This window comes from Arthrobacter pascens, assembly GCF_017052465.1.
Taxonomy (GTDB): domain Bacteria; phylum Actinomycetota; class Actinomycetes; order Actinomycetales; family Micrococcaceae; genus Arthrobacter; species Arthrobacter pascens.
The window spans coordinates 1-56,492 of record NZ_JAFHKT010000139.1; the positions used below are offsets into that span (position 1 = coordinate 1).

Annotated in this window: 51 protein-coding genes and 1 pseudogene (1 of these 52 running past the window's edge); 12 read left to right on the forward strand and 40 right to left on the reverse strand. The window is 65.8% G+C overall.

Annotation, left to right across the window (positions count from 1 at the left end; translation table 11 throughout):
• Positions 1–140: pseudogene (locus JYA52_RS11715) on the forward strand (IS481 family transposase); the annotation flags it as partial.
• A 43-nt stretch (positions 141–183) separates the two neighbouring features.
• Positions 184–609, forward strand: coding sequence for a very short patch repair endonuclease (locus tag JYA52_RS11720; protein ID WP_205653361.1), 426 nt, complete (start codon positions 184–186; stop codon positions 607–609).
• Positions 610–628: 19 nt separating this feature from the next.
• Here the strand turns inward: JYA52_RS11720 and JYA52_RS11725 are convergent, their stop codons facing one another.
• Positions 629–1,384, reverse strand: a complete 756-nt coding sequence (locus JYA52_RS11725; protein WP_205653362.1) for a response regulator transcription factor — start codon at positions 1,382–1,384, stop codon at positions 629–631.
• 100 nt (positions 1,385–1,484) lie between these two features.
• On the opposite strand from JYA52_RS11725, the gene JYA52_RS11730 reads away from it, so the two are divergent.
• Positions 1,485–3,146: a sensor histidine kinase gene (locus JYA52_RS11730; RefSeq protein ID WP_205653363.1), complete on the forward strand. Its 1,662-nt coding sequence runs from the start codon at positions 1,485–1,487 to the stop codon at positions 3,144–3,146.
• Positions 3,147–3,189: 43 nt separating this feature from the next.
• On the opposite strand, the gene JYA52_RS11735 is transcribed toward JYA52_RS11730, so the two are convergent.
• Positions 3,190–3,783 (reverse strand): TetR/AcrR family transcriptional regulator, encoded by a 594-nt coding sequence (locus JYA52_RS11735; RefSeq protein ID WP_205653442.1) that lies wholly within the window; start codon positions 3,781–3,783, stop codon positions 3,190–3,192.
• Positions 3,784–4,146: 363 nt separating this feature from the next.
• Between JYA52_RS11735 and JYA52_RS11740 the strand changes: the two genes are divergently transcribed.
• Positions 4,147–4,449, forward strand: coding sequence for a hypothetical protein (locus tag JYA52_RS11740; protein WP_205653364.1), 303 nt, complete (start codon positions 4,147–4,149; stop codon positions 4,447–4,449).
• A 7-nt stretch (positions 4,450–4,456) separates the two neighbouring features.
• Here JYA52_RS11740 and JYA52_RS11745 read toward each other — a convergent pair whose 3' ends face one another.
• The 11 genes from JYA52_RS11745 to JYA52_RS11795 all read right to left on the reverse strand — a co-directional run bounded on the left by JYA52_RS11745 (position 4,457) and on the right by JYA52_RS11795 (position 18,681).
• The gene (locus tag JYA52_RS11745) at positions 4,457–5,653 is read right to left on the reverse strand and encodes a 5-methylcytosine restriction system specificity protein McrC (RefSeq protein WP_205653443.1); all 1,197 of its coding nucleotides are present in this window, start codon (positions 5,651–5,653) and stop codon (positions 4,457–4,459) included.
• A 94-nt stretch (positions 5,654–5,747) separates the two neighbouring features.
• Positions 5,748–7,979 (reverse strand): McrB family protein, encoded by a 2,232-nt coding sequence (locus JYA52_RS11750; protein WP_205653365.1) that lies wholly within the window; start codon positions 7,977–7,979, stop codon positions 5,748–5,750.
• A gap of 53 nt (positions 7,980–8,032) precedes the next feature.
• On the reverse strand, positions 8,033–8,275 hold the full coding sequence (locus tag JYA52_RS11755; RefSeq protein WP_372433811.1) for a hypothetical protein: 243 nt from the start codon (positions 8,273–8,275) through the stop codon (positions 8,033–8,035).
• 37 nt (positions 8,276–8,312) lie between these two features.
• Positions 8,313–8,738 carry an acyl-CoA thioesterase gene (locus JYA52_RS11760; protein WP_205653445.1) on the reverse strand — a complete coding sequence of 142 codons (426 nt, stop codon included), beginning with the start codon at positions 8,736–8,738 and terminating at the stop codon, positions 8,313–8,315.
• Between the two features lie 56 nt (positions 8,739–8,794).
• The gene (locus JYA52_RS11765) at positions 8,795–10,726 is read right to left on the reverse strand and encodes an ABC transporter ATP-binding protein (protein WP_372433824.1); all 1,932 of its coding nucleotides are present in this window, start codon (positions 10,724–10,726) and stop codon (positions 8,795–8,797) included.
• Positions 10,727–10,860: 134 nt separating this feature from the next.
• Positions 10,861–12,594 carry an ABC transporter ATP-binding protein gene (locus JYA52_RS11770; protein WP_205653367.1) on the reverse strand — a complete coding sequence of 578 codons (1,734 nt, stop codon included), beginning with the start codon at positions 12,592–12,594 and terminating at the stop codon, positions 10,861–10,863.
• Between the two features lie 123 nt (positions 12,595–12,717).
• Positions 12,718–14,415 (reverse strand): MFS transporter, encoded by a 1,698-nt coding sequence (locus tag JYA52_RS11775; RefSeq protein ID WP_240460254.1) that lies wholly within the window; start codon positions 14,413–14,415, stop codon positions 12,718–12,720.
• Positions 14,416–14,458: 43 nt separating this feature from the next.
• Positions 14,459–14,938 carry a MarR family winged helix-turn-helix transcriptional regulator gene (locus JYA52_RS11780; RefSeq protein WP_205653368.1) on the reverse strand — a complete coding sequence of 160 codons (480 nt, stop codon included), beginning with the start codon at positions 14,936–14,938 and terminating at the stop codon, positions 14,459–14,461.
• Positions 14,939–15,126: 188 nt separating this feature from the next.
• Entirely contained in the window at positions 15,127–16,833 is a 1,707-nt protein-coding gene (locus JYA52_RS11785) for a thiamine pyrophosphate-binding protein (protein ID WP_205653369.1), read from the reverse strand.
• Positions 16,830–17,945 carry an agmatinase gene (gene speB / locus JYA52_RS11790; RefSeq protein WP_205653370.1) on the reverse strand — a complete coding sequence of 372 codons (1,116 nt, stop codon included), beginning with the start codon at positions 17,943–17,945 and terminating at the stop codon, positions 16,830–16,832. Before speB ends, JYA52_RS11785 begins: the two co-directional genes overlap by 4 nt.
• 160 nt (positions 17,946–18,105) lie before the next feature.
• The gene (locus JYA52_RS11795) at positions 18,106–18,681 is read right to left on the reverse strand and encodes a helix-turn-helix domain-containing protein (protein ID WP_205653371.1); all 576 of its coding nucleotides are present in this window, start codon (positions 18,679–18,681) and stop codon (positions 18,106–18,108) included.
• A 275-nt stretch (positions 18,682–18,956) separates the two neighbouring features.
• Here JYA52_RS11795 and JYA52_RS11800 point away from each other — a divergent pair, with 275 nt between their 5' ends.
• A complete protein-coding gene (locus JYA52_RS11800; RefSeq protein WP_205653372.1) occupies positions 18,957–20,480 on the forward strand; it encodes a sodium:solute symporter family protein in 1,524 nt (507 codons plus the stop codon).
• Positions 20,481–20,606: 126 nt separating this feature from the next.
• Here JYA52_RS11800 and JYA52_RS11805 read toward each other — a convergent pair whose 3' ends face one another.
• A complete protein-coding gene (locus tag JYA52_RS11805) occupies positions 20,607–20,837 on the reverse strand; it encodes a hypothetical protein (RefSeq protein WP_205653373.1) in 231 nt (76 codons plus the stop codon).
• Between the two features lie 247 nt (positions 20,838–21,084).
• Between JYA52_RS11805 and JYA52_RS11810 the strand changes: the two genes are divergently transcribed.
• Both JYA52_RS11810 and JYA52_RS11815 read left to right on the forward strand, forming a co-directional pair.
• Entirely contained in the window at positions 21,085–22,212 is a 1,128-nt protein-coding gene (locus JYA52_RS11810) for a VIT1/CCC1 transporter family protein (RefSeq protein WP_307869362.1), read from the forward strand.
• Entirely contained in the window at positions 22,212–23,183 is a 972-nt protein-coding gene (locus JYA52_RS11815) for a matrixin family metalloprotease (RefSeq protein ID WP_307869363.1), read from the forward strand. Before JYA52_RS11810 ends, JYA52_RS11815 begins: the two co-directional genes overlap by 1 nt.
• On the opposite strand, the gene JYA52_RS11820 is transcribed toward JYA52_RS11815, so the two are convergent.
• From JYA52_RS11820 to JYA52_RS11835, 4 genes are all read right to left on the reverse strand, one after another.
• A complete protein-coding gene (locus JYA52_RS11820; protein ID WP_205653375.1) occupies positions 23,180–24,313 on the reverse strand; it encodes an LOG family protein in 1,134 nt (377 codons plus the stop codon). The two genes, JYA52_RS11815 and JYA52_RS11820, sit on opposite strands and share 4 nt — an antisense overlap.
• A 184-nt stretch (positions 24,314–24,497) precedes the next feature.
• Positions 24,498–25,274, reverse strand: coding sequence for an SDR family NAD(P)-dependent oxidoreductase (locus JYA52_RS11825; RefSeq protein ID WP_205653376.1), 777 nt, complete (start codon positions 25,272–25,274; stop codon positions 24,498–24,500).
• A gap of 32 nt (positions 25,275–25,306) precedes the next feature.
• Positions 25,307–26,674, reverse strand: coding sequence for an MFS transporter (locus JYA52_RS11830; RefSeq protein WP_372433814.1), 1,368 nt, complete (start codon positions 26,672–26,674; stop codon positions 25,307–25,309).
• 205 nt (positions 26,675–26,879) lie between these two features.
• A complete protein-coding gene (locus JYA52_RS11835; protein WP_205653378.1) occupies positions 26,880–27,587 on the reverse strand; it encodes a FadR/GntR family transcriptional regulator in 708 nt (235 codons plus the stop codon).
• Between the two features lie 130 nt (positions 27,588–27,717).
• On the opposite strand from JYA52_RS11835, the gene JYA52_RS11840 reads away from it, so the two are divergent.
• The gene (locus JYA52_RS11840) at positions 27,718–28,509 is read left to right on the forward strand and encodes a gamma-glutamyl-gamma-aminobutyrate hydrolase family protein (protein WP_205653379.1); all 792 of its coding nucleotides are present in this window, start codon (positions 27,718–27,720) and stop codon (positions 28,507–28,509) included.
• An 18-nt stretch (positions 28,510–28,527) separates the two neighbouring features.
• Here the strand turns inward: JYA52_RS11840 and JYA52_RS11845 are convergent, their stop codons facing one another.
• From JYA52_RS11845 to JYA52_RS11860, 4 genes are read right to left on the reverse strand one after another with little or no spacing between them, the layout of a single operon-like run.
• Positions 28,528–29,562 carry a Gfo/Idh/MocA family protein gene (locus JYA52_RS11845; protein ID WP_205653380.1) on the reverse strand — a complete coding sequence of 345 codons (1,035 nt, stop codon included), beginning with the start codon at positions 29,560–29,562 and terminating at the stop codon, positions 28,528–28,530.
• Between the two features lie 32 nt (positions 29,563–29,594).
• Positions 29,595–30,518: an ATP-binding cassette domain-containing protein gene (locus JYA52_RS11850; RefSeq protein WP_205653381.1), complete on the reverse strand. Its 924-nt coding sequence runs from the start codon at positions 30,516–30,518 to the stop codon at positions 29,595–29,597.
• Between the two features lie 12 nt (positions 30,519–30,530).
• On the reverse strand, positions 30,531–31,583 hold the full coding sequence (locus JYA52_RS11855; RefSeq protein ID WP_205653382.1) for an ABC transporter permease: 1,053 nt from the start codon (positions 31,581–31,583) through the stop codon (positions 30,531–30,533).
• A gap of 55 nt (positions 31,584–31,638) precedes the next feature.
• Positions 31,639–32,634 carry a substrate-binding domain-containing protein gene (locus tag JYA52_RS11860; protein WP_205653383.1) on the reverse strand — a complete coding sequence of 332 codons (996 nt, stop codon included), beginning with the start codon at positions 32,632–32,634 and terminating at the stop codon, positions 31,639–31,641.
• Between the two features lie 314 nt (positions 32,635–32,948).
• Here JYA52_RS11860 and JYA52_RS11865 point away from each other — a divergent pair, with 314 nt between their 5' ends.
• Both JYA52_RS11865 and iolB read left to right on the forward strand, forming a co-directional pair.
• The gene (locus JYA52_RS11865; RefSeq protein WP_205653384.1) at positions 32,949–33,689 is read left to right on the forward strand and encodes a GntR family transcriptional regulator; all 741 of its coding nucleotides are present in this window, start codon (positions 32,949–32,951) and stop codon (positions 33,687–33,689) included.
• A gap of 82 nt (positions 33,690–33,771) precedes the next feature.
• On the forward strand, positions 33,772–34,674 hold the full coding sequence (gene iolB / locus JYA52_RS11870) for a 5-deoxy-glucuronate isomerase (RefSeq protein WP_205653385.1): 903 nt from the start codon (positions 33,772–33,774) through the stop codon (positions 34,672–34,674).
• Here iolB and JYA52_RS11875 read toward each other — a convergent pair.
• Both JYA52_RS11875 and JYA52_RS11880 read right to left on the reverse strand, forming a co-directional pair.
• Positions 34,671–35,513, reverse strand: coding sequence for an aldo/keto reductase (locus tag JYA52_RS11875; RefSeq protein WP_205653386.1), 843 nt, complete (start codon positions 35,511–35,513; stop codon positions 34,671–34,673). The genes iolB and JYA52_RS11875 overlap by 4 nt on opposite strands.
• Positions 35,514–35,545: 32 nt before the next feature.
• A complete protein-coding gene (locus JYA52_RS11880) occupies positions 35,546–36,811 on the reverse strand; it encodes an MFS transporter (RefSeq protein WP_240460248.1) in 1,266 nt (421 codons plus the stop codon).
• A 157-nt stretch (positions 36,812–36,968) separates the two neighbouring features.
• Here JYA52_RS11880 and JYA52_RS11885 point away from each other — a divergent pair, with 157 nt between their 5' ends.
• Positions 36,969–37,418 (forward strand): MarR family winged helix-turn-helix transcriptional regulator, encoded by a 450-nt coding sequence (locus JYA52_RS11885; RefSeq protein WP_205653387.1) that lies wholly within the window; start codon positions 36,969–36,971, stop codon positions 37,416–37,418.
• Between the two features lie 106 nt (positions 37,419–37,524).
• Here the strand turns inward: JYA52_RS11885 and JYA52_RS11890 are convergent, their stop codons facing one another.
• From JYA52_RS11890 to JYA52_RS11965, 16 genes are all read right to left on the reverse strand, one after another.
• Positions 37,525–38,964, reverse strand: coding sequence for a sugar porter family MFS transporter (locus JYA52_RS11890; protein WP_205653388.1), 1,440 nt, complete (start codon positions 38,962–38,964; stop codon positions 37,525–37,527).
• Positions 38,961–39,836, reverse strand: a complete 876-nt coding sequence (locus JYA52_RS11895; RefSeq protein ID WP_205653389.1) for a sugar phosphate isomerase/epimerase family protein — start codon at positions 39,834–39,836, stop codon at positions 38,961–38,963. The genes JYA52_RS11890 and JYA52_RS11895 overlap by 4 nt, the downstream gene beginning before the upstream one ends.
• Positions 39,837–39,924: 88 nt before the next feature.
• A complete protein-coding gene (locus JYA52_RS11900; protein ID WP_205653390.1) occupies positions 39,925–40,938 on the reverse strand; it encodes a Gfo/Idh/MocA family protein in 1,014 nt (337 codons plus the stop codon).
• Between the two features lie 35 nt (positions 40,939–40,973).
• Positions 40,974–41,885, reverse strand: a complete 912-nt coding sequence (locus tag JYA52_RS11905) for a sugar phosphate isomerase/epimerase family protein (RefSeq protein WP_205653391.1) — start codon at positions 41,883–41,885, stop codon at positions 40,974–40,976.
• A gap of 91 nt (positions 41,886–41,976) precedes the next feature.
• Positions 41,977–43,488, reverse strand: coding sequence for a CoA-acylating methylmalonate-semialdehyde dehydrogenase (locus JYA52_RS11910; RefSeq protein WP_205653392.1), 1,512 nt, complete (start codon positions 43,486–43,488; stop codon positions 41,977–41,979).
• A 43-nt stretch (positions 43,489–43,531) separates the two neighbouring features.
• The gene (gene iolD / locus JYA52_RS11915; protein WP_205653393.1) at positions 43,532–45,460 is read right to left on the reverse strand and encodes a 3D-(3,5/4)-trihydroxycyclohexane-1,2-dione acylhydrolase (decyclizing); all 1,929 of its coding nucleotides are present in this window, start codon (positions 45,458–45,460) and stop codon (positions 43,532–43,534) included.
• A 45-nt stretch (positions 45,461–45,505) separates the two neighbouring features.
• Positions 45,506–46,441 (reverse strand): Cgl0159 family (beta/alpha)8-fold protein, encoded by a 936-nt coding sequence (locus tag JYA52_RS11920; RefSeq protein ID WP_205653394.1) that lies wholly within the window; start codon positions 46,439–46,441, stop codon positions 45,506–45,508.
• Positions 46,438–47,478, reverse strand: a complete 1,041-nt coding sequence (gene iolC / locus JYA52_RS11925; RefSeq protein WP_205653395.1) for a 5-dehydro-2-deoxygluconokinase — start codon at positions 47,476–47,478, stop codon at positions 46,438–46,440. The genes JYA52_RS11920 and iolC overlap by 4 nt, the downstream gene beginning before the upstream one ends.
• Positions 47,479–47,708: 230 nt before the next feature.
• Complete coding sequence (locus JYA52_RS11930; RefSeq protein ID WP_205653396.1) at positions 47,709–48,113, reverse strand: tautomerase family protein; 405 nt, start codon at positions 48,111–48,113, stop codon at positions 47,709–47,711.
• A gap of 167 nt (positions 48,114–48,280) precedes the next feature.
• A complete protein-coding gene (locus JYA52_RS11935) occupies positions 48,281–48,754 on the reverse strand; it encodes an SRPBCC family protein (RefSeq protein WP_205653397.1) in 474 nt (157 codons plus the stop codon).
• Positions 48,751–49,074 carry an ArsR/SmtB family transcription factor gene (locus tag JYA52_RS11940; protein WP_205653447.1) on the reverse strand — a complete coding sequence of 108 codons (324 nt, stop codon included), beginning with the start codon at positions 49,072–49,074 and terminating at the stop codon, positions 48,751–48,753. Before JYA52_RS11940 ends, JYA52_RS11935 begins: the two co-directional genes overlap by 4 nt.
• 280 nt (positions 49,075–49,354) lie before the next feature.
• Positions 49,355–50,257, reverse strand: a complete 903-nt coding sequence (gene sucD, locus JYA52_RS11945; RefSeq protein ID WP_205653398.1) for a succinate--CoA ligase subunit alpha — start codon at positions 50,255–50,257, stop codon at positions 49,355–49,357.
• Between the two features lie 30 nt (positions 50,258–50,287).
• A complete protein-coding gene (gene sucC, locus JYA52_RS11950; RefSeq protein WP_205653399.1) occupies positions 50,288–51,457 on the reverse strand; it encodes an ADP-forming succinate--CoA ligase subunit beta in 1,170 nt (389 codons plus the stop codon).
• 223 nt (positions 51,458–51,680) lie between these two features.
• Positions 51,681–52,382, reverse strand: coding sequence for a hypothetical protein (locus tag JYA52_RS11955; protein WP_205653448.1), 702 nt, complete (start codon positions 52,380–52,382; stop codon positions 51,681–51,683).
• Positions 52,383–52,390: 8 nt separating this feature from the next.
• Positions 52,391–54,952, reverse strand: coding sequence for a DNA helicase PcrA (gene pcrA, locus JYA52_RS11960; protein WP_372433826.1), 2,562 nt, complete (start codon positions 54,950–54,952; stop codon positions 52,391–52,393).
• A gap of 69 nt (positions 54,953–55,021) precedes the next feature.
• Positions 55,022–55,870, reverse strand: coding sequence for an inositol monophosphatase family protein (locus tag JYA52_RS11965; protein WP_205653401.1), 849 nt, complete (start codon positions 55,868–55,870; stop codon positions 55,022–55,024).
• A gap of 119 nt (positions 55,871–55,989) precedes the next feature.
• Here JYA52_RS11965 and JYA52_RS11970 point away from each other — a divergent pair, with 119 nt between their 5' ends.
• Positions 55,990–56,492, forward strand: partial view of a hypothetical protein gene (locus JYA52_RS11970; RefSeq protein ID WP_205653402.1) — the 5' portion only. It continues 151 nt past the right edge of the window; the window shows 503 of its 654 coding nt (coding positions 1–503); it begins with the start codon at positions 55,990–55,992; its stop codon lies beyond the right edge, outside the window.

The window sequence follows — 56,492 nt, forward strand, 5'->3', positions numbered from 1 at the left end:
GTCCCTACACATCAGAAACCGAGCGAGCAGCCACGTACCCCGATTGGCTACATCAGTACAATCATCACAGGACCCATACCGGCATCGGAGGAAAAACTCCCATCAGCCGCGTTCATAACCTCCGTGGGAATTACACCTAGGCCCTGGGCCTCCGGCTGCCCGCCGGCCGCCTAGACTTTAATCATGGCGGACCGGCTGACCCCTGAGCAGCGCAGCTGGAACATGTCCCGGATCAGGGGAAAGAACACCAAACCCGAGTTGCTGGTGCGCAGCCTCCTGCATGCCAAGGGCTACAGGTACCGGCTGCACGGCGTCTCCCGCGGCAGCAAACTGCCGGGAAATCCCGACCTCGTGTTCGCAGGCCGCAGAAAGGTCATCTTCATCAACGGCTGCTTCTGGCACTTCCACGACTGCAGGGTGGGCCAGCACGCCCCCAAGGCCAACGCCGAGTTCTGGGAAACGAAAAGAACCAAAACCAGAAACCGCGACGCCGACCAGCGCCGCCAGCTCGAAGGCGCCGGTTGGGAAGTCCTCACGGTATGGGAGTGCGAACTGAAGGACCGGACCGCCCTAGAGGAACAGCTGGAGCGGTTCCTCGCAGCCCGTTGAGCGCGGGGCTGCTGCGGCTTCAGCCCTGTTCGGGCGCCAGCCTGTAACCGACGCCGCGGACGGTCTGGAGCCAGCGGGGGTTTTGGGCAGAATCACCGAGTTTCTTGCGAAGATTACCCATGTGCACCTCGACGGCCCGCTCATCAGCCTCGCTGATGTAACTTCCGACGTCGTAGGGTTCGTCCCGCAGGCGGCGCACCAGATCCGCCTTGGTGCGGACCATGCGGTTCGCCTCCAGCAGCGCGTGCAGCAGGTCGAATTCGGTTCGGGTCAGGCTGAGTTCGTGGCCGTCCACGGCCACGGTACGGGACTCATAACTCAAATCAAGCCCATTGTGGCGGTAGCCTTTCGGATCGCCAGCCCCAACCAAAGGTGCGCCTGAGTCGTCGGCAAGGTCCGACGTCGACCGCGGCCGCCGCATCATGGCCGCAACGCGGGCACGCAGCTCCCTGGGCCGGAAGGGCTTCGTCAGGTAGTCATCGGCCCCGGACTCCAAGCCGATGAGGGTATCCAGCTCCTCCGCCCGGGCGGTCAGCATCACGATGTACGCGTCCGAGAATTGGCGGATCTGCCGGGCCACTTCAAAGCCGTCGATGTCCGGCAGGCCAAGGTCCAACGTGATGACTGCCGGATCTAGGTTCTTGGCCGCCAGAACGCCTTCTGCCCCGCTGGACGCAGCCGTGACCTCAAAGCCTGCCTGCGTCAGGACAACCCGCACCAGTTCTCGAATGTCGTGGTCGTCTTCAATGACCAACCCCACGCGTGTGTCACCCATCGCAGCCCCCTCAGCCCGCTACTTCCCGTCTGAAGTATAGCCCCCGCCCGTTATCCTGCTTCTATGCCTTTACCCGCCCAGCCCTTCCGGACCGGCACGAATGAGTAAGCAAACATGGAACGACACGTCGGGCCGGATGCTGCTCTTTAGGCGCCCTTTCCACGAATATTCCCTGCGGGGCCGCGTGGCGCTCAGCCAAATCCCGCTCTCCGTCACCGCCGGGTTCACTGCAGTCCTCGTTCTAGCCTTCTTTCCGGAGACTCTGACGAATCCGCTTTTCATCAGTTTCCTGGTGTCACAGGTCGTCATCCTGATTGCCTGCTATGCCATTCCCTGGGACCGCTTGCCGTACCCGAGCTTCCTGGTCATTCCCGTGCTGGACTTGGTGTCCATCACGCTCGGCAGGGAGGGCGGCCAGGACAGCCTGACCGGAATCAGCCTGATGGCGGTCTTTCCCGTGATCTGGGTATGCGCCTCTGGGGTGTTTCCCAAGACAGCTGTGGCCTTTTCCTTTTTCGGGCCCCTCGGCATCATTTGGCTCCCGCTCCTGATCAAGGGCGACGTGTCCGGACAGGATTTGACCCGCTCCCTCCTGCTTCCGGTCATGATGCTGGGCATCGGCGTTTCGGTGACCGTGATGACTCTGAGCATGGTCCGGCAGCAACGGGACCTGGAGGAAAAGGACGCCCAATTGCAGGGCGTGCTGGACGGCAGCAAGCGCCAGGAAAGGCTGCTGAATACAGTGCTCGACACGGTTCATCTGGGCGTGCTCGCTGTCGACGCCGGGGGGAACGACATCCTGATGAACCGGAAGCAACGGGCCCACCACCGGTTGGCATCTCCGGCGGACAACGCCGATCCCAATGAATCGCAGCTGCTGGTCTTCGCCCCGGACCGGACCACCCCGGTTCCCGTGGAGCAGCGCCCGGTCCGCCGTGCCGTGCTCGGCGAGGAGTTCACCGACTACCTCGTCTGGCTTGGCGCCGGCGATGAACAGCGTGCCATCACAACGAGTGCGAGGCCGATGACCGACCATGACGGGAACTTTGCAGGGTCCGTCATTGTGTTCAGCGACGTCACCGAGCTGGTCAATGCCCTGGCGGCCAAGGACGACTTTGTCTCCAACGTTTCACATGAATTCCGCACGCCCTTGACGTCGATTCTCGGGTACGTCGAGCTGTTGCTCGACGACGACGAGCTGACCGAGGATCAGCGCGGCCCCCTGGATATCATCCAGCGCAACTCGGAACGCCTGCTTACCCTCGTTTCAGACCTCCTGTCGAGCAGAAGCGGGCAGCTCATCATCAGCCCCCACGCAGTGGACGTAGCCGACCTGGTCCGCGCGAGCATCAGCTCGGCCCAGCCCCGGGCTACGGAATCCGGCATCCGCCTGCGGGCTGATGCCCCCGAGCGGTTGGAGGCGCACGTCGATTCCGCACGCATCTCACAGGTGCTCGACAACCTCGTCTCGAATGCCATCAAATACTCCCCCAACGGCGGCGAAGTCACAGTCTCCCTCCGTGCCGACAATAGGAACGTGGTCTGCAGCGTGAGCGACAAGGGCATGGGAATGAGCGAACAGGACCAGAAGGAGGCCTTCGCGAAGTTCTTCCGCTCCGAGGCCGTCCGTAATTCCGCTATCCCCGGCGTGGGGCTTGGGCTCTCCATCAGCAAGGCCATCGTGGAGGCCCACGGCGGTACCGTTTCCCTGCGCAGCGAAAAAGGGCAGGGCACCACGTTTACGTTTGCGGTTCCGGTCTGACGCTATGCCGGATCGCGGGCCGCGCTTCGCCGTGCCGGGCGCGTCAGGCCCGGTGGTGCTCAATGAGCCAGCCGGCGAGCTGGCGGGCGCGCCTTGCCGCCTCCACATCGCCTTCAGCAGCAGAAATGATGGACCCCTTCATCAGGATGTGCCATGACCTGGAGAAATCTTCGGTCCGTTCCAGTCCTGCCTCGTCCGCGAGTTGCTTCACGTGACCGCGGATCTTGGCCAGGTAGTCGATGCTGGCCCGGCCCAAGGGATGCGAGGAGCCCATCTCGAGAAGCACGTTGATGAAGGAGCAGGCTTCGAAATCCGTGCGGCGGAACCAATCGGCGAACACGTCGAAGATGGCCAACAGCTGCTCTTCGGGGGTGTCTGCCCGGCGTCGTGCCTCTCCGACGATCGCGTTGACGGTCCAGACGCGGTCGCGCTGTTCGAGGAAGGCGAGCACCACCTGGTCCTTGGAGGCGAAGTGGCGGTAGAAAGTGGCTTTCGCGACGCCCGAACGGCTGATGAGTTCGTTGATGCCGACGTCGCGCACACCGCGGCGGGCGAAGAGATCGTAGGCCGCATTAACGATCCGTTCCCGGATCCCTGCGGCCCACGCCGCGCCCGCAATCGGTTCAGCGCCCACCATCGGTTCAGCGCCGGGCAATTCGTTCGGGGTCGCGTCGGGCGCTTCGGCACCCGATTTGTGGCTCACTCCACCGGGCTGCACGTAGCGAGGGCCGCCGGGCAAGGCCTCAGTCTGCGGGCTGGACTGCAACCCGCCGGAAGGAAAAATCCCGGCGCTCGATGAAGCGGATCTGGATGAATCTTCCATTTGTTAACATCGTAACCCCAAAGGGAAGACAGACTTGTCTGTCTTGAGCTACAGTTTTCACAGACTGTTCAACTGGCTGGGGTGGAGGACCCAACCCGCACGTTGGCAGACTGGCGTTATCGGGCGCGAAGCACCATACTTCATTTGCTGCCTGAACCAGAGGATCCGGAGGGTGACATGTCGCAGAAGCTGATGCCGGCAGGACCGCGTGCCTCCGAACGGCTCGCCCTTTGGCCGGAATTCAACCAGCCTACGAAGGACCCGGAACTGGGACCGATGCGGCGGCAGGTCATGGCCATCATCTCCTCGATCCTGGACGATCCATGCCCGGAAGGCGCCGACATCCGGACCCGGTTGCGTGGTCTCCTTGCCCAACATGCCGGCTGCCCGGAGAAGGCCCTGCTCGAGCACCTGCGCTCAATGTACGGCGACCTGGAAGATCCCTCGGCAGGCGACGACAGGGAAACGGAAGCCGTCTAGAGAAGGCCTAGCGGCCGGTCCTCGCCTGGCGCACCACTTCCCCCCAGGACTGCCCGGCCAGATCAGCGACGGCGGCCAGGATCTCCGACGGGGGCCGCGAAAGGTCCAGCGGAAACTCCACGATGTCGATATCGGTGTTGAGGATCCGCCGCAGCTTCATTTCCCCTGCGCCGGCATAGATCAGCCAGGCCGTGGGCACCTGCAGGGCTGTGCAATAGGCCAGCATCTGGAAATGGTCGGCAGTCAGCGACGCCCCGCGGTCCGCGCGTGCCCGGTAGTTGGCGTCGTAGACCACCACTGGTCTTCCCCCGAGCAGGTGCACCGCGTCGGGCCGCACAGTCAGCCGGTCCGAGTCCCGGACAGCCTCGTTGAGCATGGCGTTGTACTGCAGCCTCATTTCACCGGGGAAGCCCTTCATGGCATGGCGCAGGGCTTTGCCCAAAAAGTCCTCGAAGACCCGGTCCATGTCCACGACGAAGGAGGCAGTCCGCTCCGGTCCCTCTCCTGCCTCGGCCGAGGCATTGCGCAGGATGACCTCGGAGAGCCGGAGCACGGCGTGATACCGGACATTCATCCGGCTGGCCTGCCACGGCGGCAGCGGGGCGCCGGACTGAAGCCGCGTGGCGGCGTCGAGCTTTCCCTCGAGCTGGCGCAGCCGGCTCAGCACCTCGGGACGGACGCCGGGAACGCGGGACATGCGCTCAAGTGCGGCCCGCAGGATCCGGTTCTCGGCGATGTCTTCGGTGAATTCGTCGTAGGACACTTCGAGCGGGACCAGCATCCCGGGCCGGCGCGAGATCTGGTCGGAGATGCGGATCCGGCCCTTGACCGTCCGGAGCGATTCGTCCACGGTGAGATAGCCCTGAAGCACGCCGCGCTGCAGGGCACGCTCGGCCAGCTGCACGAGGGACGCCGCCAGCGCACTCCACAGCTCGGTGTCCTCGGTGGCGGCAACCGGATCGTCGCGGAACCCCTGGTCACCTGCATAGCTCAGCAGGAACAGCAGCCGGTTCAGCCCCAGCCGGCCCTTCGGCCGGACGTCGAGCTGTACCAGTGGTGTCCGCACGGAGCCCACCCTGCCCACCGGCTCGATCCGGTACAGGCCCATCCCCATGGGCGACGCCTTCGCGAGCCCGCTGGAATTGACGAACGCAGCGCTGCCCGAATCCAGTTTCTCCACGACTCCGCCGGACAGTTCATCCAGCACGATGTGGCGAAAGCTCGGCGGGGCGCCAGTGCGCGGGGCTCCAACACCCTCGGTGCGCGGGCCGCCAGTGCGTGCGGGGCCGGCGGCCCTGCTAGCGAGCCGCAAGGCGTCCCATCAACTGATCCAGCCCGAAACGTTCCTCCAGCTGCGCCCGGGTCAGTTGCCCGTGATAGTGCTCCTCAAGCAGCGGCATGAGCTCGTACTTCCAGATCCGGCGCAGCCCGGCAGGACTTTGGGCGGCCTTCTTCATGAAGTAGGACGGACCGATCATGAGGTCGCGGTCCCACTCGTCGATGGAGTCGTTGAGCGCATCCAGCAGCAGCGCGGGCGTGGTGTCCAGCTGCCGCGCCTCCAGGAACCGCAGCAAGGACCCCTTCACCGGTTCGGTCTTCGGGTGCAGTTCGATGAAGGCGAAGCGGCGGCGGATTGCCGCATCCATCATGGCGATGGAGCGGTCCGCGGTGTTCATGGTGCCGATGATGTAGAGGTTGTCCGGCAGGGTGAACGGCTCGTTGGGGCTGTACTGCAGATAGATGCGGTCGTCGCGGTACTCCAGCAGGAAGTACAGCTCGCCGAACACCTTCGCGAGGTTGGCGCGGTTCATCTCATCGATGATCAGGAAGTACGGCTTCGACTCGTTGCCGGGCTTGGCGGCTTCCTCGGCGAGCCGGCGCAGCGGTCCCGCCACGAGTTTGAAGGACACCTGGCCCTCATCCGTCTTGTCCGGCCGGTAGCCCTCGAAGAAGTCCTCGTAGGCGTACGACGGGTGGAACTGCACCAGCTTCACCCGTTCGTCCGTGCTGTCCTGCGCGAGCTCGGCCGCGAGGTGCTTGGCGAGGTACGTTTTGCCGGTTCCGGGCGGGCCGTACAGCACCAGTTGCCGGTTTTCCTCCAGCAGCTCGGCGATCTCCTGCAGAGGTTCGAGGTCCATGTGCAGCGAGTCCGCGAACTCGCGCGTCAGCGGGCGGAACCCCTCCTGGACGGGAACGGCGACGGCGGCAGGTTCCGCACCGCCGTCGGGCTCTGCTTCCGCTTCAGCCGGCAAAAGCGCCTGCAGCGCCTGCACCACGCGCGTGACGTCGACGATAATCCCCGGAGTGGCGAGCTGGCGCTGCACGTGGCGCGGCAGTTCGGTCATGGCATGGGCGTCGTCAAACCAGCGGACCTTCCGGCGCATCCGGCGGTTGTCGCCGTTGTGGTCAGGCTCCCCCAGGACGACGCCGATCCGCACGGTCCCCGAGTTGTGGCAGAGGGCGAGGTCCCCCGGTTTCATGACGGTCAGGAAGGCGAAAACGGCCGTCTTGGTGTCCTCGCGCTCCACGTAGCCGAGGTGCTTGTAATCCTCGTCCACCGCGTGCTGCACCAGCCCGGCAGTCACGCCGGCGTCCAGCAAGCGGAGATGTTCGACGTCGAGCGTCACCTTCTCCTCCGCCTGCCAGGCGGCAAGCAGCTCGGCGTTGTCTTGGTGGGTGCGCAGCAGCCAGGCGCGGCGGCCCGGGTCCCCCACCTTGCGCCACTGGCTCACGAGGTGGCGGGAGTACCAGTCGATGCGCTGGCCGGCCTGCTCATCGAGGTGCAGGCGGATGCGCCGGATGTCGGCGGTGATTTCTTCGTCCGTGTCGCCCTTGGCCCCGCCCACCAGGGAGGCGAAGGCGTCGCGGATCTCCCGGCGTTCGACGTCGGCCACGACCGGTTCGAAGAAGCTGGGCCACGCGAGGTACTCGATGCTGCGCCGGATCGCGGACTGGTCGTCGGGGGTGCCCGCGGCGAGCAGGTGGAAGGCCAGCGGGTCCTTCAGCGCCTTGTTGATGGTGGCCGTGGATTGCTGGTCCACATGCTGCACGAACCTGCAGAGCCACTTGAGGTGGTCCCAGATGGTCCAGTTGAATTCGGCGGTGCGGTCCCGGATGACGCCATGGTCCGTCATGCCCTTGTACAGCGCCTCGGGAAGCTCAAGCTGCGGTTCAATCCACGACGCCGCCTCGGTCACGCGGGCGCGCTTGACCTTGAGCGACTTCACCTCATGAGCCAGCGGCAGCGACTGCAGGAAGAGCAGCTCCACGGCGAGCTGCTTCGCCTGGCGGGAAGCGTCCGCGAGGTTGTTCCGCAGATTGGTCATCATGGGGGCCTTGGCGTCCGCCACCCCTCGCTCGAGACGTTCCAGGAGCTCCGCCGCTGCATCTGAGGTCCAGGTCTGTGTGCGCCCGTCAAGAGCCGATGGCTTGCCCTGAAGCCCCGCACCTAACACGAACCAGGCCGCCTCTTCGATCTCCTTGGAGACTCCGAGGGCACGGTGCATGGCAGGCTTTGGGGCGGGGGTCATGCGTTCAAATTTACAGGCTTAAGCTGAACGCCAGCACCACGGCGCTTGAGAAACTACTTCCGGGTAGGCCGCGGCAGCCTCTTTCGGCCAAACGCAAAGTAACTGCCCGGACCGATGAAATTGACCAGCGTGGCCAGCCTCCAGAACTTCTTGGAGCCGCGGATTTGCTCTGCCGGACGGCGGGAAAGGTCCCGCTGGGCGGCCACGAGGAAAGCCAGCTGCCCGGCGCCCACGATCACGGTCCCAAAGCGAGCTGCCGGGGGCATGTCCTTCCAGGATTTCTTCTTCTTTTTCACAGCGGCTCCTTATGGGTGGCGACAGGCCGTCGGTCTGTCAGGGCTTGTGTTCAGTGAAGGGCTGCAGGCGCTCTTTCTGTTCCGGTGACAGCCGCAGCACCCGTCCGGTGGCTTCATCAACGAAGGCGAGATGACTTGAGGCTTTCACACAATCCTCGCGAGTTACGGGGTCCTGCACAAGGTAGTGAATGTCGAAACTGGCGCCCTTGATGGCCCCGATCCACACCTGGACCACTGCGGGGACGTTGCGGTATTCGAGAGTCTTCACGTACCGGATGCGGTGGTCGACGATGAGCGCCATGGTGCCTTCGGCGACTTCGTTGAAGAGCGGGACGTGCGGTTCCACTCCGGGCAGCCCGGCGCCGCGTGGCGGACCGAAAGCGGCAATGCGCGCTTCCTCCAGCATGCGGACAATCTGGACGTTGTTGATGTGGCCGTAGGCGTCCATGTCGCCCCAGCGCATCGGCACGAGCACCTCGATGCGCCGGGGGTCGCGGTGGCCTCCGGGGTTCGGCGGGGTCAGCTGTGCACCGCCGTCGAATCGTCCACGGATGTTTCCTCAACGTCCGCACCGGCGAACTGGGACATGTACAGCCGGTAGTAGGCGCCTTCGGCCGCGAGCAGGGCCTGGTGGTTGCCCTGCTCCACGATCTTGCCGTTCTCCATCACCAGGATGGTGTCGGCGTCGCGGATGGTGGAGAGCCGGTGGGCGATGACAAAGCTGGTTCGGTCGGTGCGCAACGCGGCCATGGCCTTCTGCACGAGGAGCTCGGTGCGGGTGTCCACGGAGCTCGTTGCCTCGTCGAGAATCAGCAGTGACGGGTTGGCCACGAATGCGCGGGCGATGGTGATGAGCTGTTTCTCGCCGGCACTGACGTTGTTGCCCTCCTCGTCGATGACGGTGTCGTAGCCGTCGGGAAGCGCCCGGACAAAGCGGTCCACGAACGTGGCCTTGGCCGCCGCCATGATCTGGTCCTCGGTGGCGTCCAGCTTGCCGTACTTGATGTTGTCGTAGATGGAGCCGCCGAACAGCCAGGCGTCCTGCAGCACCATGCCCACCTTGGAACGGAGCTCCGCCCGGCTGAGCTGCGTCACGTCCACCCCGTCCAGCGTGATGGAACCCGAGTTGAGCTCGTAGAAGCGCATCACGAGGTTCACCAGGGTGGTCTTGCCGGCCCCGGTGGGACCGACGATGGCCACCGTGTGGCCGGGCTCGGCCGTAAAGGACAGGTTCTCGATGAGCGGCTTGTCCTCCGTGTAGCTGAAGGTGACGTTGCGGAACTCCACGTGGCCGTCGGTCTTGGCCGGCAGGTGCTTCGTAGCGGTTTCGGCGTCCTGCTCGTCCGCGTCCAGGAACTCGAACACACGCTCGGCCGAGGCCACGCCGGACTGCAGCATGTTGGCCATGCCCGCCATCTGTCCCAGCGGCTGGGTGAACTCGCGCGAGTACTGGATGAACGCCGTCGCGTCACCCAGGCTCATGCTGCCCGACGCCACGCGGAGCCCGCCCACCACGGCGATGCCGACGTAGCTGAGGTAGGACACGAACTGCATGACCGGGAAGATGATGCCGGAGACGAACTGCGCGCCAAAGCTGGCCTTGTACAGGGCGTCATTGCGCTCCTCGAACCGCTCCAGCATGTCGGCGTCGCGGCCGAAGACGCGGACGAGGTCGTGACCGGAGAAGGACTCCTCGATCTGGCCGTTCAGCAGGCCGGTGTTCTTCCACTGCGCGGCGAACAACTTTTGGCTGCGGGCGCCGATCACGCCGGCCGCCACGCCGGACAGTGGAAGGGCAACCAGTGCGATCAGGGCCAGCTGCCACGAGACGATGAACATCATGATCACGATGCCCAGGACGGTCAGGACAGAGCTGATCAGCTGTGCGAACGCCTGCTGCAGAGCCTGCTGGACGTTGTCGACGTCGTTCGTCACGCGTGACAGGACGTCGCCGCGCTGGCGGGTATCGAAGTAGTTCAGCGGCAGCCGGTTGAGCTTCTTTTCGGTGTCGTCGCGGAGCTGGCGGATCACCTTCATGACGATCCGGTTCAAAATGTAGCCCTGCAGCCACAGGAAGATATTCGCCACGAAGTACATAAGCAGCACGACGGAGATCAGGACTGTCAGCTTCTGGAAGTCGATGCCGGTGCCGGGGATCAGTTCCATCCGGGCGATCATGTCCGCGAAGTTGTCCTGCCCCTGCTCCCGCAGGCCGTCGACGAACTGCTCCTTGCTGACTCCGGCCGGGAGCTGCTTGCCGACAACGCCGCCGAAGATGACGTCCATGGCCTGTCCGAGCACCTTCGGGGCAATGACGTTGAGGACCACGGACACGATGACCATGGCCACGACGATGTAAATCCCCACGGCCTCCGGCTTGAGCAGCCCCAGGAGCCTCTTGGCGGAGGGCCAAAAGTGCTCTGGTTTCTTGGCGGGCATCGCGCCGAACATGCCGCCGTCTGCCTCCGAGGGCTTGTACTCCTCCTCGATGAAGTCGTCGTCCTCCAGCTCTGTGACGTCCGCGGCCGCTAGGGGAAGGACGTTTTCCTCTTCGTTGCGCCCACGCAGGGCCTTCTTGTCGGCGCTCATGCCACTTCCTCCACGCTCAGCTGGGACTCAACGATTTCCTGGTAGGTGGGTGACGTCTCGAGCAGCTCATCGTGCGTGCCGCGGTCCACGATCCTGCCGTTGTCCAGCACCAGGATCTGGTCCGCCTCCGTAATGGTGGAAATCCGCTGCGCCACAATGATCACCGTGGCGTCCGCGGTGGTGCGCTTGAGGGCAGCCCGCAGCCGCGCATCGGTGGCGACGTCCAGGGCCGAGAACGAGTCGTCAAAGAGGTAGACCTTGGGCTTCGTCACCAAGGCCCGGGCAATGCAGAGGCGCTGGCGCTGGCCGCCGGAGACGTTGGTGCCGCCCTGGGCGATCCGGGATGCCAGCCCGTTTTTCTTCTCTTTCACGAAGCCGTCGCCCTGGGCCACGTGCAGCGCCTCCCACAGCTCCACATCGGTTGCCTCGGGTTTGCCGAAGCGCAGGTTGTGCTCGATGGTTCCGGAGAACAGGTACGGCCGCTGCGGCACGAGGGCCACGCGCCGGGTGATCTCGGCCCGGTCCAGCTTGCTCACGGACACGCCGTCAAGCAGCACTTCGCCGTCGGCAATGTCATACAGGCGGGGCAGCAGCGACAGGAGAGAGGTCTTTCCGGCGCCGGTGGAGCCAATGATCGCCACCGTCTCCCCCGGGCGGGCCGTGAAGCTGATGTTGCTCAGGACGGGGGCTTCTGCGCCGGGGTAGGCGAAGGTGACGTTGCGGTATTCCACCACGCCCTCCAGCGCCGCGGGCGTTTCCGGGTGCTCGGGGTCATGGATGGAGGGTTCGACGTCGAGCACCTCGCCGATGCGGTCAGCGCAGACGGACGCTCGCGGAATCATCATGGCCATGAACGTACCCATCATCACGGCCATGAGAATCTGGAGGAGGTACTGCAGGAACGCGGTCAGGGCGCCCACTTGCATGTCGCCGGAGTCCACGCGCTGGCCGCCGAACCACAGAACTGCGGCCGTGGAGAGGTGCAGGATCATGCCGATGGCCGGGAACATCAGGACGAAGAGTGCACCGATCTTCAGGGAAACGTCCGTCAGGTCCTTGTTGGCCTCGCCGAACCGCTCGGTTTCGTAAGGCTCCCGGACGAAGGCCCGGACCACTCGGATGCCGATGATCTGTTCGCGCAGCACCTCATTGATCCGGTCGATCTTCTTCTGCATCGAGCGGAACAGCGGCATCAGGCGCACCACAATGTAACCCACCACCACAATCAGGACCGGGACCGAGACCCAGACCAGCCAGGACAGGTTGATGTCCTCGCGCAGGGCCATGACGATGCCGCCAATGCACATGATGGGCGTTGAGACCATGAAGTTCAGGCCCATCAGGACCAGCATCTGCACCTGCTGGACGTCGTTGGTCCCGCGAGTGATCAGGGTGGGTGCGCCGAACGTGTTGACGTCCTTGGCTGAGAAGCTCGTGACTTTGCGGAAGACGCCGCGGCGCAGGTCGCGGCCCATCGCCATCGCCGTCTTGGACCCGAAGTAAACGCCGGCGATGGCCGTGCCCACCTGGAGGAAGGCCACCAGCAGCATCACGCCGCCGGTGCGCCAGATGAAGTCGGTATCGCCGCGGGATACACCTTCGTCGATGATCTGCGCATTGAGGCTCGGCAGGTAGAGGGCCGCGATGGTGGACGCCAGTTGAAAGGCGATGACGGCCAAAATATACGGCATATACGGCTTGGCATAGCGCCGAATGAGGGTGACAAGCATGCCCACGGGTCCTTAGGAAGAGAGCGCGAATTGGTTAGGAGAAGTAGTAGCAGCCGGGGCTGACATCATTAGCCTTCCAACTCTACGAAATCTGTTGCCCAAGCGAAACATCACCCGCGAAGATCATCCCTGGGGAGTACGCCGCCCACCCAGGGAAGCGCGAACGCGCGGCGTGGCGAGGTGAGTGGCGGCCTGCCGGTCACGTCCCCGCGGAGGTGAGTTCCGCCGTCGGGCTCTCCTGCCTTGATTCAAACCGCTGGTCTCCCGCCGCACTTCATGACCCGATCCGGCCGGAGCCTGCGCAGCCTCAGCGGACCGAGCTGCCGGCTGTACATCCACCGTGCGACGGAGCGGACGTTCCGTGATCAGGAGTACGGCAATCAGCGCCACCACGGCAATGCCGGCGGCGATCAGGAAGATCTCAGCAGTGGCGTCGCCATACGCGGCCCGCATGATGTCACGTACCGGCGCAGGCATGTCGGCCAGGTTGAGCGCCGCCCCCGAACCCCCGGCCCCGGAAATTCCGGCCGCGGCGAACCCCTGCGCCGCGAGTTCCTGGACCCGGTTGCCCAGGATGGCGCCGAGGACCGAGACCCCGATGGCACCGCCGACCGACCGGAAGAACGCCACGGATGCACTCGCGGTGCCGATATCCCGGGCGCTGACAGTGTTTTGAACTGCCAGGACGAGGTTCTGCATGAGCATGCCCAGCCCCAGTCCCAGGATGGCCGTGAAGACGCCCGCCTTCCAGAGATCCGTGGTGTGGTCCATGGTGCCGCCCAGGCCAAGGCCACCGATCAGCAGGACGGCACCGGCAACGAGGTAGCGCTTCCACTTTCCGGTGCGGCTGATGAGCAGCCCCGAAACCACCGAACCGATGAGGTTGCCGGCGATCATGGGCAAGGTCAGAAGCCCTGCCTCGGTGGGGGTGGCGCCACGGGCCACCTGGAAGTACTGGCCCAGGAAGGTCGAGGAGCCGAACATGGCCACGCCCACCGCTACGGACGCCCAGATCGCCAGGGCGGTGGTGCGTTCGGAGATGATCTTCAACGGGATGATCGGTTCGGCCACCCTGGACTCCACGACCACCAGAAGGGCCAGCAGCAGGATTCCGCCGCCCACCATCAGAGCCGACTGCCAGGACCACCAGTCGTAGTATTCAGGGTTCCCCGCAAACGATACCCAGATCAGCAGGAGGCTGACGCCGGAGGTGAGGAGGATGGAGCCCAGCCAGTCGATCTTGGCGGGGCGCCTGACGTGCTGGATTTTCAGGGTGACCTGCAGCAGGATCAGGGCCACGACGGCGAGCGGCACGCACACGAAGAACGTCCAGCGCCAGCCCAGTGGGCTGTCCACGATGAACCCGCCCAGCAGCGGCCCGCCGGCGGTGCCCACCGCCATGACGGCGCCCATGTAGCCGGAGTACTTTCCGCGGTCGCGCGGGGGAATCATGGACCCAATGATGGCCTGGGCAAGGGCCGTCAGGCCTCCCATGGCAACGCCCTGGATGACGCGGGCGGTGAGCAACAGCGGAATGGTGGCGGACAGACCCGCCATGACCGAGCCGGCCACGAAGACCACGATGCTGAGCTGGACCAGCAGTTTCTTGTTGTAAAGGTCCGCAAGCTTGCCCCAGATGGGTGTGGTGGCGGCGTTGGCCAGCAGTGCCGCGGTGATGACCCAGGCGAAATCTGTCTGTGTCCCCTTGAGATCGGACATGATGGTGGGCAGCGCGTTGGCCACGATGGTGCTGCTGAGGATGGCGGTGAAGAACGCGGCAAGGAGGCCGGTCAGGGCCTCCATGATCTGGCGGTGGGTCATCGCCAAGGGTGGCTGGGTGGCAGTGCTCGACACGGGCGTGCTCCTAATGGTCGGGGTTATGTGTGATGGGGCCGGCCGCCTTTGCCCGGGCGGAATCCTTGAGGGATGCCGCAAGATTGCGGAGAATTTTCGCCGTCTCCTCGGCGTCATGCTGGCTCCATTCCCGCAGGTATTCCTGCAGAGTGGAGGCGCGGTGCTCTTCGATATCGCGAAGCTTCACGCGACCCGCTTCGGTGAGCGCCACCAGCTGGGCTCGGCCGTCCTCGGGGTCCGGCCTTCTGTGGACGAGACCCAGCTCTTCGAGTTCGGCGATGTGCCGGCTGAGGACAGGGGCGCTGACGCCCAGGCGCGCGGCCAGGTGGGTGGCGCGCGACTCCTTCTCCCCCACAAACCGGAGCACTCCCTGCAACGCCACGCCGGTGTCCATCCCCCGCGAATTCGCGACCGCCACACACCGGACGGCCCGTTGCAGGTCGAAAATTTCGCGCACCAGTTCGGCTGCGGTGCTGGGCTCGACTGCCATCGCGGGCATCCTCCTACTTGTTTGCCTGAAGCAACCATATCTTAAAATGGTTGCTTCAGGAAACTAAGCGGACGGCCTGCGGGTTAAACACCAGGCGCGAACCGGCAGCTAATGCCCTCAAATTGCTGCTCAGAGGGCATTAGCTGCCAGTTCGCGCTGGGTTGTTGCGCTTGTGGTGGGGCCGGGGGTTACGGGGCCAGGTGGGTGGGGGCGAACATCCTTAGCAGGGTTTCGACGACGACGACGTTCGGTCCGTCCGCGGCGAAGCCCGCCTTCAGCGCATCCCCCACGTTTTCCGGGGCCACGCGCGTGGCCGGCACGCCGAAGGCCTCGGCGAGTTTCACGAAGTCCGGGCGCGCGAGCTCGGTGGCCGTGGCCTTGCCGAAGGCGCCCACCATGTATTCGCGCAGGATGCCGTACCCGCCGTCGTCCACGATCAGCCAGGTGACCGGCACGTTGTGCTGCTTGGCGGTGGCCAGTTCCGAGATGGAGTACATGGCAGAGCCGTCGCCGGAGACCGCCAGCACCCGCGCCGAAGAGCCGGACTTGCCCACGGTTTCGAGGCCCACCGCTCCCCCGATGGCCGCGGGGAAGCCGTAGCCCAGCCCGCCGGCACCCTGGGCGGAATGGAACTGGCCCTCGCGGGCGTCCCAGCAGCTCCAGCCCCAGTACGCGGAAATGGTCATGTCCCAGAAGGTCTGCATGTCCGCGGGAACGGCCTCGCGGATGTCGGCCATGAACGTCAGTTCCTTGCCGACGTCCTGGGACTCGAGCCGCGCACGCACCTTCGCCAGGGTCTCCCGCACCAGGTCCTCCGGCGATGACCCGTGCCAGTTTGACCTGGTTTCGACAGGCTCAACCACCAGGGAAGCATCCAGGGCGGCGAGCGCTTGGCCGGCGTCGGCGCGGATGCCCAGCCCGGGCCGGTTCGATTCGAGCACCCGGGGTTCGGCGTCGATCTGGATGATTCTGCCCCGTGGTTCGAACGTGAAGTAGTTGGACGTGACTTCACCGAGCGAGGAGCCGATGACGATCAGCACGTCGGCATCCTCGAGGACGTCGGTCATGTGGCGGTCCTCGATCCAGGACTGCAGCGACAGCTCGTGGTTCCACGGGAACGCGCCATTTCCGCCGGGGGTGCAGATCACCGGGGCGCGCAGCTTCTCAGCGATGGACAGCAGCGACTTCTCGGCCCGCCCGCGGCGTGTGCCGCCGCCGGCGATGATGGCCGGACGTTCCGCCGCCGACAGCCATTTGACGGCTTCGCGGACCAGCTCAACACGCGGCGGGTTGTCCGCCGCTTCGGCGAGCGCGTCCTCCACCGGAGGGACCATGATGGGATCGAGCAGGACATTCTGCGGAATTTCCAGCCAGACGGGGCCCTGCGGCGAGGAGATGGCTTCCGTCCAGGCGTCCTGGATGGCCGACGGAATGCCGGAGGCGTGCTGGATCAGACGCTGGCTCTTGGTGACGTTCGCGGCCGAGGCCTTCTGGTCATCGAGCTGGTGCAGCATCCCCTTCCGGCGCGCTCCCAGTCCCTCCAGCGGGATCTGGCTGGCGATGACCACCATCGGCACGCCGGTGGCATAGGCCTCCTGCAGCCCGGCGAGGGAGGTCAGCGCACCCGGGCCGGTGGACAGGAACAGCACGCCCACCTCGCCTGTGGCCCGCGAATATCCGTCGGCGGCGAAGGCACTGTTGTTTTCCACGCGCGACGACACGAAGTGCAGATTTCCGCGGCCCATTGCGTCAAACAGGCCCAGCGCGTGCTGGCCCGGGATGCCGAAGACGGTCTTCGCGCCCAGCGCCTCGAGGGTTTCGACGACGAGGTCCCCGCCGTTGCGTACGTCCGTCCCCTTCGTGGGGGCTGCTGTGCCCGGATCGAAATCGATCACTGCGCCGCCCCCGCAGCCTGACGGGTGATTCCGGCCTCGACAGGCTCGGCCAGCGGCGAGGACGCCGCGAAGCCGGCCGGGCGACGGGATTCCTGTCCCAGCGCCTGCGCGGCGTAGCCGGTGTCGGCCCCGAACCGGTCCCCTTGGACGGTGTTGTCGGCCATCAGGGTGACGAGTTCGTAGGCAACGTGGCTGGCGGCGACGCCCGTGATTTCGGCGTGGTCATAGGCGGGCGCGACTTCGACGACGTCGGCCCCCACCAGGTTCATGCCGCGGAAGCCGCGGATGATTTCGAGCAGTTCCCTGCTGGTGATGCCTCCGGCTTCCGGGGTCCCCGTTCCCGGGGCATGCGCGGGGTCAAGGACGTCGATGTCCACCGAGATGTACAGCGGGCGGTTGCCGATGCGGTCCCGGACCTTGGCCACGGTCTCGAGGACGCCCTGATAGTAGACGTCGGCCGAGGTGACGATGCCGAAGCCGAAGCGGTGGTCGTCATCGAGGTCCTTCTTGCCGTACAGCGGGCCGCGGGTGCCGATGTGGCTGATGGCCTCGGTGTCCAGGATGCCCTCCTCGACAGCGCGGCGGAACGGGGTGCCGTGGGTGTATTCGGCCCCGAAGTAGGTGTCCCAGGTGTCCAGGTGGGCATCGAAGTGCAGCATGGCGATCGGACCGCCGGCACGTTCTGCGGCAGCGCGCAGCAGCGGCAGGGCGATGGTGTGGTCCCCGCCGAGGGTCATCAGCTTGCTGCCGGACGCGGTCAGGTCCAGGGCGTTCTGCTGGACGGTCTCGATGGCCTCGTTGATGTTGAACGGGTTGACGGCCATGTCGCCGGCGTCTGCCACCTGGCAGTTCTCAAACGGGCTGACATCCCAGGCGGGGTTGTAGGGACGGAGCAGGCGGCTGGCCTCGCGGACGTGGTTGGCGCCAAACCGGGCCCCGGGGCGGTAGGAAACCCCGGAGTCGAAGGGGACACCGACCACGGTGATGTCCGCCTTGGCCACCTGGTCCAAGCGGGGCAGCCGGGCATAGGTGGCGGCTCCCGCGTAGCGGGGAATTCGGGATGAATCGATGGGGCCAAGGTTGCCGTTGGCTTCGATGCGCAGCTCTTCCAAAGGAACGCCTCTCCTTCGAGGATGAAAGGTGGGTGTGACAGCCATCATACACTCGAAGTTGCCCAATGTGCATCACCTGTTTACAAATCACTGGCAGGCGGGCGCAAAAAACCCGGACCGCCTGTAGGCGGCCCGGGTCGGCTCATGGGAAGAGGAATGGCTACCGGCTGGCGGCAGGGACCAACACCCACAGCACCTCGACGGACTGGTCCGTCGGGTTCACCCAGGTGTGCGGCTCACGCCCTGGAAACGTGACGGTGTCGCCGTCGGAAAGTTCATATTCCTCGTTGGTGAGGATGAGCTTGATGGTGCCCTTAATAACGTGCAGCACGTCCACGTCGCAGTCCACGGCGTAGAGCTCGGACTCACCGCGGCCCCGCGGCTCGATGACCGCCTGGATGATCTGGACCCGCCGCTCCGAGCGGGCGGTCAGCAGCCGCTCAACGATCCCCTCGCCACCAAGCGAAATGCGGGGACCGGCGTCGCGCTTTGTCAGGTGGGTTTCCGGGGCGGCGAAAAGGTCGCCGATGGAGATGGACAGCACTTGGCACAGGGTGACCAGCGAGGCAACGGACGGCGAGGTCAGGTCGCGCTCTACGCGGCTGAGGAAGCCCTTGGTCAGCCCGGTGGCGTCCGCCACCTGCTCAATCGTGAGTCGCTGCGACTGGCGGGCGGCACGGATTCTTGAACCGATGGCAACCGGAACATTGCTCGGCTCAACTGGAAGTGCCTTCATTTACGAACCTTTCACGGCCGGCCGCTCGGCCCCATCTTTGGAGCCATACTAGCGGCCCGCCACTCATCTGGCGCCGCCGGAACCGCGTCACAGAGGATTGCGTCTTGACTGTTACTCGAATCACAGCCTACGCTTGAAAGCAACAACTGTTGCCTACGAAGCAACAGGAGCGACCCCCTTAGTTTCCCCCTCAGAGCAGCGCAGTCCGTGCATCCCCAACTGCTACTCCCCCCGGACTGCCGCAAAGCTGCCAGAGCTCCAAGGAGCCCCAAATCATGGATCCAAATTTCGTCAATATCGCCATCGTGGTGGTTTACCTGGCCGCAATGCTGGCCTTCGGCTGGTGGGGCAAGTCCCGCACCCGGAACAACAGCGACTTCCTCGTGGCCGGCCGCCGCCTCGGGCCCTTCCTCTACACCGGAACCATGGCCGCCGTCGTCCTTGGCGGTGCCTCAACCGTGGGCGGCGTCGGCCTCGGCTACAAGTTCGGCATCTCAGGCATGTGGCTGGTGGTCGCCATCGGCGCCGGCGTGCTGCTGCTGAGCCTGCTCTTTGCCGGCACCATCCAGAAGCTCAAGATCTACACTGTGTCCCAGATGCTGACGCTGCGCTACGGAAGCCACGCCACCAAGACGTCCGGCATTGTCATGCTGGCCTACACGCTGATGCTCTGCGCCACCTCCACCGGAGCCTACGCCACCATCTTCGTGGTGCTGTTTGGCTGGGACCGGGCCCTGGCCATCGCCGTCGGCGGCGGCATTGTGCTGGTCTACTCAACGATCGGCGGGATGTGGTCCATCACCCTGGCCGACCAGGTCCAGTTCGTCATCAAGACCGTCGGCATCTTTTTCCTGATGCTGCCGTTCACGCTCAACGCCGCCGGCGGCCTCGACGGGATCCGCAGCCGTGTTGACGCCAGCTTCTTCCAGATCGACGGCATCGGCCTGCAGACGATCATCACCTACTTCGTCGTCTACACCCTGGGCCTGCTCATCGGCCAGGACATCTGGCAGCGTGTGTTTACGGCGAAGACGCCGAAGGTTGCCCGCTGGGGCGGCGCCACGGCCGGCATCTACTGCATCCTCTACGGTGCGGCCGGCGCCCTGATCGGCCTCGGCGCCCGCGTTGCCCTGCCCGACATCGACGTCGCGGCCGCAGGCAAAGACGTGGTCTACGCGGAGGTTGCGCAGAACCTGCTGCCCATCGGCATCGGCGGCCTGGTGCTCGCCGCCGCCGTCGCAGCCATGATGTCCACGGCATCCGGCGCGCTGATCGCCGCCGCCACCGTAGCCCGCGCCGACGTCCTCCCGTTCGTGGCCAGCTGGTTCGGCAAGACGATCAACACGGATGACTCGGACAACCCCGAGCACGACGTCAAGGCAAACCGCATGTGGGTCCTGGGACTCGGCATCGTCGCGATTGTCATCGCCATCATTACCAAGGACGTGGTGGCCGCCCTGACCATCGCGTACGACATCCTGGTGGGCGGGCTCCTTGTCGCAATCCTCGGCGGGCTGGTCTGGAAGCGCGGCACGGGCGTGGCCGCCGCGGCGTCCATGGCAGTGGGTTCCGTCGTCACGCTGGGCACCATGATTTACCTGGAGATCAACGCCGCGGCGCCGCTGGATGGCATTTACGCCAACGAGCCGATCTACTATGGCCTCCTGGCTTCGGCCGTGGTCTACGTGGCGGTGTCACTGTCGACCAGGCCCACCGATCCGGCCGTCATGAGGAACTGGTACCGGCGCGTGGCCGGCCAGGTGTCCGAGGAACCAGCGGTTCACGTCCCGGCCGGCTAGCCTGCGGCTGCCGGCCCCGGCTGAGCCTGCCGGCTTTAGCAACCGAAAACGCCCGACGGCGGTGCCTTCCCCCAATAGGGAACGCACCGCCGTCGACGTTTTAAGGTCGAGGTCAAAACAGACCGGTTAAGACTCGTATTCTTCGTCCGCACGGAACTCGTCGGCGTCCAGCGAGACGACGCGCTCGTCGTCGTCGACCGCTTCCGGCGCGGCGGGAACCACCCGTTCCTCGGAATCGAGGAACTCGTCCTCGGTATCCCAGTCTTCCTCCACGGGGGCATCGTCGGCGAAGTCGTAGGCGGGATCCGATTCGATGGTGCGGCGGGCAGGCTCCGGGTTTGTTCCGGTGGTGTTCATAATGCAGACCTCCGTGTGATTGGACTTCCATGCCCTCCGTCAACGAGGCACGTTTTCATCAGATCACCACCCATGCAGGGGGTCAAGGGCCGCGCCGGAGGCAGGGCGGACAACCCTTCCGGACCGGCAAAATTAAGGGTTCCCTAAAACTTGAGCTGAGGAATACCGGCCGAAAATCCGCGGATTTGCGGGGTAAGCTGGGCATGCAATGGGGCCGAACCATGCCCCATCCAGCCCAGGAGTCCCCGTGTCTCAGCCCGCAAAATCTGACCATCACAGTACAGCCGCCGCCGCCACCCCGGACGCGGCGGACATCAAGCGCTGGCGACAGTACCTGGCGGACGAACGCGCCGAGGCTGCCGTCTACCGGGACCTCGCCCAGAACCGCAACGGCGAAGAACGCGCCATCCTCCTCGCCCTGGCCGAGGCCGAGGGCCGCCATGAGGCGCACTGGCTCAAGCTGCTCGGAGAGCACGCGGGCAAGCCCCGCCGGGCCTCCGCCCGCAGCCGGATGCTGGGTTTCCTGGCCCGGCACTTCGGGTCCGTTTTCGTGCTCGCCCTGGCGCAGCGCGCCGAGGGGCGCTCCCCCTACACCAGGGAGCCCTCGGCCACCCGCGCGATGGCTGCGGACGAACAAATCCATGAGGAAGTGGTGCGCGGACTTGCCACACGCGGGCGCAACCGGCTGGCCGGGACCTTCCGTGCTGCGGTTTTCGGCGCAAACGACGGGCTGGTCAGCAATCTGGCGCTCGTGATGGGCATGGCCGCAACCGGCGTGGCCAGCTCGGTAGTCCTGCTCAGCGGCATCGCCGGCCTGTTGGCGGGTGCCTTTTCCATGGGCGCCGGCGAATTTGTCTCCGTCCGCTCCCAACGTGAACTCCTTGCCGCCACCCGTCCCACCCAGGTGACGCTGGCCGCCGCGCCCCAACTCGACATCGAGCACAACGAACTTTTGCTGGTGTACCTGGCCCGCGGCATGTCCCGCGAGGCGGCAGAACACCGCGTGGCGGAGCGGATGGGGCTCTTCAGCTGCGACTGCGACCCGAGCCTCTCGCTGCGGCCCGAGCTCCCGCAGTCCCAGGATGAGCACGAGGCAGTGGGCACGGCCTGGGGCGCGGCGCTGTCCAGCTTCTGCTTCTTTGCCTCCGGCGCGATCGTCCCCATTGTTCCTTTCCTTTTCGGCATGACTGGCATCGGCGCGCTCGTGACGGCCACGGTGCTGGTTGGCGTGGCACTGCTGGCGACCGGCGGCGTCGTCGGCCTGCTTTCCGGAACGTCTCCGCTGACCCGGGGCTTGCGCCAGCTGGCCATCGGTTTGGGCGCCGCCGGCGTCACCTACCTGTTGGGAATGGTCTTCGGCGCGGTGATCGCCTAGTGCCGGAGAGCGGGCGCCGGAAGCACGCCCGCCATGCGGGATCGGGTCAGCCCGGCCGCCGCTTCATCCGGAACCTTGTCCTGATAACCACACTCGCGTGTGGCGCCTTCCTGGCCGCGGGCCTCGCCTACGGCGATCCGCTCCTGGCGGGCCTGCTCGAGTTCCGGCTCGGGTCCGGAGATGAAAACCCCGCCCCATCCGGTCCCGCTGAGGGCACGGACTCCGGAGAGACCGGCAGGGCGCTCGAAGCCGGCCAGGCCGGGGAGCCCGGCGGAGAACCAGGAACTGCAGACCGCGCGGCGGACGCCCCGCCGCCTGGTTTCGAGGAAGCGGACGCGCCACTCGGCACGCCTGAGGCTCCGCCCGGACCGAGCGGTTCCTACGCGTTTTTGGCCACGAACGACGACGGCACTCCGGTGGGATTTTCACCGTGCCGGCCGCTGCACTACGTGGTGAACGACGATCTTGCCCCGCAGGGCGCTGCCGTACTGGTCCACGGGGCAATCAAGACAATCTCGCGCGCCACCGGCATCCGCTTCGTCAATGACGGTGCCACCGACGAACTGCCGTCCGCGCAGCGCGACCCTTACCAGCCCGAGGCCTATGGGGAACGATGGGCACCGCTGCTGATCAGCTGGACGACGCCGGAGGCCGCGCCCAAGCTCAAGGGCCAGATCATCGGCACCGGGGGCAGCACGCATTACAGCTATGGCGACGGTCCCAAGAGCTTCGTCACCGGGAGCCTTGAGCTGGACGCCCCGCAGATCGGCGTGGAACTGAACGGCCCTGACGGGGCCGGGTATGCCACCGCCGTTATCCTCCATGAACTCGCCCATGTCATGGGACTTGAGCACGTGGACGACCCCCTCCAGCTGATGTACCCGGAAATCGGCACGCCCGACGGTCTGGCGGCCGGGGACCTCAATGGCCTGCAGGCCCTGGGCACGGCGCCGTGCCGGAAGGACCTCTAGGCGTCGAGGACCGCAAGCGCTTCGTCCACGCTGTCCACCAGGAAGATCCGCTCCTCCATCGCCCGGCCCGCGGCGAGGCTCTGCAGCATGGGCCACGTCGGATACCGGCGCTCCCAGTGATCCCGGCCCACCAGCACCATGGGCGTCAAAGTTTCGGGCGCACCGTAGTAGTTCTCGCACGCGTCCTGGAAGATCTCCTGCACGGTCCCCGCCGCGCCGGGCAGGAACACGATCCCGCCATTGCACAGCCCCAGCAGGATCGCCTCGCGGACCGCGTTGGCAAAGTACTTGGCGATGCGGGTCGCGAAGTAGTTGGGCGGTTCGTGGCCGTAAAACCAGGTGGGGATGCCCACCGAAGCCGTTCCGCCCGGATAACGCTCGACGACGGCCGCCGCCGCGCGTGCCCACGCGGACACCGATGGCCGAAAGCCCGGGACGGCTGCCAGCTCGACAAGCACGGCCCGGAACTCCTCCTCGGGCGCTTCGCTAAGGTAGGCGCCCAGGTTGGCCGCCTCCATGGCGCCCGGCCCTCCCCCCGTGGCGACCATCCGCCCGCTGCGGGCCAGCAGCCTGCCCAACGAAGCTGCGTCGGCGAATCCCGGGCTTCCCCGCTGCGCCGCGTGGCCGCCCATGACTCCGACGATGGTGCGTCCCCCGTCCCGGGCTGAGCGGGACAGCTCGTCGAGGGCATCTCCGATGGCGTGGTCGTGCAAGGCAGCAGCGAGCGTGGCATCGAGGCGGTGACGCTGGCCGGGCCGGATGCTCCACTGGTACACCAGGGCATCGGGCGTCTCCTCATACGGGGTGTCCCGGATCCCGGCGTAGAGCTCCTGCGGCGTGTAGAGCTCCGCCCGGTAGGCATCAAATGGCACTCCGGCCAGCTTCGGAAAAATCAGGGCGCCGCGGCGGCGGAGCGCGTCCTCCACCCCGGGATCGAACGTGCAGCCCAGGAAGACGGCGCCTTCGGCGTCCATGGCAGCGAGCGCAGGAGCCCTGCCGCGGAGGTCGAGGGACTGGGCGTGCCAGCCATGCATTGTCTTCGCCCCCGCGCTGACCAGCCGGTCGAATCCGGACAGACTCTCAACCTCAAGGGTCCGCGGGCTCGGGTTCAGGCTGCCGGAGGGGTTCATGATGCCAGCCTAGCGAGCCGCACCGGCCAAGGGTGGTTCCAGGGCCCGGCGTCCCCGCGATGCCCCCGGGATGGACTGCGCGCTGAATGCGGAAGTGCCCCGCAGCTGGGCTGCGGGGCACTGCGGCCGTGCTTCTTCGTTGTCCCTGATCAGACCTGACCAGGGTCAGGGGACCTGCTCCGGGTCAGGAGACCTGGAGGCCACCGTTGATGTCATAGGTGGCGGCGGTGATGTAGCCGGAGTCCGCACCCAGCAGGAAGGAGATGAGTGCAGCCACTTCCTCCCGGGTACCGACGCGGCCCATCATGATGCCTTCGGACATCTGGGCCTTGCGCTCCTCGGAGAGCGTGCCCCCCATGATGTCGGTGTCGATCGGGCCGGGAGCAATGGCGTTGACCGTCACGCCGAACTCGCCCACTTCGCGGGCCAGGGCCCGGGTGAAGCCGATGATGCCGGCCTTGGAGGCGCTGTAGGCGACCTTGGAGTAGGTGCCGCCGCCACGCTGGGCCGAGATCGAGGAGATGCTCACGATGCGGCCAAGCTTGCGCTCGATCATGCCCTTCAGGACGCGCTGGGAAACAATGAAGGTGCCGCGCATGTTGATCGCGAAGACCTTGTCCCACTCCTCCACGGTGGTTTCCATGAAGGTGGTCGGCGAGCTGATGCCTGCAAGGTTGGCCAGAGCCACGATCGGCGGAAGCGTCTCTTCGATCTCGGTGATCGCGCGGTCCACGGACGCGGAGTCCGAGACGTCCGCACCCACGCCGATTGCCTTCACCGCGCGGTTGGAGCCGATCTCGGCCGCTGCAGCCCTCGCATCCTCGGCGTTGATGTCCAGAATCGCGATGGACCAGCCTTCGCTGGCCATGCGGTCAGCCGCTGCACGGCCGATGCCGCGGGCGGAGGCCGCACCGGTCAGGACGACCGTGCGTTCTGCGGGGAAGGAAGTGGTTGAGCTCATTGCAGGTATTCCTTAGGGGTTTCTCGTGGGTGTTAGCGGGTAACGGTGGCTTTGGCGGCTGCCTCGACGGCGGGATCCAGCGCGGCATCACCTTCAGGACGCTTGCGGGCGTAGAGGTAGGTGGCCACGGCGGTGACGCACAGGCAGAAGGAGAGGAACAGCAGGCCGCTCTGGTTGCTGCCGGTGGCGTCGTTGAACAGGCCCACCGCGTAGGGGGCAACGAAGCCGCCGAGGTTGCCCAGCGAGTTCACCATGGCCAGGCCGGAGGCTGCTGCTGCGCCGGTGAGCGCCGCGGACGGCATGGACAGGAACGGGGCGATGGCTCCGTAGATACCCATGGCCGCGGCGGTGAGGGCGATCAGGGCCAGGATGGGGTTGACCTGCAGGAGATAGCCCGCGGACAGCAGTCCCACGCCGGCCAGCACCATGCTGACGGAGCTGTGCCAGGCGCGCTTGCCCGTCTTGTCCGCACGCTTGCTCCAGAAGTAGACGAAAACTGCTGCGATGGAATACGGAATGAGGACGATGAATCCGACCTGGGCGGTGGAGAACTTGCCGAGGGCGGCCACGATCGTGGGCATCCAGAGTCCGAGGCCGTAAATGCCGCAGACCAGGCCGAAGTAGAGGGCCGAGTAGACGATGGTGCGCTTGTCCTTGAGGCCAGCCAGGAAGTTGTGGCTTGCGCCCTTGGACTTGGCTGCGAGTTCGGCATCCATGGTGGTGGTGAGCCATTCACGCTCGTCGGCGTTGAGCCACTTGGCGTCCCGCGGGCGGTCGGTCATGAGGATGGGCGTCAGCACACCGAGGAGAATGGCCGGGATGCCCTCGATGATGTACAGCCACTGCCAGCCTTGAAGGCCCATGACGCCGTCCATCTGCAGCAGCAGGCCGGAGACCGGGGCGCCGAGGGCGTTGGAGATCGGCTGGGCCAGGATGAAGATGCCCAGCACGGTGACGCGCTGCGCGGCGGGGAACCACAGGGTCAGGTAGAAGAGGATGGCGGGGAAGAACCCTGCCTCGGCGGCGCCCAGCAGGAACCGGATGATGTAGTAGGTGGTTTCGCCGTTCACCAGGGCCATCGCGGTGGCGAAGATGCCCCAGGTGATGAGGATGCGGGCCAGCCATTTGCGGGCGCCGAACCTGTACATGCCGGCGTTGCTGGGAACTTCCAGGAGGGCGTAGCCGAGGAAGAAGATGCCCGCGCCGAGGCCGTAGGCCGCGGCGGTCAGGCCGATGTCCTCGCTCATGGTCAGCTTGGCGAAACCGACGTTGTTCCGGTCCAGATAGGCAATGAAGTAGAGCAGGACGATCAGGGGCATGACGCGGCGGCGGACTTTGCGCAGCGTGCGGTCGCCAAGCTCGCCGAGTCCGGAGGGCTTTGTGGTTAATGAAGTCATCATCGACCTTCTATCTGTCGGTTCCGGACCGGCGGCTTCGCGCGGGGGAATCCGAGGCGTTTATGTGCGGGTTGTGTTGCTCCAGAGCGGAGCAGCTCGGGTTGTATGAGTTCTTGTTACTTGAATCTGATGTCAGACATCTGACGGGAGAACATGTGAAAGATCTTAGGAGGGTGACGCGCATTACGTCAAGGCAGCCGGAGCCAGATTAGGATTTTGCGCCGTGGACGTAGCGTTCGTAGTCCTCGAACGTTTGGTCCATGTGTTCGTCCATGGTCCGGCGCGCGAGCTCGGCGTCACCGGTGAGGATGCTGTCCAACACGCGCTGGTGGAAGGCGATGGCGTGGCGCTGGATCTCCTTGACGGCGGACGTTTCGCGGCGCGCGCGGTAGAGCGACTGGCCCAATTGGGCGAGCAGGGCGCGCACGAACGGGTTGCCCGAAGCCTTCAGCACGACGTCGTGGAAGGCGATGTCGGCGGCCACGAACCCGTCCAGGTCTCCCGATTCATGGAACCGCTTCATGTCGGCGATCGCGTGACGCATCTCCTCGGCGTGTTCCGGCGTGTGGCGCCTGGCGGCGAGGGCGGCAGCGCCTGTTTCCACCATGCGGCGCACCTCGATCAGGCCGATCGACACTTGGTCCGCCGCATTGCCGTATGAGGCGGCCTTGATGATCGCATCCAGCCCCGTCCAGTTTTCCGCGGGATTAACGAACGTTCCGCGGCCCGCCTTGACGTACAGGATGTTCTGCGCCCGCAGCGCCTTCAGCGCCTCCCGCACGGTCAGGCGGCTGACGTCGTAGGCCTTGGCGATGTCGGCTTCCGGGGGCAGGGCCTCATGGGGTTTGAGCCTGCCGTCAAGGATGTCGTCCAGCAGGCCGTCGACGAGACCGTCAACCAATGTCCTGCGCGCCATGGGAACGACCTGCTTTCAACTTTCATACTGCCCTCGATGCGCCTAACACTACAGAAACGGGGGCGCACCGCGGTAAACCTGCAGCCGTGAGACAGCCGCCCGGCCGGTCAAAGTGGTGCAGAATTTGAGCATGCAGAATTCAACTCCTGCCTCCCGCCCGCGCATCGGCATTCCTGTCCGGCTCAGCAGTTCAGCCGATCCCGATCCCCGCGTGGCCAAAGCCAACGGCCTTTTCGAGGACATCGTGGACCTGGTGCGCGACGGCGGCGGCGAACCGGTGCTGCTGACCCCCGAGCTCGTCGAGGACGGCCTGTTCGCCGGCGACCGGCGGGCCGGCGCGCCCGGCGCGATTGACGGCGTCGTGCTTCCCGGCGGCGGCGACCTCGACCCGAGGCTCTACGGCGAGGAGCCGGGCGATACCCTCTACGACGTCAACCCGGAGCAGGACCGCCTGGACATTGCGGTGGCGCGCGGGACGATCGACGCCGGACTCCCCCTGCTGGGAATCTGCCGCGGCCACCAGCTGCTCAACGTCGTTTACGGCGGAACGCTGACCCAGGACATGGCGCAGGGAACCGTGGCCCACCGCAACAAACCCTCTGGCGGCGGCCGGTGGGCCTGGCACGAGGTGGCCATCACGCCGGGCTCCAGGGTGGCGCGGCTGTACGGTGCCGCCGCGGACCCGGCGCCCGGTTCCTCGGATGCTGTCGGGGTGAAGATCGCATCCGGCCACCACCAGGCCGTGGCGCAGGTGGCGCCCGGCCTCGTGGTGACCGCCGTGGCAGACGACGGCACCGTCGAGGCGCTGGAAGACCCCAAGCGGTGGGTGGTCTCGGTCCAGTGGCACCCCGAGGTCCTCGAGTTGTCGGAGGCCCAGCGGCAGGCACCTTTCCGCGCATTCGTGGAGGCGTGCCGCGGCTGACGCCAGTAACTACTGTTGCTAGATGTTGACGGCGGCCGCCACACGCACCGCCAGCCCGGTCTCGAGCGACTCCTGGGCGGCGTCGGCCACGCGGGAGGCCGCTACGGCGTCTTCGGGCGTGCAGGGGTTGTCCCGCTGCCCAAGCACAAGCTCCACGAAGGCGGCCATCTCGGACCGGTAGGCCTGGTCGAAACGCTCCGCGAATGTCCTGTGGGAGGCGCCCGACGGAAACCCGACGCCGGGTTCCGCCGAGGCCAGCGCGGCCTTCTCGTCCAGGCCCACCATGAGGGAGCCGGCCGAGCCCTGGATTTCCAGCCGGACGTCGTGCCCGGCCCCGTTGTAGCGCGAGGCGCCCACGGAACCCAGCGTGCCGTCGTCGAACGTTACAACCGCGAGCGCAGTGTCCACATCCCCCACTCCGCCGATGGCGGGGTCGCCCTTGTTGGAGCCCTTGGCGTAGACCTCCACGATTTCACGGCCGGTGAGCCAGCGCAGGATGTCAAAGTCATGCACCGAGCAGTCGCGGAACAACCCTCCGGACGTCGCCAGGAACTCAACCGGCGGCGGCACCATGTCGCAGGTGACGGCCCTTAGCGAGTGGATCCAGCCGAGCTCACCGCCCTCATAGGCCCGCTTTGCCTCGAGGTACCCGGCGTCGAACCTCCGTTGGTGGCCGATCTGGACCGTTCCCTTGTTGGCCCGGATATAGTCCAGGACCGGAAGGGATTCAGCCACATTCAGGGCCACCGGCTTCTCGCAGAACACCGGAATGCCCGCATCCACCCCCGCCCTGATCAGTTCCGGGTGGGTGCCGGTTCCCGTGGCGACGACCAGGCCGTCGATAGCCGAGCCCAGCAGCGCCTCAACGGAGGGCAGGAACTCGGCGCCCAGACCTGCGGCGACGGCACGCGCGTGCTCGGCGGCAACGTCGGTGAGCCTGAGCCGGACGTTGATCCCCTGCAGGTGGAGAACGCCGTTCAGAGCAGCGATGTTGTTCGCATGCATCACGCCGATGCGGCCGACGCCAACAAGTCCGAGCGTTATGTCCTTCATACGGTTCCTTTGTAGTGAGGTGGGTTCCGGGCTCAGGTGCGCAGCTGGGCTGGCGCTCCGGCACTTGCCGTCCCGGCAACTTCGGCCTGGACTTCCTTGACGATGTCGCCGTGGCCGCCGAGTTGTTCGAGTTCGTGGGCGAGTTCGGCGAGTTCGGCGCCGCCGGCCATCTGGGCGGTCAGCTCGTCGAGGGTGATGTCCTTCTTGTCGTAGTAGCCGATCGACTTGCCGCGCTTGAGCAGCAGGAACCGGTCGCCGACGGGGAAGGCGTGGTGCGGGTTGTGGGTGATGAAGATGACGCCCAGTCCGCGGTCGCGGGCCTGCAGGATGTAGCGCAACACGACGCCGGACTGCTTGACGCCGAGGGCTGCGGTGGGTTCGTCCAGGATCAGGACCTTCGCGCCGAAGTAGACGGCGCGGGCGATCGCCACACACTGGCGTTCACCGCCGGAGAGCTGGCCGATGGGCTGCTCGACGTCGCGCAGGTCGATGCCCATGTCGGCAAGTTCCTTCTTGGTGATGTCCTTCATCTTCTGGACGTCCATGCTCTTGAACGGGCCAAAGCCAGAGGTCAGTTCCGAGCCGAGGAAGAAGTTGCGCCAGATGGGCATCAGCGGGACGACGGCGAGGTCCTGGTACACCGTGGCGATGCCGGCGTCGAGAGCGTCGCGGGGTGAACCGAATTTCCGTTCCTCGCCCATGATGTGCAGGACGCCTTCGTCGTGCTGGTGCAGCCCGGCGATGATCTTGATCAGGGTGGATTTTCCGGCGCCGTTGTCGCCCAGGACGCAGGTGACGCGGCCGTTGTCCACGGCCATGGTGACGTCGGTGAGGGCGACGATGTTGCCATAGTGCTTGCCGACGTTCTCCAGCGAGAGGAGGTGCACAGGGGTGTGGGTCAGCGGGTCCTTCTCGTCCTTGAGGAGCTGCTGCTGGTCGATCTGTTTGGCGTTCATGGTTTTCAGCCCTTACTTGCTTGCGTCTGCGCGGCGCTTGACGATCAGGTTCACGATGGTGGCCAGGAGGAGCATCAGGCCCAGGAAGAACTTGAACCAGTCCGGGTTCCACTGGGCGTAGACGATGCCCTTGTTGGCCATGCCGAAGATGAACGCGCCGATCGCGCCGCCCACGGCGGAGCCGTAGCCGCCGGTGAGGAGGCAGCCGCCGATGACCGCGGCAATGATGTAGAGGAATTCGTTGCCTACGCCCTCGCCGGACTGCACGGCGTCGAACGCGAACAGGTTGTGCATGCCCAGGATCCAGCCGCAGAAACCGACCGCCATGAACAGTCCGATCTTGGTCGCCTTGACCGGGACACCCACGGCGCGGGCGGCGTTGGCGTCGCCGCCGACGGCAAAGATCCAGTTGCCCACCTTGGTGCGCAGCAGCACCCAGGACGCCACCGCAACCAGCACGATCCAGATGAAGACGGTGTTCTTCACATCCACGCCGCCGATGTTCACCGAGGAGGAGAAGACGGCCTGCGCGGACGCGTAGCCATCCATGGTGGAGATGGACGGGGAGGACACACCGCCGCCGATCATGCGCGTCAGGCCCAGGTTAAGGCCGGTCAGCATCAGGAACGTCGCGAGCGTGACGATGAAGCTGGGCAGCTTGGTCTTCATCAGGATCCACCCGTTGATGTAGCCGATGCCCACCGACACCACCAGGGCGAGTGCGACGCCGACCCAGACGTTCATGCTGAAGTACCAGCTGAACATCGATGCCGTGAGGGCGGAGCTGATCACGGCCACGCCGGTGGACAGGTCGAACTCACCGCCGATCATCAGCAGCGATACCCCTACCGCCATGATCCCGATGGTGGAGCTGCCGTACAGGACGGTGGCGAGGGCGTTTGGCTGGATGAAGGTCTGGGACACGGAGGCGAAGAAGACGAAGAGGACGATCGCGCCGACGAGGGCGCCCACTTCCGGGCGGCCGAGCAGTTTCTGCAGGGGGTTGCGCTTGACGACGCGCTCATCGGGCGCTGCCGGTTTTTTTAGGGTCTGGGTCATAGTCATGATGATTCTCCTTGCTGCCGGGCCCGGTGGTGGCCGGGCCCGGCTGGCGGGCTGTTTAGCGAATTCCCTGATCGGCGAACTTCACGACGTCCGCCGCGTTGGACTCATCGACGATGGTGGGACCCGTGAGGACCGGCTGGCCGCCGCCGATCTTGAAACCGCCCCGCTTGACCTGCCACAGCGCGTCAATGGAGCCGTAGCCCTGCAGCCATGGCTGCTGGTCGACGGTGAACATCACGCCGCCGTCGACGATCTTCTGCGCGAGTTCACGGTTCAGGTCAAAGCTGGCAACCTTGGCCGAACTTCCGGCGGTGGACACGGACTTCAGGAGCGTCAGCGTGATGGGCGCGCCGAGGCCGATGATGACATCGGCATCCTTGGATGCCTGGAGCTTCGCGGTCGCTGTGGACTCGACGGAGGTCATGTCAGCGCCGTTGACGTACAGGATTTCGGTGCCGGGCACCTTTGCCTTCACGCCGGCACACCGGGCTTCGAGACCCACGTGGCCCTGGGCCTGGATCACGCAGATGGGGTGTTTGGCGCCCTGCGACGCCAGCTTTTCTCCGACAGCCTGGCCCGCGAGCTGCTCGTTGGAACCGAAGTGGGTGAAGGCACCGAGCTGCTTGGACACGGACTCGCCGGCGTTGAGGCTGACAATGGGAATCCCTGCAGCGGTGGCCTTCTTCAGAGACTCCTTCAGCGCATCCGGCGTGGCCAGCGTGACCGCGATTCCGTCCACCTTCTGGTCAATGGCCTGCTGGATGAGCTGCGACTGCCGGCCGGCTTCCGGGTCGCCGGTGTACAGCAGTTCAACATTGTCTTTCGCCGCCGCCTCCTCGGCACCCTTGCGGACGGTGTCCCAGAAGGTATCGCCGGCAGGGGCATGCGTGATCAAGGCGATCTTCATCCGGGGGGTCGAAGCAACCTGGCCCGCGCCGCCGGCGTTGCCTGCCTCGGCGGGCCGGCCGCCCTGGCTGGAGCACGCGGTCATCGCCAGCATCGGGATTGCAACTGCTGCGACCGCCGCACGGCGCCAAAAGAACTTTGTCACAATAAATCTCCTTTGATTTGGGCCCGGATCTCCGCCACGGTGCAGGATCAGCGGGCCTGTTACACCGATCATGGTGACTTACGCCACAGATGTCAATAGTTTGTCCTGACATTAGGATGTTTTAACGAAATTGCTCCGTATCGCCTTGAGCCAGCGGCCCCACCTCCCTCCGAAGGGCACAAAATGGGCCGGGCCTTGACGCCGGCGCGCCCGCTGCTAGTATCAAAAAGGCAGTATGTCCTATCAAGCGAACATGCAGCGGACATACGGGCACCTGGACGCAGGACCGCCCGCAGTACAAAAGGGAGCACTCAATGGCGAACCAACTTCACCTCAGCATCGACAGGTCCTCGCCGGTGCCGCTCTACCACCAGGTGGTACAGGGCATCGAGGCCGCGATTCATACGGGGCTGCTGGAGCCGGGCAGCCGGCTGGAGAACGAAATCGACCTCGCCGCCCAACTGAACCTTTCCCGGCCCACCATGCGCAAGGCCATGGACGAGCTGGTCCGCTCAGGACTGCTGGTCCGCAAGCGCGGCGTGGGCACTCAGGTAGTCTCAAGCCAGGTACGCCGCCCCCTGGAGCTCTCCAGCCTGTATGACGACCTCGCCAACAACGGCAGCAAGCCCACCACTGACGTCCTGACGTTCGCGCACGTCGAAGCCGACGACGCCACGCGAAAGGCGTTGCACCTCCCTGCCGGCGCGAAGGTCTACCACTTCACCAGGCTCCGCAAGGTCGGCGGGAAGCCGCTGGCCCTGATGGAAAACTGGGTCCGCGATGACATCACGCACATCGACGAGGAGCTGCTGGCTTCGCAGGGGCTCTACGGCATCCTTCGCGGCGGCGGGGTCAACTTCCGCCTGGCCACACAGCGTATTGGCGCTATGGTGGCTAACGAATACCAGGCCCCGCTCCTGGAAACGGAGCCCGGCTCCGCGCTGGTGACCATGGAGCGCACCGCCGTTGACGACACCGGCCGGAACGTCGAGACGGGACACCATGTGTACCGCGGCGATTCCTACAGCTTTGAAATGACCCTCGTACAAAGGTAGCCGTCTCCGGTGCCACTGGCTCCGCCACGGAGCGGCTTCAGCACTGGACCCTGACCAAATCCGATCCGAAAGAGAACACTTTATGGCCGACTGGGTATATCCGCTGGGCAGCGCAGCCGAAGGCTGCTGGGATGTTTCGCTGGGAACAGCGGACTCCGCCGTCACCGTCGAGGGGTGGGCACACACGGGACTGAAGGTGGCCACGCTGGCCCCGGGCGCCGTCGTCGGACTCCCCGCCGCGGGCGAGGAACGCATCGTGATTCCGCTAAGCGGGGCCTTCACGGCGACCGTGGACGGTGAGAAGTATCAGCTGGCCGGCCGCGCAAGCGTCTTCCATGGCCCCACTGATGTGCTGTACTCCGGGACGGAGAAGGCAGTCACGGTCAGTTCGTCCGACGGCGGCCGGGTTGCGGTGGCCACGGCGCCCGCCAATGTCCAGTACCCCACACGCCTGATCACGGCGGCGGAAACCCCGGTGGAGCTGCGCGGCGCCGGGAACTGCTCGCGCCAGGTCCACAACTTCGGCACCCCAGCGGCGCTGGAGGCAGACCGTTTCATCGTGTGCGAAGTCATCACGCCCGCAGGCAACTGGTCCTCCTATCCTCCCCACAAGCACGATGAGGAGAAGGAGGGCGAGACGCGACTTGAGGAGATCTACTACTTCGAAACCCGGGTGGCGGATATTCCCGGCACCGCGGGCCCGGGCGCTGATGTAGACGCGATCGGCTATCAGCGGGTCTATGCCTCCGACGAGCGGCCCATCGACGTCGCGGCGGAGGTCCGCACCGGCGACGTGGTCCTGGTCCCCTATGGCTGGCACGGTCCCGCCATGGCCGCACCCGGCTACGACATGTACTACCTCAATGTCATGGCCGGGCCCGGACGCGTCCGCGACTGGCTCATCAGCGACGACCCCCACCACGGCTGGGTCCGCCAGAGCTGGGAAGGCCAGGACGTGGACCCGCGACTGCCGTTCGGCGCCTAGCTGCCGTTGAATTTGGCGGGATGGGGCCCCGTGCGCCCGTCCCGCTCCAGGGCATCGATGGCCGCAAGTTCGGCGTCTGCCAGGTCAAAGCGGAGGACGTCCAGGTTCTCCCGGATCCGCGACGGCGTAACCGACTTGGGGATGATGATGCGGCCCTGCTGCAGGTGCCAGCGCAGGATCACCTGGGCGGGGGAAACCCCGTGGTCCGCGGCAATCCGCGCGACTGCGGGGTCCTGCAGCACGGAACCCTGCGCCAGCGGACTCCAGGCCTCCGTGGCAATACCGTGGGCCGCGTTGGCCCGGGCGACGTCGCGCTGCTGCAGCGCCGGATGCAGCTCCACCTGGTTGACAGCCGGCACGGTTCCACCCAGTCCGACAATTCTCGCCAGGTGCTCCGGAAGGAAGTTGGAGACGCCGATGGACCGTACGCGCCCCTCCGCCAGCAGCTGCTCCAGGGCGCGCCAGGATTCGAGGTAGCCGTCGGTGGCAGGCGCCGGCCAATGGATGAGGTAGAGGTCCAGGTAGTCGAGGCCCAGCTTTTCCAGGCTCGACTCGTAGGCGGCAAGCGTGGCGTCGAAACCGAGGTCGGCCACCCACACCTTGGACGTGACGAACAGTTCCTCGCGGGCTAGGCCCGAGGCCGCCAGCGCCCGGCCGGTGCCGGCCTCGTTTCCGTAGATGGCCGCGGTATCGATGCTCCGGTAACCGGCCGCAAGAGCCGAGCTGACCGCGGCGGCGGTCTCGTCGTCGGGCACCTGGAAGACGCCGAAGCCGATTTGCGGCATCTGGACGCCGTTGTTGAGCGTGACATTGGGAATCAGGGCAGTGGTGGTGTTCATGGAAGCTCTCTCTGTTGTGGTCTTCAGCAGGTTCAGCGGATGACGGAAGCTGCGGGAGCGTTGGGGGCAGACCCGACGGAATCTGCAGGAGCGTTGGTCGCAGACCCGACGGAAGCTGCGGGAGCGTTGGTGGGGGTTGGAGCGTTAGTGGGGGCGTGCGCCTTGGCTGCGGCGAAGGCCATCACGCCGAGGCCCAGCAGGGCGATGCCGGCCCCAGCCCAAATGGGCGAGGTGTAGCCGAGGCCCGCGGTGATGGTGACGCCACCCAGCCAGGCACCCACGGCGTTGCCCACGTTGAACGCGCCGATGTTTGCACCGGACGCGAGGGTGGGGGCGCCGTCGGCGTATTTCATGACCCGCATCTGCAGGCCTGGGACCGTGGCGAAGCCGAAGCCGCCCATGAGCACCATAGAGGCAATGGTCAGGAGCTGGTTGCCCGCCGTCAGGGCGAACGCCACGAGCACCGCCACAAGGACCGAGAGGACCACCAGCAGCGTGCGGTCGACGTTGCGGTCGGCAGCCCTGCCACCCAGCGCGTTGCCAATGAAGAGGCCCACCCCGAACACGATCAGGAGCCACGGGACGGTGGAGGCGGCGAACCCGGAGACCTCGGTGAGGGTGAAGGCGATGTACGTGAAGGCTCCGAACATGCCGCCGTAGCCCAGGATGGTCACCAGGATGGAGAGCCAGACCTGGCTTGAGCGGAAGGCGCGCAATTCGCTGCGAAGGCCGCCAGCGGAAGTGCCGCCATGTCCCGTCTTCGGCACGAGGGCAAGAATGCCTGCGAGGGCGAGCACGCCGATTCCGGTGATGGCCCAGAAGGTGGAGCGCCAGCCCGCCGCTTGGCCCAGCATCGTGCCGAAGGGAACGCCCAGCACGTTGGCGGCCGTGAGTCCGGTGAACATGATGGCGATGGCGCCGGCTTTCTTGGTGGGTGCCACCATGTCGGCCGCCACCACGGCGCCGATGCCGAAGAAGGCGCCGTGCGCGAGAGCGGCCACGACCCGGCCGGCCATCATGATCCAGTAGTCGGGGGCCGCGGCGGAGATGAGGTTGCCGGCGATGAACAGGACGAGCAGGACGGCGAGTACGGGCTTGCGCTCGAACCGGGTTACAGCGGCGGTCAGGCCCAGCGCGCCGAGTACGACGGCGAGCGCGTAGCCGGAGATGAGCCAGCCCGCCGAGGCCTCGCTGACGCGGAAGTCTGCAGCCACTTCGGGCAGCAGGCCCATGATGACGAACTCGGTGAGTCCGATGCCGAACCCGCCGAGGGCGAGGGCAATCAGGCCAATAGGCATGGAGGTGCTCCTTGGGAACTGTACGCAATGGGGTGGGACGCGTAGGCTAATAGTTGCAGACGCGGTATTTATTGTTGCACAAGCAAATATCCCGCGCAAGCAACTATTTATTTGCGGTGCCCCTTTCCCACCCAGGGCACCTGAACAAGGAGGAACGATGGGCATCAAGGATGACGCCGTGGAAGTGCGCGCGCAGGGCTGGAGGACCCTCGCCGCGCTGCACGGCCTGATCGAAGCGGAGCTTGAACGCTCACTGCAGTCCCACGCGCAGCTCTCCGTCGTCGAATACACGGTGCTGGACGCCCTCAGCCGGCAGGACGGCTGGCACATGCGCATGCAGCAGCTGGCACGCGCCACCGCCCTCAGCGCCAGCGCCACCACGCGGCTGGTGAACAGGCTCGAGGACCGCGCGCTGCTAACGCGCATCCTGTGCGCCGATGACCGCCGCGGCATCTACACGGAGCTGACAGCCAACGGAGTCAAGCTCTTGGAGGACGCCAGGCCGGTCCATGACGCGGCGTTGGAACGCACCCTGGCCGAAGCCCAGGAGATCCCGGAACTGGCACCGCTCGTGGACGCCCTCCCCCGGCTGCACGCACACGCCTAAACCACGGGGCCCACACCGCAATGGAATCCCTGGAGGGTGGCGCAAAAAACCCCCTTTGACCGGTCAAAGGGGCTTTTCTGCACAGATGGTGCGGGGCAACGGGTGGTTAGACGGCGCGGCTCTCTACCGGTTCGGCTTTCGCGCCGGCCACATTCTTGAAGTAGTGCTCCACGTCCTCCAGAGTCTTGTCCTTCGTTTCCGGGACGTACCTGGCGGCAAAAGCGATCGCGCCCACGCCCAGTACGGCAAACACGAAGAAGGTGTTGGAGAGGCCCATCGCGGCCAGCAGCAGCGGGAAGCCAAAACCCACGAGGAAGTTCACCATCCACAGGATGAAGGCCGATGCCCCCATTCCGAGGCCACGGATCTTCAACGGGAAGATTTCGGACAGCATAAGCCAGGTGACGGGTGAGATGGCGCCCTGCTGGAACGCCAGGAAGGTGACGGTCAGGGCCAGGATCACGAAGCCGCGGCCTGTTCCTTCAGGCAGGATCAGCGAGAAGAAGCCGATCAGCAGCAGGGCAGTCGTAGTGCCGACCTGTCCGGTGATGAGCATCTTGCGGCGGCCCACCTTGCCCAGCAGCCAGATTCCTGCGAAGGTTGCCAGCACCGAAATGATGCCGTTGGCGATGTTGGCCGTCAACGCAGCCTCCCGGCCAAAGCCGGACTGGGCCAGGATCTGGGTGCCGTAGTACATGATCGAGTTCACGCCGGTGATCTGCTGGATGACCGCAAGGCCGATCCCCACCATGAAGATCCGCCGGAGCCAGGGAACGCCAAGGTCCTTCCACGAGCCCATTTTGGACTTGTAGTCCTCCACGGCCATGGCTTTGACCTCTTCGAATTCTTCCCGGGCTTCGGCCTGGGACCGGATCCGCTGCAGAACGCTGAGCGATTCGCCGAAGCTGCCCATGGAGGCCAGCCAGCGCGGGCTCTCGGGCATGAAGTTCATCCCGATCCACAGGGCGATTGCGGGGAGGGTGGCGATCACGAGCATCCACCGCCAGATTCCTCCGGCTTCGCCGAACGTGTTTCCGAGGTATGCATTGAAAATGAACGCCAGCAGCTGCCCGGTCACGATCATGAGCTCGTTCTGGGTGACGATCCTGCCGCGGCGTGCGCTGGGTGAAACCTCGGCGAGGTACACGGGAACGGTCACGGATGCCCCGCCCACGGCCAGGCCCAGCAGGAAGCGTGCCGCGATCATCACTTCAGTACTCGGCGCAAGAGTGCAGGCGAGCGTGCCGGCAAGGAAGATGACGGCCAGGACCATGATCATCTTGCGGCGGCCGTTGCGGTCGGCGAGGCGTCCGCCGAACAGGGCACCGAACGCGGCGCCGAAGAGGAGCGAGGACGTTACCAGGCCCTCGGTTAAGGGGGTGAGGCCGAGGTCATCCTGCATATAGGGCAGGGCACCGTTGATGACGCCGGTGTCGTAGCCAAAGAGCAGGCCGCCGAACGTGGAGATGATGGTGACGGTCCGCAGCGCCCGTTTATGGTTGACCGGTTTCTGTGTTGCCTTCTCCGTGTGGAGGGACGACGTCATGCGTTGACCTTCTGGACATACTGCTTCATGGTGTCCAGCTGGTACCGCGACACATCCTCCGCGTTGTCGTCTTCGGCGAAGACGCTGGAGACCATCACGGTATCGTCGCGGTCCAGGAAGCCGATTTCCTTCAGGCCGCCGAAGAATTCGTCCCAGTTGACGTCGCCGTCGCCGATTTTCAGGTGCTGGTGAACACGGACCGGGTTTCCGGGCGGGTTGGTGATGTAGCGCAGGCCGTGCGAGGCGTGGTGGTCCATGGTGTCGGCGACGTGGACCAGGCGCAGCTTGTCGCCCGCCGCGCGCATGATGTCCAGCGGCGCGTCCTTCATGTGGAAGCTGTGCGAGGCCACGTAGACCAGGCCCACGTTCTTGGAGTTGAGGCCGCGGATGACCCGGATGGCGGCCAGGCCTTCCTCCACGAAGTCGTCGGGGTGCGGATCGATCAGCAGGTCGATGCCCTCGCGTTCGATGATGGGCAGCAGCTCTTCCATGGAGCGGTAGAAGGCACGCTCGGATTCTTCGGCTTTCTCAGGCCGGCCGCTGAATTCGGTGTTCATGGTGCCGACGCCCAGGTCCACGGTGATCTGGATGGCGCGCTTCCAGTAGCGGACGGCGGCTTCGCGGGCGTCTTCGTCCGGCCCGGACCAGCGGAGCACGGGGAGGACCGAGGCGATTTCGATGCCGGCGTCCTTGCTGGCCTTCTTCAGCTGGCCCACGAGCTCGTCGTCGGCCTTGGGGTGGTTGTAGAAGGGGATGAAGTCGGCGTGCGGGGTCATCTGCATGTACTTGTAGCCAAGGTCCGCCACCACCCGAGGGAATTCGAGCAGGCTGTGCGAGTGGTGGAACGGCGTGGGGTCAAGTGCGATTTTCACGTGGAACACTCCATTGTGGATGAGTCAGGTTGTGCGTCGGACCGGGAACGAACGGAAGGGGCCGGCCGGGCCGGCCCCTTCCGTTTTCCTAGTTGTAGAGGGCAGGCTTGGCGTTCAGCTTCACGGCGACCTTTTCGCCGTTCTTCTGTGCTTCGACGCCGGCTTCGCAGCATGCTGCGGTGGCGTAGCCGTCCCATGCCGTGGGGCCGCCGATTTCACCGCGGAGGGCGGCGTCCACCCAGGACTGGATTTCGACGTCGTACGCGGCGCCGAAGCGCTCTTCGAAGCCGGGGGTGACCTGGCCGCCCCAGCGTCCGGCGCTGCGGGTGTAGGGACCCCTGTCTCCGCCGATGCTGACGATGCCGTCTTCGAAGGAGGCCTGCGTGGCCACCTCGTAGCCGAACTTGGCGTTGACATAGATTTCGACGTCGGCGAGAACGCCGGATTCGGTCTCGATCAGGACGTGCTGGGGATCGTGCTGGCCGGCAGGGGCGTTCTTGGTGGCCTTGCCCAGGCGGACCTGGACGCTGGTGATTTCCTCGCCGGTGAAGAAGCGGATGGCATCAAACTCGTGCACTACCGAATCGTTGATCAGCATCTCGTTGGTAAAGCCCGCCGGGGTGCTGGGGTTGCGGTGCTGGTGGTGCAGCATCAGCAGTTCGCCAAGCTCGCCGTCGCGGATCACGGAGCCCAGGGCGGCGTATTCGGCGTCGAAGCGGCGCATGAAGCCCACCTGAATGCGCTTGCGGCCCAGCTTTTCCTCGGCCTGGACGACCTTCCAGGAGGATTCGGCGTCCGGGGTCAGCGGCTTCTCGCAGAGGATGGGGATGTCCTTGGCGATGGCCTTGAGCAGGATGTCCTCGTGCAGGAAGCCGGGCGTGGCGATCAGGACGGCGTTGACGTCTCCGTTGTTGAGTGCCTCCTCGGCATCGGCCAGGGCGACGGCGCCGGGGATGCCTTCGATGGCGGCCTGCGCACGGGAGAGGTCGACGTCGACGACGGCGGCGACTTCCGCGCCGTGGATGCGCTTGTTGAGTCGCTGGATATGGTCCGCGCCCATGCGGCCGGCGCCGATGACAGCGACGCGAAGGGTTTCAGTCATTGTGGTTTCCTTAAGTTTCGGGTGCCTGGGCGCCGTCAGTTGACGGCCGTGCGGGAGCCGCAGGACAGCAGGTAGTTGCGGGTGCGCTTGGCGATCGGCATGGGAACGTCGAACGCCACCGGATACATGTCCTGTTCCACGATGCCAAAGATCGGCCGGTTCAGGGCCTCCACGGCTTCGATGACGGCGCGCAGGTCCGGCAGCCCGTTCGGCGGCTCGGTCATGACGCCGGCCAGGTTGGCCGCGGCCCAGGTCATGTTCTCCTCGTTGACCTTCTTGAGGATGTCCGGGTTGATCTGCTTCAGGTGGAGGTAGCCGATGCGGTCCGGGTAGTTCTTGATCAGCTCGAGGCTGGAGGCTCCGCAGTATTCGGCGTGGCCCGTGTCCAGGCACAGGTTCAGGTACTTCGGATCCGTGGCGCCCAGGAGGGTCTCGATGTCCTCCTGCGCCCCGACGTGGGAATCGGCATGCGAGTGGAACTGCTGCTTCAGCCCGAAGTCTTCGAGCAGCGTCTTGCCCAGGCGGTTGTGCCCGGCGAAGAGGTCGCTCCAGGCCTTCTCGGTGAGTTGGCCGCTCTCCACGGCCTCGCCGGTGACGTCGTCGCGCCACATCGCCGGGATGACGACGATGTGCTCGCCGCCCATGGCGGCCGTGAGCTCGGCCACCTTGCGTGCCGGTTCCCAGGCCGCCTCCCACTGGTCCAGACCGCGGTGGAAGGCGGTGAACACCGTTCCAGCGGTGACCTTCAGGTCGCGCTGCTTGAGCTCCTCCGCCAGCCGCGTGGGGTCGTTCGGCAGGTAGCCGTACGGGCCTAGCTCGATCCACTTGTAGCCGGACTCGGCCACTTCGTCGAGGAACCGCTCCCACGGGGTCTGCTTGGGGTCATCCGGGAACCAGACTCCCCAGGAATCCGGTGCCGTGCCGATGATCAGCTTGTTCTCAGTCATATCGATTCCTTCTCATCGATTGCTCCGCAAAAGCCCTTTTGGACGGTCAAAACGGCACTTACGGAGCAATCGATCGTGGTTTGTCGGGGCCTCAGTTGGACGGGAAGTTGTAGGAGGCGCCGGAGGCGTGGGTGGGTTCGGGCCAGCGGGAGGTGATGACCTTGCCGCGGGTGTAGAAGGAGACGCCTTCGGGGCCGTAGATGTGCTTGTCGCCGAAGAGGGAGGCCTTCCAGCCGCCGAAGGAGTGGTAGGCCACCGGGACGGGCAGGGGCACGTTGATGCCGACCATGCCGACCGTCACGGAGCGCTGGAACTTGCGGGCGTGGGCGCCGGAGGAGGTGAAGATGGCGGTGCCGTTGCCGTAGGGGTTGGAGTTGATCAGCTTGATGCCGGCCTCCAGGTCATCGACGCGGACCACCACGAGGACCGGTCCGAAGATTTCCTCGGTGTAGGCGGTCATTTCGGTCTGGACGTGGTCCAGGACGGTGGGGCCCACCCAGAAGCCTTCTTCGTGGCCGGGGACCACGAGGTCGCGGCCGTCCACCACCATCGCGGCGCCGGCGGCTTCGGCTTCGGTGACGATCCGGACGATGCGTTCCTTGGAGGCCGGGGTGATGACCGGGCCCATTTCGGCCCCGGCTGAGGTGCCGTTGTCGACCTTGACGGCCAGGGCGCGCTCTTCGACCTTCTTCACCAGCAGTTCTGCGGCGTCGCCGACGGCGACGGCCACGGAGATGGCCATGCAGCGTTCGCCGGCGGAGCCGAACGCGGCGGCGGCGAGGTGGTCCGCGGCGTTGTCGAGGTCGGCATCGGGCATCACGATGGCGTGGTTCTTCGCCCCGCCCAGGGCCTGGACGCGCTTGCCGTGCTTGGTGGCGGTCTCGTGGACGTACTGGGCGATCGGGGTGGAGCCGACGAAGGAGATGCCGTCCACGTCCGGGTGGGTCAGCAGCCCGTCCACGGTCTCCTTGTCCCCGTGCAGCACCTGGAACACGCCGTCGGGCAGGCCGGCCTGCTTCCACAGCCTCGCCAGCAGCATCGAGGCGGAGGGGTCACGCTCGGAGGGCTTGAGGATGAAGGCGTTGCCGGTCGCAATCGCCATCGGCGCCATCCACAGCGGCACCATGACCGGGAAGTTGAACGGCGTGATGCCCGCGACGACGCCGAGCGGCTCGCGGAAGGAGAAGACGTCGATGCCCGTCGAGACCTGGTCCGAGTAATCGCCCTTGAGCAGCTGCGGGATGCCGCAAGCGAACTCGATGACCTCCAGGCCGCGGCCGATCTCACCCTTCGCGTCCGAGAGCACCTTGCCGTGCTCGGCCGTGATCAGCGCGGCCAGTTCGTCAATGTGGGAGGCGACAAGCTCGCGGAACTTGAACAGCACCGCGGTGCGCTTGGCCAGGGAGATGTCCCCCCAGCTGTCCGCCGCGGCACGGGCCGCGGCGACCGTGGCGTCCAGGTCGGCACGGTTTGCCAGCCGCAGCTCGCCGCTCACGGCGCCGGTGGCCGGGTTGTAGACCGGCTGGGTCCGGTCGCCTTCACCGGCGGTCTCAGCGCCGTTGATGAAGTGGTTGATGGTGGTGGTGACGGTCGTCGTTGACATAGAGATGACTTCCTTGTCTGGGGCTTGAGGGAGAGGCCTGGGGCTAGCCGAGCAGCTTGCGCTGGCGGCTCTTGTGGTCGGTGTAGGTCTGGTAGGCCTGCTGGGTGGAGTCGAGGTCCGAGACCTGCGAGACGGGGACGTCCCACCAGGATTCGGAGCTGGGGGCGTCCAGCAGCGGGTCGGACTCGACGTGGATCAGGATGGGTCCGCTGCGTTCGGGGGCGGCTTTGGCGTCGCGGATGGCCTGCTCGAGTTCGGCGATGACCTTCTCCCCCGGTTCGATCCGGATGACCTTCACGCCGAGGCTTTCGGCGTTCAGGGCCAGGTCCACCGGGAGGGTGTCGCCTTCGTCGAAGCTGTGCTGCTCCTCGTTCAGCGCCCGGTACTGGGTGCCGAAACGCTGCGAACCCAGCATCTCGGAGAGCGAGCCGATGGAGGCGTAGCCGTGGTTCTGGATCAGGACCACGATCAGTTTGATCCGTTCGGCGACGGCGGTGACCAGCTCGGTGTGCATCATCAGGTAGGAGCCGTCCCCCACCATCACGACGACGTCGCGCTGCGCCCCGCCCACGGCGGCTTCCGCCAGCGCTGCGCGCTTGACGCCCAGGCCGCCGGGGATTTCGTAGCCCATGCAGGAGTAGGCATATTCCACGTGGTAGCCGAACGGGTCGCGCACCCGCCACATCTTGTGCAGGTCACCGGGCAGCGAGCCTGCGGCGCAGATCACGACGTCCTGGGCATCCATGGCACGGCTCGTGGCACCGATGATCTCGTTCTGCGCCGGCAGCGGCGTGTGCCGGGTGTCGAAGGCCTCATCAACTGTGGTGTCCCAGCGCTGCTTCTCGGCCGCGACCTGCTGTTCCAGGTCCCCGCCCACGCGGTAGCCGCCGAGGGCCTGGTTCAGCTTGACCAGCGCCTTCCGGGCGTCCGCCACGATCGGCAGCGTGGTGCCGTGCTTGTACGCGTCGATGGCTGCGACGTTGATGTTGATGAACTTCACGTCCGGGTTCTGGAACGCGGTCCGCGACGCGGTGGTGAAGTCCTCGTAGCGGGTGCCGATGCCGATGATCAGGTCCGCCTCGGCCGCGATGGCGTTGGCCGCCGTCGTGCCGGTGGAGCCGATCGCGCCCAGGGAGAATCTGGAGTCCCACGGCAGCACGCCGACGCCGGCCTGGGTGTTGCCCACCGGGATGCCGGTCAACTCGACGAACTTGGCGAGTTCATCGTTGGCGTAGGCGTAGAGGACGCCGCCGCCGGCGATGATGAGCGGGCGCTTGGCGGCACGGATCGCCTCGGCGGCGCGGCGGATGTCCTCGTCGTCCGCGTCGGGGCGGCGGATGCGCCACTCGCGTTCGGCGAGGAACTCCTCGGGCACGTCGAAAGCCTCGGCCTGGACGTCCTGCGGCAGCGAAATGGTTACGGCGCCGGTTTCGGCCGGGTCCGTCAGGACACGCAGCCCGTGGTGGAACGCGGAGAACAGCTGCTCGGGCCGGGTGACGCGGTCGAAAAACTTCGACAGCGGCCGAAAGGCGTCGTTGACGGTGATGTCGTAGGCGTAAGGCTGCTCGAGCTGCTGCAGGACCGGGTCCGCGGCGCGGGTGGCGAACGTGTCGCTGGGGAGCAGCAGCACCGGAAGGCGGTTGGTGGTGGCCAGCGCGGCGCCCGTAAGCAGGTTGGACGAACCGGGACCGATCGAGGTGCTGATCGCGAAGGTCTGGCGGCGCCGGGTGTGGCGTGCGTAGCCCACGGCCTGGTGCGCCTGTGCCTGTTCGTTGCGGCCCTGGTAGTACGGCATGATCGTCGGGTCGGCGGCCTGGTACTGCTTGAGGGCCTGCCCGACGCCGGCAACGTTGCCGTGCCCGAAGATGCCGAACGTGCCCGGAATCAACCGTTCCCGGTAGTCCTCGGTGCCGATCCGGTCAACCGTGTACTGCTTGGAAAGATATTCGACGACGGCCTGGGCCACGGTCATTCGCCGTGTTCCGGTTCCCGTTCCAGTTCTGATCCCCATGGGAAATTACTCCGATGCTTCTGTGGTGTGGTTGAGGAGGGAGGCAGCCGCGGCGACAGCGCCGGCGACATCGCCGTCCTGCGGGTAGAGCAGGGTCCGTCCGACAGTGAGTCCCTGCACGCCGGGGAGCGAGAGGGCGGCTTCCCAGGTGGCGAAGACTTCGTCCTGCGTCCCCTCGGGGTCCCCGCCCAGCAGAACCGTGGGCATGGTGGTCGCGGCCATGACGCGCTCCATCTCGGCCACCACCGGCAGCTTCATCCAGGTGTAGGCGCTCGTGGAGCCCAGTCCTTCGGCGATGGCGATCGACTTGATCACGGCATCCGTGGAGAGGTCGTTGCGGACCCTGCCGTTTTCGCGGACCGACAAGAAAGGCTCCACCATGGCGATCAGCTTTCGCTCGGCGAGGGAATCGATGGCCTTGGCCGTCGCCTCGAGCATCGAGACGGTGTCCGGGTCACCAAGGCAGATCCGGGTGAGCATCTTGCCGCCGTCAGCGCCGAGGGCTTCCAGGGCGGCAGCGGTGTGGCCGGTGAAGCGGTCATCGAATTCATTGACCAGGCCGGTGAGGCCGCCGCGGTTCATCGACCCGAAGAGCAGCTTGCCCTCCAGCGCACCGAGCAGCAGCAGGTCATCCATGATGTCCGGGGAGGCGAGCACGCCGTCCACGGCCGGGTTGGCCAGCGCGATCCGCAGCCGGTCCAGCAGCTGCCGGCGGTCCGCCATGGCCACCGGATCGCTGCCCACCGCGAGGGCCCCGCGGGCCGGGTGGTCGGCAGCGACGATGAAGTTCTGCCTGCCTGACTTGGGGCCGGGATGGCGGCGGCGTGCCTTGGCGGCGCGGGCAACGGCCTCCGGGTCCTCAAGGCGGATGGTGCTCAGATGCGCGTAGCGGCGGGGATCGTCATCCACCGCGAGGGTGGCGGTACCAGGGGTGAGGCTCACAGGGCCGCTCCTTCGGGGGTGAGTTGGCTGGCATCCCGGCCGGGAACAGCAGCACCGGGAACAGCATCCGGGGCAAGTCGTCCGCGCTCGGCCAGCAGCGAGATGACCTCGTCCGGCGTCGGCATGGCATCGGCACAGGACAGGCGGGAGGCGACGATCGCGCCGGCGGCGTTGGCATAGTCAAGGACCTGCGCCAGCGGCCAGCCCGAGAGCAGCCCGTGGCAGAAGGCCCCACCGAAGGAGTCGCCGGCGCCGAGGCCGTTGACTGTCTCCACGGGAACGGGGGCGGAGACCACGCGTTCGGTGCGGGTCTTCGCCATCACACCTTCGGGGCCAAGCTTGACGACGGCGATCTCGACGCCGGCCGCCAGGAGGCGGTCCGCCTGCTCGTCCGGGGTGCCCTCGCCGACGGCAACGGCGCACTCCTTGTCGTTGCCTATCGCCACGGTGACATGGGGCAGGATCCGGGCTACCTGGGCACAGGCCTCTTCTTCCGAGTCCCAGAACATGGGGCGGTAGTCCAGGTCCAGGATGGTGTACTGGCCGTCCTTCAGCTCGGCACGGGGCCTGGCCTCATGGGCCTTGATGTGGGCTTCTCGGCTGGGTTCCTGGCACAGGCCCGTCACGGTGGACCAGAAGATTCGCGCGTTTTTGATGGCGTCCAGGTCCAGTTCGCTGGCCTTGATCTGCAGGTCCGGTGCCGTGGGAACGCGCCCGTAGAAGTAGAGCGGAAAGTCCTCCGGCGGCTTGATCGCGCAGAAGGTCACCGCCGTGGGCCATTCCTTCACGGGGCTGACAAAGGAGTCGTCCACGTTGAACTTCCGCAGTTCACGGTGCAGGTAGTTTCCGAAGGCGTCGTCGCCGGTCCGGGTGATCACTGCGGTGCGGCGGCCGTGGCGGGCCGCGGCAACAGCCACATTGGACGGGGAGCCACCGAGGTACTTGCCGAAGGACGTCACGTCCTCCAGGTCCACCCCAATGTCGTTCGGGTAGATATCAACGCTGATGCGCCCGATCGTGAGCAGTTCGTGGGTCACGGTAATCGCGGACCTTTCTGTTTGAACTCTGTACCTAAGCAGCTGGACAGCCTGGGCTCCGGTGTTTGCCGACCCCCGTGAGCGGGGCCACACCCCTACTTTGCCCTAGAATGAATGTCCTGTCAAAGGTTTGTACTGACATATTTACAACTTGCATTTACCGGCTGGCCCTACTAGCGGAAGCGCTCCAAAACACCCTGCCGCCATCGCCGGGACCAGGCTTCCTGCAGCTACTTCTTGGGGACGGCCAGCTCCCCGGTGACGTACTGGGCGCGGCCGAATCCGAAGGACCAGTCCCCCGCGGTGTTTTCCACGTATCCGATGAACACATTCTCGCCAGCGACCCCCAGCTCCCCCAGCTTGTCGGCAACGGCAGCGAAGAGGGACTGCTTGGCCTCCTGGCTGCGTCCGCCCTGGGTGAAGATCTGGATCATCACCACCTCCGGGGTGCGCTCAAAGCCAAGCCCGGCGTCCTGCGCGAAGATCTGTCCCCCCGGGTGCTCGGTGACGATGTGGAAGTAGTCACGTTCCGGTATGCCATATTCAGCCAGGATGGCGTCGTGGATGCCCCTGCTCAGCTGCTGCAGCTCCCGGGGGCTCCGGCCTTCATTGACGTCGATGCGCACGAGTGGCACTGGTGCTCCTTTGTTAGTTTGTCCTGACATACTATCAAAATAGCTTGGCGGGGCACAAGCAAAAACGCACGACGCCGGGCGGTGACCTTTTTGCGAAAAGGTGACCGCCCGGCGTCGTGCGTCTCATGCCTGCCGGATCTGATACTGCAGGAAGCCCTGAGGCCCGCTTACCTGGCGAGCAGTTCCTCCAGCCGCTCGTAGCCGTCGGTCATGCCGCTTTCCATTCCGGATTGGGCCATGCCATCCCGGGCCTCCTGCGTCGGGTAAACGGAGTGTCCCCGCAACCGGCAACGGCCGTCGCCGAGATTCTCGAAATTCATGAACTCGATGCTGACGACGTCCGGATAGCCGCTGAACTCGAAGGTCTGGATGGCGAACTCGTTCTCGCGGACGGTGTGGAAGATGCCGCTGAAGGCATACTTTGCGCCGTCCGGGCCGGTGTGGTTGTAGAGGTAGCTGCCGCCGGAGCGGAAGTCGTAATGGTCGATTTCCACGTTGGTGCCGCGCGGTCCAAGCCATTGCGTGATGAGTTCAGGCTCCCTGTGCGCCCGGAAGACATCTGCGACGGGGTAATCGAACTCCCGCTCCCAATCGATGAAGGGGACGCCGTCAGGAACGGTGAGTTTAAGCGCATTGCTCATTTTCTGTCCTTTTGACTACTGCCGCCGTGGGCGGCGTTGGAGTGGAGCACGGCATCAAGGCCGCGGAACTGCGCCTCGCGGACCAGCCGGTACTGGTCGATCCACGCGGTGAGCGCTTCGAGCCGTGCGGGGTTCAGGTGGACGGGCCGGCGCTGGGCATCGCGGCTGCGGGTGACCAGCTGCGCCTGCTCGAGGACCTGGATGTGCTTCGAAACCGCCTGCTTGGAGATCTCGAAGGGTTCGGCCAGTTCGTTGACGGTGGCAGGGCCCCGGCTCAGCCGGGAGATGAGGCGGCGCCGGACGGGATCGGACAGGGCCATGAAGGCCAAGTCGAGAAGGTCGTCGTCGTCCGTCGTGTCCACTGCCACTGCCTTCTAACTGGTGCTTATTAATCAACCTAGCTAATCAACCTAGCTAATCAACCTAACTAATCAACCTATTGGTTTATCAACCCTTCGGTTGTTAATCAGCGTAGACCTTGCCGCTCTCCGGGACAAGGGGTTAAACAAAGAAACGCGGGGCCACCTTGAGGCAATCCAGCAGATGGATTGGCCGGGGGTGACCCCGCGTCGCTTTCAGGGAGCTGATGTCCCTGTGGAACTACAGAGCTGCGTAAACCTCGCGCAGCAGCGTGGCGGTCTCGGACGGCGTCTTGCCGACCTTGACGCCGGCGGCCTCGAGGGCTTCCTTCTTGGCCTGGGCGGTGCCGGCGGAGCCGGAGACGATGGCGCCTGCGTGGCCCATGGTCTTGCCCTCCGGCGCGGTGAAGCCTGCTACGTAGCCGACAACCGGCTTGGTGACGTTGGCCTTGATGAAGTCCGCAGCGCGCTCTTCGGCGTCGCCGCCGATTTCGCCGATCATGACGATCGCCTTGGTCTCCGGGTCAGCCTCGAAAGCGGCCAGCGCGTCGATGTGCGTGGTACCGATGATGGGGTCGCCGCCGATGCCGATGGCGGTGGAGAAGCCAAGGTCGCGCAGTTCGTACATCATCTGGTAGGTCAGCGTGCCGGACTTGGATACCAGGCCGATGGGGCCCTTGCCGGTGATGTTCGCCGGGGTGATGCCAACCAGGGCTTCACCCGGGGTGATGATGCCGGGGCAGTTCGGTCCGATGATGCGGGTGACCTGGTTGCCGTCGGCGTCCAGCTTGGACTGGGCCAGTGCCCAGAACTCGGCCGAGTCCTGGACCGGAACGCCTTCGGTGATGACAACGACCAGGCCGATGCCCGCCTCGATGGCTTCAACAACGGCGTTCTTGGTGAAGGCCGGCGGAACGAAGACGATGGAGACGTCGGCGCCGGTCTCAGCGATGGCTTCCTTGACGGTGCCGAAGACGGTGATTTCGTTGTCGCCGTGCAGGACGGTGGTGCCGGCCTTGCGGGCGTTGACGCCGCCCACGATGTTGGTGCCGGCCTTGAGCATGAGGGCGGTGTGCTTGGTGCCTTCGCCGCCCGTGATGCCCTGGACGATGACCTTGGAGTCCTTGTTCAGATAAATAGACATGTTTTCTTTCCTAGATCTCGACAGGCTCGATCAGCGGGCTGCGTTGGCGAGCTCGGCGGCCTTGTCGGCGCCCTCGTCCATGGTGGCGGCCAGGGTAACCAGCGGGTGGTTGGCCTCGGCCAGGATGCGGCGGCCTTCTTCCACGTTGTTGCCGTCGAGACGGACAACCAGGGGCTTGTTGGCGGAGTGACCGAGCTCGGCCAGTGCGCCCACGATGCCCTTGGCAACAGCGTCACAGGCGGTGATGCCGCCGAAGACGTTCACGAACACAGACTTGACCTGCTCATCGCCCAGGATGACGTCGAGGCCCGCAGCCATGACCTCGGCGGAAGCTCCACCGCCGATGTCCAGGAAGTTGGCGGGCTTGACGTTTCCGTGGTTCTCGCCGGCGTAGGCGACGACGTCCAGAGTGGACATCACGAGGCCTGCACCGTTACCGATGATGCCAACCTCACCGTCAAGCTTGACGTAGTTCAGGTCCTGCGCCTTGGCCTTGGCCTCGAGCGGATCGGCAGCGTCCTTGTCCTCCAGGAGCGCGTGCTTGGCGTGGCGGAAGTCAGCGTTCTCGTCCAGGGTCACCTTGCCGTCGAGGGCAACGATGTCACCGGCGCCGGTCTTGACCAGCGGGTTGACCTCCACGAGGGTGGCGTCTTCCTTCTTGAAGACGTCCCAGAGCTTGAGGATGACGGCGGCGACTTTGCCGCGCAGTTCCTCAGCGAAACCGGCCTCGGCGACGATTTCGTCGGCCTTGGCCTGGTCGATGCCCACGGCGGGGTCGATGGCAACCTTGGCCAGCGCCTCGGGGCGTTCGACGGCGAGCTGCTCGATTTCCATGCCACCCTCAACCGAGCACATGGCCAGGTAGTTGCGGTTGGCCCGGTCCAGCAGGACGGAGAAGTAGTATTCCTCGGCGATGTCCGCACCCTGGGCGATCATCACTTTGTTAACAGTGTGGCCCTTGATGTCCATGCCCAGGATGTTGGTGGAGTGCTCAAGCGCCTCATCGGCGGACTTGGCAACCTTGACGCCGCCGGCCTTGCCGCGGCCACCGACCTTAACCTGCGCCTTGACGACAGTTACGCCGCCGATCTTCTCGGCAGCTGCCTTTGCTTCTTCAGGGGTATGCGCCACGATGCCAGCAAGCACGGGTACACCGTGCGCCTCGAACATATCGCGCGCCTGATATTCAAACAGGTCCACGGTTTAGTGTCCTTCTACGTCGAAGTAGTTTCTGTACAGCCGGAAAACACCACAGATGTGGACCGGACTGCGGAATAAACGCGCCCTGCGGCAGGTCCGGAGACGAGCCACGCAGCGCAATGCTCCTCTGGGAACTCTAGTCCTTAATGGGGACAAGCCCTTTCCAGACTACCTGTTATGTGAGTAAGGACACTATTCTATAGAGCGTAGAAAAACCGCATGATTACGGGGTTTTTGGGGCCTCCGGCGGTGAGGTGGAGGGCTTTTTGCCCCCGCCGGAGATGACTTCGTAATGATCGCGGCTGACGATGAACGCAACACCGCCCGTGACGTTGCCGCAGGCCACGCCGGAGTCGTACGCCGAACACCTCAGGCCGTTGCGTTCGAGGTTTCCATCCTCGGGGAGGACGGGCAGCGAGGCGATCACGCCGTCCCTGGTCCCCTGGGGCCCAAATGCGGATTCCATCGCGGTGACACCGGACCGGCACTCCCCGTAGGTGGCCCGGCCCGGCGTGAGCAGGGCGGCTCCCCCGAGATAGCCCAGGCCCGTTCCGCCGCAGTTGTCCCTGACGTCTCCAGCCTGTGGCTCGGGGTACACCGCCAACTCGCAGTGCGCCACGGGAACTGTGTCCAGTTTCCTGTTGGCTGAATCACCGAAGTTGTTCGATTCGTAGGGCAGGTTCAGGTGCGGGCCGCGGGCGGACGTCAGGGCGCACACGATGTTCCGGTCCGCCGTGACAAAGGCGAGCACGTCGTCGGCGGTCCTGAACGCGGCGGCGTCGGTCAGCGGCGCCCGCCGGAGCTGTTCGAGGGCCGGCAACGGCGGCGGCGGGGTGTACCCCGGATCCGGCACGGTGACGGAACAGCCCGTGCCGGACAGCACGGCGAGGACCGCAACCGCGGCAGTCGCCAGCGGCCTGCGCACCGCCACGGTCAGGCGTCGAGCTTGGTCAGCGGCGCGTAGCGCAGCAGCAGCCGCTTCTCGCCGACGTCGAACTTCACCTTCGCCACCGTCTTATCCCCCGCACCTTCCACTGCCAGCACCGTGCCGTTGCCGAAGCTGGTGTGATTGACCTTGTCACCCACGCTGACCGCGATCACTTCCTTTTGCGGCTGCACCCGGTTTTTCGCGACGGCGGCGGGAACGTCCGCGTTGAAGCCCGCCGAGGCGTCTGCTTTTCCGCCCCGGGCAGTCCCTGCGCCCCAGAAGGATCCGCCGTAGCGGCTGGAGCCGATCGATGCGCCGCTCCCCCAGCCGCCCGTCTGCCGGCTGGTGCCCTCGCGCTTCCATTCGACGAGTTCAGCGGGGATCTCCTCCAGGAACTGGCTGGCGGGGTTGTACTGGCTCTGGCCCCACATGCTCCGGACTTCGGAGCGGGTGACGTACAGCCGCTTCCGGGCACGGGTCAGGCCCACGTAGGCGAGCCGGCGTTCCTCGGCGAGCTCCTTCGGATCCGTGGCGGAGCGCTGATGCGGGAAGAGCCCGTGTTCCATCCCGGTGAGGAACACCACGGGGAATTCGAGGCCCTTGGCCGTGTGCAGCGTCATGAGGGTGACGACGCCCAGGCGCTTGGCCTCGGCCACCGCGGCGGCCATGTCTTCGGCGGTACCCGCGGGGGCGTCCGGGATCTGGTCGGCATCGGCCACGAGGGAGACCTGTTCCAGGAAGGCGCCCAGTGACCCCTCCGGGTTCTCCTGCTCGTATTCACGCACGACGGCGACGAGTTCCGCCAGGTTCTCCACGCGGGATTCGTCCTGCGGATCCGTGCTGGAGCGCAGTCCGGCGAGGTAGCCGGTCTGTTCCAGCACCGCTTCGAGCGCGGCGGCTGCGCCGGAGCCGGCGGCGACCTCGGCGAGGTCGTCGAGGAGCTTCACGAAGCCCAGCACGGCGTTGACCGAGCGGGTGGCCATGCCGGGTGCCTGGTCGGCGCGGCGTGCGGCGTCCATGAAGGAGGTCCGTTCACGTTCGGCCAAGGCGGCCACAGCGCCCTCGGCACGGTCGCCGATGCCGCGTTTGGGTTCGTTCAGGACGCGGCGGAGGTTGACGTCGTCGTCGGGGTTGACCAGCACGCGCAGGTAGGCGAGCGCGTCCTTGATTTCCTTGCGCTCGTAGAACCGCGTGCCGCCCACCACCTTGTACGGCAGCCCCACCCGCACCAGGACGTCCTCAATGGACCGGGACTGCGCGTTGGTGCGGTAGAAGATGGCGACGTCGCCGGGGCGGAGGTTGTCCTCGTCCTGCAGCCGGTCGATTTCCTTGGCGATGAACTGTGCTTCGTCGTGTTCGTTTTCGCCCACGTAGCCGATGATCTTGTGGCCTTCGCCCTCCGCGGTCCACAGCCGCTTCTCGGGCCGGTTCGGGTTGCGCGAAATGACGGAGTTGGCCGCACTCAGGATGTTCTGGGTGGAGCGGTAGTTCTGTTCGAGCTTGATGGTGCGGGCGTCGGGGTAGTCCTTTTCGAACTCCACGATGTTGCGGATGTCGGCGCCGCGGAAGGCGTAGATGGATTGATCGGAATCGCCCACGACGGTGAGTTCCGCGGCGCCGGGTCCCTCGCCCACGATTTCCCGGACCAGCGCGTACTGGGCATGGTTGGTGTCCTGGTATTCGTCCACCAGCACGTGCCGGAACCGCCGCCGGTAGGATTCGGCGAGCGCCGGGAAGGCACGGAACATGTAGACCGTCTCGGCGATGAGGTCATCGAAGTCCATGGCATTCGCCTGGCGCAGGCGCTGGGTGTAGCCCTTGAAGACATCGGCCACGGCCTGCTCGAAGGGATCGCTGTGGTTGGCCGAGGACGAATACGCGTCCGCGTCGATCAGTTCGTTCTTGAGGGCCGAGATCTTGTGCTGGATGGCCTTGGGCGCGAACTTCTTGGGATCCAGGTCCAGGCTCTTGGACACCTGCGTGACAAGCCGCAGGGAGTCCGCGGAGTCATAGATGGAGAAATTGGACTTCAGCCCCACGTTCGCGGCTTCGCGGCGCAGGATCCGCACGCAGGACGAGTGGAACGTGGAGATCCACATGGTCTTGGCCCGGCCGCCCACGAGGGCCTCGATGCGTTCCCGCATTTCGGCGGCGGCTTTGTTGGTGAACGTGATGGCCAGGATCTCGCCGTGGTGGGCGCGCCGGGTGGCAATCAGGTAGGCGATCCGGTTACTGAGCACGCGTGTCTTGCCCGAGCCCGCACCGGCCACGATCAGCAGTGCGCTGCCGGCGTGTTTGACGGCCTCTTCCTGCTGCGGGTTCAGCCCCTGCAGCAGGGCGCCGGCGTCAGGCAGAGCGGGCCGGGCCCAGTTGCCGGCCGCACCGCCGTCGGCTCCCGGCAGGGCGGGTTCCGGCTGACCGGGTTCCTGCTGGCCGGGTTCCCCCGAGATATGGCCTCCGCCGCCGAATTCGGCCGGTGCCAGGCCGGGTTCAGGGCGCGACTTGGTAAGGGCGGCCGTGTGGGTGCCGGCTTTGAAAGGTCCGTCAGCGTACGGGTCAAACAACATATCCATGGTGACTACAAGTCTAGGCGGTGGGGCTGACACTGGATTCCGCCCCTGTGGATAACCGCGGAGCTAGTCCACGGAGCCCGACTCGAGGGCCGCCCGCAACTGATGCACCGCCGTCGTGCCCCCTGCCATGAACCATTCCAGGCCGTTCACGGAGACGCTTCCCACGGCGCCACCGGCGGCGAGCACGATCGCTTTCCCGGGCAGCCAGTCCCATTCGGGGCAGCTGTGCTGGAACCAGCAGCCCAGCTCGCCGTCGGCCACACGCCCCAGGTCGCATGAACCGGAGCCGAGCATCCGCAGCGTGGCGGCCGACGTTGCCGCGGCATGCCACGGCATGGCGCACATGGGGTCCGCGAGCCAGCGGGGGTGGATGTAGGTGGCGGCACCGATGTCGGAGAGCGGCGCCGCGCTGCGGCCGGCCCCGTCCGTCTGGAACGATGTGAGGGGATCGCCGTTGAGGGTGGCCGCGCGTCCCCTGCCGCCCAGCCAGAGCTTGTCCTCCTCCGGCTGGAAGATGGCGCCGAGCAGCACGTCCGAGTCGTCTTTGAGGGCAATGGCGGAGCACCAGTAGGTGGAGCCGCTCATGAAGTTGTAGGTGCCGTCGACGGGATCGATGACCCATGTGCGGCCGCTGCTTCCGCGCACGGCTGCGCCTTCCTCGCCGAGGACGCCGTCCTCGGGCCGGCAGCGCTGCAGCTGCTCCAGCACATAGGCCTCGGCGGCGTGGTCTGCCGCTGTGACGATGTCGGACACCGACGTTTTCCGCTGGGAGTCAAGTCCCCCCTGCCGCATCATCAGGGCCAGCATTCCGGCTTCGCGGACCAGCGCGGACGCCAGCTCAAAGTCGTCGAGGGCGGGGCTCAGGTTCGCCGCGCTGTGTTTTCCCAGTTTGTGTCTGCCAAGTTCCGTCACGTCCCCAGCCTATCGGCGGCCACAGGCAGTGAACAGCCGGCAGTGAGGCGGCGGGAACAGGCCATGCGGCCCACAGACAGTGAACAAACGGCTGTGAGCCGGCGGGCGATAATGGACGCATGGCCAAGACTCCTGCACAGCGGATCAAGAAGCACGGCGCAAAGGCCGCGGTCCCCCAGCACCACCTGCCGCCGGTGATCAATCCCACCACGGACCGCACTCCGCAGAAGGCCCAGAACAACGGCAACCTCATCGTCATCGCGGGTGTGGTGGCCAGCCTGTTCCTCTTCTGGTACCTCCACCTGCTGACGCTTAACCAGCTCACGCAGCTCTCAGGCGGCCTGCCGATGCCCGATTCCCTCATCGGAGGCTTTGATCCGGGCTTCGTGGAGCAACTGCGCCGCGTCCTGAGCGGCGACGCGATCGGCCAGCTCAACTACCTCCATAAAACCGCCGGCACGCTTTTCCCGGTGATCTTCGGCTTCACGTGGCTCCTCCTCATCGGCACCAACGTGGCGCGGAAACCGCTCCGCTGGGCGATGTGGTCCCTCCCGCTGCTGTTCGTGGTGGCCCGGCTCTGGGGGAACGTGGCCATCGACGCCATGGTGTCCGCCCCAACGCT

Bases quoted from the DNA above. Each gene is read 5' to 3' on its own strand.
- JYA52_RS11720 (WP_205653361.1), top strand. From the start codon at position 184: ATGGCGGACCGGCTGACCCCTGAGCAGCGCAGCTGGAACATGTCCCGG.
- JYA52_RS11725 (WP_205653362.1), bottom strand. From the start codon at position 1,384: ATGGGTGACACACGCGTGGGGTTGGTCATTGAAGACGACCACGACATT.
- JYA52_RS11730 (WP_205653363.1), top strand. From the start codon at position 1,485: ATGAGTAAGCAAACATGGAACGACACGTCGGGCCGGATGCTGCTCTTT.
- JYA52_RS11735 (WP_205653442.1), bottom strand. From the start codon at position 3,783: ATGGTGGGCGCTGAACCGATTGCGGGCGCGGCGTGGGCCGCAGGGATC.
- JYA52_RS11740 (WP_205653364.1), top strand. From the start codon at position 4,147: ATGTCGCAGAAGCTGATGCCGGCAGGACCGCGTGCCTCCGAACGGCTC.
- JYA52_RS11750 (WP_205653365.1), bottom strand. From the start codon at position 7,979: ATGACCCCCGCCCCAAAGCCTGCCATGCACCGTGCCCTCGGAGTCTCC.
- JYA52_RS11760 (WP_205653445.1), bottom strand. From the start codon at position 8,738: ATGCGCTGGGGCGACATGGACGCCTACGGCCACATCAACAACGTCCAG.
- JYA52_RS11765 (WP_372433824.1), bottom strand. From the start codon at position 10,726: ATGTTCGGCGCGATGCCCGCCAAGAAACCAGAGCACTTTTGGCCCTCC.
- JYA52_RS11770 (WP_205653367.1), bottom strand. From the start codon at position 12,594: ATGCTTGTCACCCTCATTCGGCGCTATGCCAAGCCGTATATGCCGTAT.
- JYA52_RS11775 (WP_240460254.1), bottom strand. From the start codon at position 14,415: ATGACCCACCGCCAGATCATGGAGGCCCTGACCGGCCTCCTTGCCGCG.
- JYA52_RS11780 (WP_205653368.1), bottom strand. From the start codon at position 14,938: ATGGCAGTCGAGCCCAGCACCGCAGCCGAACTGGTGCGCGAAATTTTC.
- JYA52_RS11795 (WP_205653371.1), bottom strand. From the start codon at position 18,681: ATGAAGGCACTTCCAGTTGAGCCGAGCAATGTTCCGGTTGCCATCGGT.
- JYA52_RS11800 (WP_205653372.1), top strand. From the start codon at position 18,957: ATGGATCCAAATTTCGTCAATATCGCCATCGTGGTGGTTTACCTGGCC.
- JYA52_RS11805 (WP_205653373.1), bottom strand. From the start codon at position 20,837: ATGAACACCACCGGAACAAACCCGGAGCCTGCCCGCCGCACCATCGAA.
- JYA52_RS11820 (WP_205653375.1), bottom strand. From the start codon at position 24,313: ATGAACCCCTCCGGCAGCCTGAACCCGAGCCCGCGGACCCTTGAGGTT.
- JYA52_RS11825 (WP_205653376.1), bottom strand. From the start codon at position 25,274: ATGAGCTCAACCACTTCCTTCCCCGCAGAACGCACGGTCGTCCTGACC.
- JYA52_RS11830 (WP_372433814.1), bottom strand. From the start codon at position 26,674: ATGATGACTTCATTAACCACAAAGCCCTCCGGACTCGGCGAGCTTGGC.
- JYA52_RS11835 (WP_205653378.1), bottom strand. From the start codon at position 27,587: ATGGCGCGCAGGACATTGGTTGACGGTCTCGTCGACGGCCTGCTGGAC.
- JYA52_RS11840 (WP_205653379.1), top strand. From the start codon at position 27,718: ATGCAGAATTCAACTCCTGCCTCCCGCCCGCGCATCGGCATTCCTGTC.
- JYA52_RS11845 (WP_205653380.1), bottom strand. From the start codon at position 29,562: ATGAAGGACATAACGCTCGGACTTGTTGGCGTCGGCCGCATCGGCGTG.
- JYA52_RS11850 (WP_205653381.1), bottom strand. From the start codon at position 30,518: ATGAACGCCAAACAGATCGACCAGCAGCAGCTCCTCAAGGACGAGAAG.
- JYA52_RS11855 (WP_205653382.1), bottom strand. From the start codon at position 31,583: ATGACTATGACCCAGACCCTAAAAAAACCGGCAGCGCCCGATGAGCGC.
- JYA52_RS11865 (WP_205653384.1), top strand. From the start codon at position 32,949: ATGGCGAACCAACTTCACCTCAGCATCGACAGGTCCTCGCCGGTGCCG.
- iolB (WP_205653385.1), top strand. From the start codon at position 33,772: ATGGCCGACTGGGTATATCCGCTGGGCAGCGCAGCCGAAGGCTGCTGG.
- JYA52_RS11875 (WP_205653386.1), bottom strand. From the start codon at position 35,513: ATGAACACCACCACTGCCCTGATTCCCAATGTCACGCTCAACAACGGC.
- JYA52_RS11880 (WP_240460248.1), bottom strand. From the start codon at position 36,811: ATGCCTATTGGCCTGATTGCCCTCGCCCTCGGCGGGTTCGGCATCGGA.
- JYA52_RS11885 (WP_205653387.1), top strand. From the start codon at position 36,969: ATGGGCATCAAGGATGACGCCGTGGAAGTGCGCGCGCAGGGCTGGAGG.
- JYA52_RS11890 (WP_205653388.1), bottom strand. From the start codon at position 38,964: ATGACGTCGTCCCTCCACACGGAGAAGGCAACACAGAAACCGGTCAAC.
- JYA52_RS11900 (WP_205653390.1), bottom strand. From the start codon at position 40,938: ATGACTGAAACCCTTCGCGTCGCTGTCATCGGCGCCGGCCGCATGGGC.
- JYA52_RS11905 (WP_205653391.1), bottom strand. From the start codon at position 41,885: ATGACTGAGAACAAGCTGATCATCGGCACGGCACCGGATTCCTGGGGA.
- JYA52_RS11910 (WP_205653392.1), bottom strand. From the start codon at position 43,488: ATGTCAACGACGACCGTCACCACCACCATCAACCACTTCATCAACGGC.
- iolD (WP_205653393.1), bottom strand. From the start codon at position 45,460: ATGACCGTGGCCCAGGCCGTCGTCGAATATCTTTCCAAGCAGTACACG.
- JYA52_RS11935 (WP_205653397.1), bottom strand. From the start codon at position 48,754: ATGAGCAATGCGCTTAAACTCACCGTTCCTGACGGCGTCCCCTTCATC.
- JYA52_RS11940 (WP_205653447.1), bottom strand. From the start codon at position 49,074: ATGGCCCTGTCCGATCCCGTCCGGCGCCGCCTCATCTCCCGGCTGAGC.
- sucD (WP_205653398.1), bottom strand. From the start codon at position 50,257: ATGTCTATTTATCTGAACAAGGACTCCAAGGTCATCGTCCAGGGCATC.
- pcrA (WP_372433826.1), bottom strand. From the start codon at position 54,952: ATGTTGTTTGACCCGTACGCTGACGGACCTTTCAAAGCCGGCACCCAC.